We start from the raw sequence: 40,631 nt of genomic DNA on the forward strand, positions 1-40,631 counted from the left end.
CAAACTAATTTACAAAGTGTTGTATAATAAACTTGATGTAAATAGTATTATAGTCATCTCGCGTAATCTTCACAAGCAACAGCTTTTTTATAAATGTTTATTAGTTTACACTTTCATAATATTTGTCGTCTATCTATCACATTATCTACAAAGATTGCAGAAATTGTCGTATAGCATTTTGAAGAGAAGGAAGGATCGCTCATGTCAACTAAACCGCAACGCATAGACCCGCGTGTACTTCGGACGCGCCAATTGATTCGAGATGCCTTTATCGAATTACTTCAGGAGCTTGAACTTGAGAAGATAACAGTGAATCGCATTGCGGAGCGCGCGACGATTAATCGCGTTACCTTCTATCTGCATTATCAAGATATTCCCGACATGGTTGATAAGTTGGCTGAAGACATGATTAACGAAATCCATGCCATCCTGAAGGAAGCTCCGGACCCGCCTGATTTTAATATGCAGATCATCCTGAACATGCTTGAGCATATCGCGAACAACTCAAATTTCTACAAGGTGCTGCTTGCTTCCAAACGTATTCCTGTATTTACGGAACGGCTCATGAAGCTGATCGCTGATTTCATCACCAATCGAATGGACAAGCTAGAGGCTTCCTCCGCTTTGAATATTAAGGTGAAGAAGGACATCGCGATTTGGTATGGCTCCTCGGCCATCATTGGAACGATTGTCTTCTGGCTGCGCAATGATTTACCTTACACGCCGGTTTTCTTGGCTGCACAGCTCTCAGAATTACTTCATCTTCCTCAACCAGAATCGATGGTACCCCCTAAGCCATAAGTACATATATAGACGAAAAAGCCCTCGATCTCTCCAATAGGAGGAATCAAGGCCTTCATAGTTTACAGGTTTATTTTATATCAACAACGAAAGGAACGGTAATCACTTCACCGCCATGCTGGAACTGCGCCCACAACTTATAGGTACCCGCTTCCGGAAAAGAAGTTGCGAACCTTGCAACGGGGCCTGTCGCCTTCTCATCGAGCGGGTGCACATGAATATACTGCTCCGCATCAGCGGAAAGGATCACAACATGCCCTACAGCACCCAGGTAAGGTTGTAGATTCGTGATCTCCTTCTTCGTCTTGGCATCCCGAATCGTAAAGGTAAGTGTTACTTCAACTTTAGCCTTTGTACTACTTAAAGCAAGATCAACTTCTTTGCCGCTGACTTCCTTCATCTGGCTATCCGCAGTAATCGCGGCATGCCCTATCTCTTTGCCTTCTACCTTTACCCATTGGCTAAGCGTTGTGCTGGTTCCTCCATTAGGAATGAAATCAGCAATGAGTTTATAGTCCCCGCCTGATGGGAATGTCGGGTTGATTGTAAATTTGCCGTTTCCTTTGTAAGTCGGATGGATGTGTTGAAAAAATGATAAGGAATGATCGACGATGATCAGATGCAGCAATTTCTCGTGATTGACTTGAAAATCCTGCACTGGTTTGCCAGCGTTGTCCGTAATTTGGATTGTCAGCTCCGTATGATCATTCGCCTTCAGTTTTGTCGATCCAAACGTAAACGATACTTTCAGGTCTGAGACTGCCTTGGTTTGTTCATTACCGTGACGACTATGTTCATCTACATTGGCAGGGCCAGAGGCTGCCCTATGGCTAGCGTGGTCACTCTTTGACGTATCCTTTTGTGACGAGCATGCACTCAAGAGTCCTAGTGCCAACACGACCAGAAGAATCCCTATTTTTTTGACATACACGCGATACTCTCTCCTATTTCTTAGTGATTAGCTCCGAATTTTCATACGTTGAAGACGAAGTGCATTAAGAACAACAGAGACCGAACTCAATGCCATGGCCAGGCCTGCTACCCAAGGAGCTAATAAGCCTAGCGCAGCAATGGGGATGCCTAACGTATTGTAACCAAGCGCCCAAACCAAGTTCTGTTTGATGTTGCTCATCGTTTGGCGGCTCATGTAGATGGCATCTGGAATACTCAAAAGGTCACCGCGCATCAGCGTTACATCGGCGGCTTCCATCGCCACATCCGTGCCTGTTCCGATCGCCATCCCGATATCCGCAGTCGCCAGGGCAGGGGCATCGTTAATACCATCCCCAACCATGGCTACTTTCTTACCTTGCGCTTGCAGCTTTTTCACTTCTTCTGCTTTTCCTTCTGGCAAAACTTCGGCAAGCACATGATCGATCCCCACTTGAGCAGCGATTGCCTTAGCCGTCCGTTCGTTATCGCCCGTAATCATAATGACCTGAATCCCCATATTCTTCAGTCGACTAACCGCGACTTGTGAAGTTTCTTTGATGGTATCCGCAACAGCTACTATACCCCCGTACCCTTTATCAATGGCGACAAGCATGGCTGTTTTACCAGACTCCTCGAGTTTCGACAACGTGTCGTAAGCACCCTGCGCATCCACCCCGAATTTCTCCATAAGACGCCGAGTTCCGATTAATAACTCCTTACCCTCTACGACAGCTTTAATGCCATATCCCGGGATCGCTTCGAACGCTTCTATCTCTGGCAATTCAATGTTTTTCGCTCTAATGCCTGCAACGATGGCTTCAGCAAGGGGATGCTCTGAATTTTTCTCCGCGGCGCCTACAAGTCGTAGGAATTCCGCTTCATCTCCTTCAGCGTAAACATCGGTAAGCTCGGGCTTCCCTTTCGTGACAGTGCCTGTTTTATCTAAAATAATCACGTCAATACGATGGGTCTGCTCCAGATGCTCGCCGCCTTTGAACAAAATACCCAGTTCGGCTGCACGCCCTGATCCCGCCATAATTGAAGTCGGTGTCGCTAGGCCCAGTGCGCAAGGACAAGCAATGACCAAGATAGCGATAGCTTTCTCCAACGCCCCTGCAAAATCGCCAGGTGTCACAACGAAATACCAGACTAGGAAAGCGATAAGGGAAATCCCCACAACAATGGGGACGAAAATCCCCGAAATGACGTCGGCCACCCGTTGGATCGGTGCTTTCGAGCCTTGCGCGTCTTCGACAACTTTAATAATTTGTGCCAGCGCTGTTTCCTTCCCGACCTTCGTCGCTTGAATGCGAAGCATGCCGTTTTTGTTGATGGTTGCCCCTATAACAGCATCTCCGGGTTTCTTTTCTACGGGAAGACTCTCCCCCGTTAGCATTGATTCATCCACGGAAGATAACCCTTCAAGCACTTCCCCATCAACGGGTACTTTATTTCCCGGTCGGACTAGCACAATATCCCCTGCTATTACCTCATCAATTGGAATGTTGAGCTCTATGCCTTCACGGATAACCAGAGCTGTCTTCGCCTGCAGCCCCATTAGAGGTTTAATCGCTTCCGATGTCCGTCCCTTGGCCAGTGCTTCCAATAATTTCCCCATAATAACTAGCGTAATGAGTACCGCACTTGTTTCATAATACAAAGACGGCCAGTGATGCATGCTGGCGCCACTGATAGACCAATCGATCGTCAAATACAGACTATAGAAATAAGCAACTGAGGTCCCGAGTGAAACCAGTACATCCATGTTGGCAGAGCCATTTCGCAGCGCTTTATAAGCACCTTCATAGAACTGTCTTCCGATGTAAAACTGCACCGGCGTTGCCAGAATGAATTGGAACCACGGATTCATGAAGAATTCCGGTATCCATATCCATGTCGTAAACGAAAAGTGGCTGACCATCGCCCATAACAACGGCAGTGACAGAATGGCAGATAACAGAAGCTTACGCTTTTGCTTTGTAATCTCTTGTTGCCGATGCTCCGACGGGTCGCCTTGCTCTTGTTTAGGAACTGCTTTGAAGCCGATCTTCTCCACCCGCTTCTGCATATCAGATACTGTGAGTTCTGCCGGATTGTACACCACATGCGCGGCTTCCATCGCAAAATTAACCGTGGCTGCCCTCACACCAGGTAACTTATTTAAGGTCTTCTCAATCCGCTGCGCACAGGCTGCACATGTCATGCCCTCTAGCTGCAAATCAACGGTTTCCCTAGCCGTATCATAGCCAAGCTTCTGAATGCTTTGTTCCATCCTGACAACATCAATTCGACTAGGGTCATAAGTGACCATTGCTCGTTCCATCGCAAAGTTGACATTGGCTTCCGAGATCCCTTCAAGCTTGTTTAACCCTTTTTCAATTCGATTGGCACAGGCGGCGCATGTCATTCCTGTAATCTGCAGTGAGGTTTGTTTCGTCTCTGCCGCATTAACAGTTTCCATCATCAACACCTCTTTTTATTTAACGTCGTATCCTTGTTCTTCAATAGCTTCTTTAATGGCATCTTGCGTTAGCTTATTTTCATCAAACTCCACAGTTACCGTTCCATTCGCTAAGTCAACTTTCCCAGCAGCACCTATCGTCTTCAAAGCTCCTTCAACGGAATTCACACAGTGGTTACACGACATTCCTGCTACCTTTAACGTTACATTTTGCATTGTTCATTCTCCTTTATAGGTTTGATATGGTTTCGATTCTGTAAAAATAAACTCGATAAATCCAGTATGGCCATCTTGCATTTGTTCAACAACTTCGATCCTTTAATTAGTATACCCCCCTACCCTATATTAAGTCAAGGAGATCATTAAGATTAGGTTCATTTATCCTTATTCAAAATGAGAAAGAATCCGGAGTACTTGTCGCCTCCAGATCCGTCACTTCATGAGTTTATTAATCGTTGTTAATAATTCTGTAATCACTTCTTCATCGCCTTCTTGAATGCGATCAATGACACAGCTTTTCATATGATGCTCAAGCAATTGCTTGCTCACCCCATTGAGAGCAGACTGGATGGATGAAATCTGATTCAACACATCGTCACAGTACGTATCCTTTTCAATCAGTCCCTTAACCCCTCTTATTTGTCCCTCGATTCGGTTAAGACGGGTGATCAGATTACTTTTAGCTTTGTCGGAATGGTGGCTCTTTCGTTCACTTGAAGTTGCACACATATCGTGTGTATTGCTCTCTTCCGTCATCCATAATCACTCCTTCATGATTGCATTTTATCATAGCCCCCCACCCTATGCAATCGATCGCTGGAGCATCACTCCGCTTGGATGGAATGCAATTACCAGGAACAGGCAACCTAGTAAAGATCCATGGGACAGCATTGGGATCATTGAGCGGAATGCGGAACAAAGTATTTTATTTGAAATACTACCTTGACAGTCACAGTAGTATGTCGTATTATAAAAACACGGAGGTGATGACATGAGCGAGAACAAAATTACATCCGACCTGCTGCGCGGACATACCGATACGATGATTTTACGGCTCTTATCCGAAGCTGACCGCTACGGGTACGAGATTGTTAAACTGATCGCCGAGCGCTCAGGCGGCGAGTATGAATTAAAGGAAGCCACCATGTACTCCAGTGTCCGGCGGCTTGAAACTGACGGCGATATCGAGTGGTATTGGGGTGATGAATCTCAAGGTGGACGACGCAAGTATTTTAGGATTACGGAAAAAGGCAGGAATGCATACGTTCGCAACAAAAACAACTGGGAGTATTCTAAGCGCGTACTAGAAAACTTATTATAAGGAGATGGGATATTATGAATAAGAAATTGACCAATTATTTAAACGGCGTGTTTACGCCATACGATGGGGTAAAAAGCGTCACCGAATTAAAGACGGACCTGCACTCCGATTTGCAAGAGCGATATCGTGAACTCAAAGCCGAGGGCAAAGACGATGATACCGCGTTTGCGATGACCATTGAGAGCATCGGCGACATCGAACAAACGATATTGGAAGTCGCCAACCTCTCCCGCTCTCTGGAACGGCAAGTTGTGACAAACTTTAGCGCAAGCAACTTGGCAATGGGTGACTTTGCAGGCGTTAAAGCCCACAAAGGTCAATTTAATGCTAGTGCGTTACGCGGTGCCGACTTTGCGGGTGCTGACTTGACTGGAAGTTCATTTAAGACCAGTGATTTACGTGATGCCAATTTTGACGGCGCAAATCTGACGGACTGTATCCTAACTGCAAGTGACCTTACGAATGTAAGCTTCAATGAGTCGATCCTTGTTCGCACCAACTTCACTGTTTCGGGGATGGAAGGTGCCAAATTCACTGGTGCCAAACTGACCGACGTCACGCTAAGCAAGATCGACCTTAGAAAAACAAGCTTTGAAGGTTGTATCTTTGACGGCGTGGACTTCGAATATTCCGATCTAAGCGGTGTGTGTTTTGACGGGCAAACCTTTATCGGCGTTAAATTTGATAAATCGGCAGTAAGTGAAGTTTCATTCAAGGGCGCTATACTCAAAAATGTTTCTTTTCAGGCGTTCTTTTCATTGACCAATAAGTATTACCGTGCCTTTAAAACCATTTGCTTTGACGGTGCAGTCATGGATAAGCTGACTTATGCTTCGCTTAAAGGCATGGGGGCCGACTTGTCCAAGGTTACTATTCGATAAGGAGGGGAATTTCATGCAAAACACTTCAATTAAAGTGGTTGGCCTGCAAAAGTCCTACAAGCAGCTTCAAGTGCTGAAAGGCGTAGATTTCGAGGTAGAAAAGGGTAGTATTTTCGCCTTGCTCGGCTCCAACGGGGCGGGCAAGACAACGGTTGTCAAAATCCTCACCACACTGCTCAAACAAGACAATGGAACTGCGTCTGTAAACGGATTCGATGTTGCTTCAAAACCCGATAATGTGCGGCAGTCGATCAGTCTGACCGGGCAATTTGCCGCCGTGGACGAAATTCTGACTGGTCGGGAAAATCTAATCATGATTGCGAAGCTGAGATACCTCAAGGATCCACGTCAGGTTGCGGACGACTTGCTTAAACGCTTCGGTCTGACAGAAGCCGCCGATCGCAGAGCGTCTACGTATTCGGGTGGTATGCGCCGCAGGCTTGACATCGCCTTGAGCCTTGTGGGTAATCCGCAGATCATTTTCCTCGACGAGCCGACGACTGGGCTTGATCCCGAGGCACGCATCGAGGTTTGGAAGATTGTTAAGGAGCTTGCCAAAGGCGGCACGACGGTACTCCTAACCACGCAGTACTTGGAGGAGGCTGAACAGCTTGCCGACCGAATTGCCATTCTGCATGAGGGTAAGATTATCGCGAGCGGCACGCTCGCGGATCTCAAAAAGCTGTTTCCATCCGCAAAGGTGGAGTATATCGAAAAACAACCGACATTAGAAGAAATTTTCCTCTCAATCGTCGGCAATAAGGAGGCGAAGTAAATGGAGAACGCAAAGAATCATTTCTTCACCGATATTAGCGTTATGCTTGGACGTTCCATGCGCCATATTTTCCGCAGTATGGACACCATCATCACGGTCTGCATCACGCCAATTGCGATGATGCTGCTGTTCGTCTATGTGTTAGGCGGTGCTATTCAAGCCGGAACGGATAACTATGTCAATTACCTGTTGCCAGGTATACTGCTTATGGCGATTGCAAGTGGAATAGCCTATACGGCTTACCGCCTGTTTATGGATAAGCAGAAGGGCATTTTCGAGCGGTTTCACACCATGCCGATTTCACGTTCCGCCTTACTTTGGGGGCATGTGCTGACCTCTCTGGTGTCCAACGCCATATCGTTGATCGTCATCATTCTCGTAGCATTGATTATGGGCTTTCGTTCGTCCGCGGGAATACTGCCATGGCTTGCCGTAGCAGGCATACTCGCATTGTTTACACTGGCCTTAACCTGGGTCGCGGCGATATCTGGACTGACCGCAAAAACAATTGAAGGTGCAAGCGCGTTTTCCTATCCACTTATCTTCCTGCCATTTATCAGTTCGGCATTTGTGCCGACCGAGTCAATGCCGTCAGTTGTTCGTGCCTTTGCCGAAAACCAGCCGGTGACCTCGATCGTGAATGCCATCCGTGCGCTGCTGGCAGATCAGCCGGTGGGCAATGAGATATGGGTCGCTCTTGCTTGGTGTGTCGGGATATTGCTGGTAGCCTATTTCTTTGCAATGAGGGTGTATAAAAATCGGGTGTAAAAAAAGATCAGCTTTTACTGAATTGAACAACATTTGTTGTAATCATTTATACTGGTCTTATATCTAACAGCTCAGCTTAAAGCACCCAGGGGGTGCTTTTTATTTGCCTTACGACTCATTTTTACAGCCTTCTTCATTAATAAAAATAGTCCCGAAGACTGTAATAGCTCACCGGGACTATTTTGAAGATCACAGTATTTAAAGAAATCTTTATTTAATCATTTCACCTATTTCTTTTTGATCCAACCAGTCTGAGCCATGAAGGTTATTTAGGTAAGGTTGCCATTATTGGATAAAATTCCATCGTCATCAATCCCGCGATAACGGCAGGATCTTCAGCGATGAGTTGCAGGACTTGGTCTGCATTCTCAACCTCAATAATAGCTAGTCCGTGAGGATCGTTCGGTTTTAGAACTGGTCCGAAAACAAGTGCAATCCCCTGATTCTGCTTATCTGTCCAATAGAGGATGTGTTGGTACATAACGTTCCGTTCTTCTATGGTCATATCCTGATGAAAAGTGGTTCTAGGAGGTGTTGACCATAACATGAAGTGCGTTTTTCCCTGATTATTGTTTGTGGTGTTATCCGACATTACTAAAGATCCCCCATTATCCTAAAATTGATACAGTGACTTTCAATCTCATTATTCCTAAAATCCACTTGAAATGCAAACAAGGTTTACCTCCAAGTTCTTAGAGTTCTTAGAGTTCACAGCTCTACAAAATAAAAAACACCCTTTAATTATGCTGAACAACCACAACGTGTGAAGTTAGACAAAAATACCCCATATTAATATGGGGTATTAGCTTGATCATGCCTGGTTGCTTGAATAAATACCGAAACGCCATATGGTCTAATACTTTATTTAGTCAATCAAATCCTTTTATCCGTTTTTTTGCATCTGCTCTACTCCTTTTCGCAGTGCGTTCCATGCAAGGGTTGCGCATTTGATCCTGGCTGGGAATTTGGTGACGCCAGACAATGCTTCTATATCCTCGTATTCAAACACTGAGTGCTCGCCTTTCATCAGGCTTGAAAAGTTCTCAGCCGTTTTGAGCGCTTCTTGAAGCGTTCTGCCTTTGATGGCATCTGTCATCATCGAAGCGGAGGACAGGCTGATCGAGCAGCCTTCGCCAAAATATTTCACGTTCCTAACAACGTTGTCCTCAATTTGCATTTGCAGCGAAATTTTATCGCCGCAGGTTGGGTTATTGAGGTTGATCGTCACCACCTCTTCGGAATCGAGTTGTCCGCGATTGCGTGGATTTTTATAGTGATCCATAATCACTCTGCGGTATAAATCATCCAATTGCATAACCGAAGCACTCCTTTGTGTAAGATAGTCCACTTATTGTGATGTAAGTTTTGTATAATATTTTTTAAATTTGACTGAATAAATCAAAATATAGATAACGACCAGAGCAGCAAAAGAATTTAACAGAACCAATGAGAAGTTCAAACTAAAGAACTGTGTTAAAACACCGACGCCGACTGGAGGAATAATAAATCCAGCATAAGCGCATAAATAAAATGCAGAAATAACTCGCGGACGTTCTTCTGGTTTCGGTAATTGACCGGCAAACCTTAGAGAAGATTGAAACGTCCATCCGGCACCGATTCCTTGAATGAGCATGCCAGCACAGAGCAAAAATAAATTCCCTGTCTGCCCCGAAGAGACAATGATCCACGGTCCAATCGCCAGAAATACGATGCCTATGCGCATCCGTGCAACGGGATTTTGCACCCAAGGAAAGAACTGCATCAAGGCAGCCACGCCTAACAGCATGAACATTAACAATCCTGCTGTAGAGAGATTGGAAGAGTGAGTGACGTTTTTGACGAAAGATGGAATCAAAGATAACACAATTCCGCCTAACATGAAAAAGGTAAACGCCGGAAGTCCAATAAATGACCAGAAATGGAAACGAATATTGTCGGGAACTCCGAGCGAAATCTTAGCACTTGCCGGTTTCTGTGCACCTTCGAGCTTCGGTAACATTTCCAGCAATACCAAGGAACTCAATAGCATGAAGAGTAATAACCAAAATGGCATCCGAAGTGGCTGAATATGCACATATTGCACGACTAGACCGGAAATGGCCGGGCCCATGCCGAAACCAACATTTACAGCTACGCCTGAGAACTTGAGTGCAGTACCCATTTTATTGGTTGATGTTTGTTTTAATAAAAAAGCAGTAGCTGTACCTGTAAAGGCGCCATATGCGATGCCTTCCAATATCCTTGCAGCATAGAGCATCCAGACGTTTTGGCTCGCGATAAAGAGCAGTGTCGACGCGATAGATATCAATATACTTATTCGAAGCACCCTTTTTAAACCCCAGGAGCTCCCTTTGGCTCCCACGATCAGCAGAGTCGGTAATAAGATAGCAGCATAAACAGCAAACAGAATAGTGATTTCCAGACTGCTCATATGATAATTCTTCCCGTATACAGGGAACAACGATGAAATATAAGTCGCACCGCAGGACATCATAAGAACAACCCAAAGCATTCTTTTCATATCAGTTCTCCTTTGTAAAAGTAATATAAATTAAGAATCATAAGATAAGTGATTCTTCTCCTTTTTCCTAACTTGAAGATCTTATTGTGTAGTTCCCCCACCCATCAATATTTGTTTCAAAAATTGACAGCCTCTGAACTCTTCAATAGAATGAAAGAGACAGGTCTGTATCTATTCATGTACACATGATACAGACAGGTCTGTCTCGTGTCAACACTCTAGAATATTACTAAGAGGGAGAAGGTTGCTAACATGCAAAAAGAATCCGCTAAAGAACGGATTTTACAAGTAGCTTCCAAATTATTTTACTCTGAAGGAATACGTGCTGTAGGAATAGATCGGATTATTGCTATGTCCGGGGTTGCCAAAGCCAGTTTTTACCGTAACTTTGCAACAAAGGATGACCTTGTAGTTGCATTTCTGGAACTTCGTCATCATCGAATGCTAAGTAGGTTCGAAGAAATAATAAAGCAGAACCCGGATGAGCCTGTCAAACAGTTATATCAGTTAGTTGAAAGGTTGTCGGAGGGCATAAGGAAACAAGATTTTCGTGGATGTCCCTTTACGAATACGTTGCTTGAGTTCCCCGATGCCACGCATTCTGGACACCAGGCGGCTTTGAAGTACCGCATGGAAAAAGAATGTGTGATCGCACAAATTGCACGCAAAGCTGGGGCCAGAAATCCTGAAGCATTGGCAGCTCAGTTGGAAATGCTGTACAGTGGTGCTATCGTGGATACCTATATCTTCAAACCTGAATATGATAGCAACAATTTTTATGACGCGGCGATGATATTAATTCAAGCCCAGCTCACTAGCGCCTAAGAAGTGGTGAATCTATAAGCACGGCTCGATCTTTCGTATATATCTGACCTTTTCGCCAAGATTCAATTTAACGATCAGTCGAACAAGATCGACCTTGCCGGACCAGCTTTGGAACTTAATAGAAATCGCCGTTCCCTTCCGACTAGGAAGCAGAGCGGCGATTTTTCATACTAACGTTCCATCCGTTTCTTGAATTCGGCAGGTGTCAATCCGAATTGCTCCTTAAAGACTTGAGAAAAGTGAACACTATTGTCATAGCCTACGGCATAGGCGATCTCATAAACTTTCTTATCGGTTCCGAGCAGCATTTCCCTTGCCTTGCCCATACGAATTTGAATCAAATAGCTCCATACTGTGGTGCCGGTTTCTTGTTTGAAGATTTGAGCGAAGTGATTTCGACTAATGGCCACTTGATCCGCAATTTCTTGCAGGTTCAGCTTTTCCGCATAATGCTTGCCCACGAAATCCTTCACTTCCTCAACAGCACGACGTGTCGGATGGTCCTTCATCGCCTTCGATACCGCAAATATGCGATAAGCCCCTTCCTCCAATCGCCGCACCGCACATAAGCGAAAATAACTACGCACCTTCTCCTGCGGAATCGTTTTTTCCCACAGCCCAAGGTCCTTTCCCTCATGCAGCTCAATCCGGACTTTTTCCTTCTTAAGCTCCTCGACGATCAATTCAAGCCATGCCATCGATAAAGGATTAAGCAAGTAGAATCGTTCACCAGCCAAGCTCTCGAGCATATCGAGCGTGTCGACCACTAGCAAAGGTAGCGTTTCAAACTGAACGGTCTGCATCTGATTAAGCCAACGATGTACCATGCTCTGATGATGAGGAAGGGATCGCATGAGCTGAATGGTCGCTTCTGCCCTCCTACGGGAGGATACTTCTTGGGCTGCCCTCGCTAGTGCCCCATCCAACTGCTGCTGATCGACCGGCTTAATAATATAATCTAGAGCACCTAACCGCATGCTCGATTTGGCAAAATCAAACTCATCGTAGCTGGATACAACTAGCGTGGTCATCCAAGGATAACGTTCGTTAACATTTCCGATTAATTCCAGCCCACCCATAATCGGCATCTTCACATCGGTTAAGCATATATCCGCATAATGAGCATCAAGCCAATTCAGCGCACTTACACCATTAACGGCTGTTCCAGCGACGACCGTCTCTTCACTATATTGCTCCACTTTACTAGAGAGGCTTTCTCGAATTAGCGGCTCATCATCGACAATCAGCACACGCAGCATAAAGGTTATCGCTCCTTCTAAATGTTCTGCTTGAAAGGAAATCGTACAGTTACTTTCACTCCGCCTAGACGGCTATCTGAATGGATGTCAACACCGATCCCGTCCATTTGGTAGAAAGCACGAATCCGATAATGGACATTCAGCAGACCGACGTTGGTTAAGGTCGTATATTCTTCTTGATTTCGCATGGGTTCGAGCAGACGTGATCGGAATGCCTCTAGCCGCTCTGGATCATACACTTTCCCGTTATCCTCGAAAACGACACATACCAGATCACCCTCTCGATGGACGGTTACCTCTAGTCGAGTGGGCTCCCCCGTTGTTTCAATCCCATGCTTGATCGCATTTTCTGCAATTGGCTGTAGCACTACCTTGAGACATAAAGCGTCCCGACAGTCCTCAGGTAAATCGATACGAAAGCTTACCCCTTCACCATAACGAATCTGACTAATATTCATGTAGTGAATCACATGAGATATTTCATCCTCAACCCTCACATAGGTATCTCTGAAATTAGAAGTATAACGGAGCATGCGTGATAGTGAAATGGAAGCTCTTTCGATTCGATCGTGTCCGGCCAAATGGGCCATTGAATTAATAGATTCTAACGCATTATATAAGAAATGGGAGTGGATCTGTGATTGCATCGCTGAGAAAGAAGCCCGCTGCTGCATGAGCTTCGTATCAGTTAGCTGTTGGATCGAAGTATCTAACTCCGCTAGCATTCGGTTAAAGGAATGGCTAAGATCTGATACCTCATCTTCGCCTTCAATATGAAGGCGACTTTTAAAATTTCCGAATTGAGCCTGCTTCATATTCGAACGAAGATTAGACAACCGGCGGGTAACTGACGTAGCGACGAGAGTCACAAATATAATCCCAATGATCATTCCGAGAGAGGCGACCACAATTGTTACATTGCGAACGCGATTCATGCTATGCGTAATATCATCCATTGATAAGATGAGGACGGTCTTCCAACCCGTATAAGGTATCGTATCGAACACAATCAGCTGGTTCGTTTCCTTACGAATAAAGCTGCCGTTATCTGAGGTGAACTGCGCAATAATGTCCGCTTCCAACACGCTACCGATCTTGTCAGAGGATTGGTGTAATAGAATCGTTCCATCCGGTTTAGCAATCAGGCTGCTCCCTTGTTTTCCTAGCTGCATTTGATTCAGAATCGATTGAGCGGTTTCCAGGGTAATGTCCATCTTGAGGAAGCCCTTCGATAGAGGCTTTCCAAACTGACCTGCCATGGTCAGTACAAATTGCTGCTTGGGATTTTTGTTAACATCCAAGTAGTTCGTACTCGGTCCCACGCGATGCTGAACCTTCTCCCAGCTTCTGACATCACTCAACCAGCCTTCATCCAAGAGCGAGTAATCCTTAGATAACCCCACGGACAAGGCGTAATGGAATTCCCCACCTTTATCCGACCGCATCGATACGGACAAGATTTCAGGATGACGTAAAAGCAAGTAGTGTAAAAAATTATCTTCCAAAGAATGATAACCGGAAATAAGCTCAAACTGATCCTTAGGATCGATCTGAAGCCACTTAATAAACGCGTTACTCGTACCCAGTACTAGAAAGCCTCGCTCATACTCCATGTATTGTCGGTCCAGGTTCAGATTAGCCTGTCGCAATATTTGCTCACTAGAGTGAATGGCATCTTGTCGAATGGTTCTAGACGTATCGTAATAGCTGAAAAATCCGATCATCGCAACGACCGATACTAGAATCGTAATTAGCAGGCTAATTAGCTTCCATTTCAAGGACGTTTTTATTTTCTTGAACATAGAAGCCCCCTGCTCTATACCTTCACATGTAGAGTAAAAAGCATAATCCTCGCCCAGTACATGACTTGGCGAGGTTATACTTTCTTGTTTTAAAAATTATTTCTTCCTGTTTTTATTGTACCAGTCAGTACGCTCCTTGACCATCTGGTCTCCACCTTGCTTGCGCCAAGTTTTGACGAATTCGTCAAAGGAATCAATCGGCTCCTTGCCCAATAGAATCTTACTGGTCGCTTCGAGGAACATCGTGGCGATGTTGTAGCTTTCCTTCGCAGGTGGCATACCAACAGATTCGGTAGGGTAGCCTTCCTTGGAGGCTATCTCACGCGCCGTCTTCAATTTACCATAGGCTACTGGATTATTCAGCTTCGCTTCTTCGACCGCTTCATTAGTATCATGAATCTTGAACATAATGTTAAACGGAGACAGCTTCTCGATTTTCGCAGCATCTACAACGATTTTACCGTTTTCCTTCTTATAAGAGTCGCCTTCTTGACCCAAATCTGTGAGCATTTGCCCTTCTTCACTCATAAGCCAATCGAAATATTTAACAATGGCTTCTGGATTTTTTGTATTTTTCATGATGATATAGGTTTTACCAACTGGGCTCCAGCGAGTTCCGAGTGGGCCTGTATACCCTGTACCACGCGGAGTCGGAATCGCAATGACATTCGGCTTCTCATTAGGAAGCGCCTTATCAAGGTCTGACTGCCACTGCCAAGCTAAGCCAATGGAATGTGTCCACATACCAACGACACCGGATTTAATTTTCTGCTCCCAAACCGCTCTGGAGTTCGTTAAAAACTCGGAATCCATCACTTTTTCATCGACCATCGTTTTCATATAAGAGATCGCTGGCTTCATATTCGGATGAATGTTCTGAAGGATGACTTCATTATTGTAGAGCACTTCCGTCCACTGTTGGTTCACGCCCCACATGCCGAACAAATTCTCGCCCCATGTTAATTTCTCGCGCATGGAATACGGGATCTCATCTTTCTTCCCATTACCATTCGGATCTTTATCCCGGAAAGCTTTCAGAACAGTCATCAGTTCATCCGAAGTTTTAGGTACTTGCAATCCCAGCTTATCGAGCCAGTCTTTACGCACATACGTCACGGCGCCCGAATAAGCGATCGGTTGTGGAATAGCCAAAATTTTACCGTTAACCGATACGGCATCCCATGATGCCTGCGGAATATATTTCTTCAGATTCGGTCCGTACTTGTCAATTAACGCGTTTAGCTCTAGGACCTTACCGGAAGCAACTAAGTCAGTGTCAGGTCCAGACCAGGACTGGTATACATCTGGGAAATCGCCAGAGGCAAATTTAAGCGTAAGCTGATCGGCATACTGTGCATGCGGTAAGGTGACGATGTCCAAATCGGTGTTCGTTTTCTTTTCTAAATAGAGAATATTAGGGTCATTAGCTAGAACTGGTGGTTGCGAGTTGTCGGAAGTGAACATGCGAATTTTCGTTGGTGCAGACGGTGTTGGAGCTGCGGATGCACTTGCTGATGCGCTTACACTTGCACTTGGGCTTGGACTTGAGGCGCTCTGTTCACCATTTCCACAGCCTGTTGCCAACAATGAACTCGATGCTAAAAGAATTGCGGTTTGCTTGATCCCTTTTTTCATATAAACCCTTCCTCTCAAATGATATATATCAAAGAATGGTTATTCTTTGATCGAGCCAATAAGCGCACCCTTGATGAAGTGCTTTTGGATGAATGGATAAACCAGGAGTATGGGTACAGTTGCTACGATAATGGTTGCCATTTGCAAGCCTTGTGGGGAGAGGACCACATTCGATTCAGCAGCAGCAGCGAGCTCCTCGTTCATATTGAACTGTGAAATCAAATAATACATGTACAATTGCAGCGGTCTAAGCTCGTATTTATTGATGTACAGCAGGGCGGAGTAATAATTGTTCCAATTCCCAACCGCGTAGAATAGAATTAGCGTCACCATGATTGGTTTCGACAAGGGTACAGCAATTTTCCAAAGGATAGAGAATTCTTTCATACCATCAATCCGAGCGGATTCGAACAGCTCCTCGGGTAGGGATCGGAAGAAGGTCAGGCAGATGAACATATTGAATGCGACGAGCGCGCTCGGAATGATTAGCGCCCATACAGTGTTTAATAGGTGTAAGCTTTTCACAACTAAGTAGGTAGGAATCATCGGCGCTTGGAAAATCATAGTAAAGACGATCAGCATGAGGATCAAATTTTTACCCTTCAATCCATGCTTGGATAACGGATATGCGGTTATTAGCGTCAAGAACATATTGAGAGCTGTACCGACGATGACGACAAAGACTGTAATGCCGAATGATCGCCAAAATACGGAGTTCTCAAAGACAACTTGATAATTGTTCAAGTTAAAGCCTTTCGGCCATAAGGTGACCTCGCCTTGTATGATCGCCTGTGGTGAGCTGAGCGAGCTTGCTACTATATAGAGAAAAGGCAGCAATACGGCGGCGCAGGCTATCAGCAGGACGGTGTAGTTAATCGTATCAAATACTTTTTCTCCGATGGTAGTACGGTAACGCATCTTATTGGACCTCCTCTTGCTAGAATAGCCGCTCTCCCGTTGTACTTCGGCTGATCCGGTTCGCGACGATCAATAATCCGAAGCCCACGACCGATTTGAACAATCCAATTGCCGTTGTGAAGCTATATTTCGTCTTCATGATCCCTTCGCGATAAGCATACGTATCGATGACATCCCCAACATCGTAGGTTATCGGATTAAGGAAGACGTAAATTTGCTCAAAGCCGAGATCTAAAATGTGTCCTATCTTTAGGAGCAGCAGGAGCATAATAGCCGGCAGCATACCAGGCAGCGTGATGTGCAGGAGCTGCTTCCACCGACCTGCGCCGTCAATACGTGCTGCTTCATAAAGGGAGGGGCTAATCCCCGCAATTGCGGCTAGAAATACGATGGCGTTCCAGCCCATTTCCTTCCATATGCCCGATCCAACGACGATGAAGCGAAACCAGCTGGTCTCTTGCAGAAAGAAAATCGGTTCATAGCCGAAGGCTTGTATCACATGATTGATCAGCCCGATCTGAGGAGACAGAAGCATGTAGCCAATGCCAGCAATAATGACCCAAGATAGAAAATGAGGCACGTATACGATGGTTTGAATCGTACGTCGTATCGCCATCCTGCCAATCTCATTCAATAGAATCGCCAGAATAATGGGGGCCGGGAAGGCGAATATCAATTGATAAAAGCTGATCGCCACCGTGTTCCATAGCAAACGCCGGAAATGGATAAACTCGAAAAACTGTTGAAACCATTTGAAACCTACCCATTCGCTTTTGAATATGCCGCCATATATGTTGTAGTCCTGAAAAGCAATCACACTTCCCAAAAGAGGCACGTACTTAAAGACTATAAAATAAAGGACTCCCGGAACCAACATGACGTATAAGGGCCAAAACCGTTTCATGTATCGATAGCCCGCAAACTTGGCCTTGGAATTCCTTTTGGTTTGAGATACCAATACTCCTTTACTGGCCGATGCTGAGCGCATGACGTCCACCTCCTTGTCTAAGTTGCATTTTCACTTTATATCCTCATTGTAAATGAAGCGTTTCCATTGGGAAATGAGGGCATCCACCGAAAAGCATAGGAATCGTCTGCTCTTCATGCTTTTAGCAAAACCCGTACATCTTGTGCTGCTAACGCGATGGACCCGCTTATCGGCTGATCCGTCCATGCATCCCGGTAAGTATGGTTTAAAGTAACCGTTACCGCTGTAAACAGGTGATTGATCACAAAGAGCAGCTCGCGCCCTTCATTTCCTGCTTCCTTTCGAATAACAGCTTCGACACCTTCCGGCAGCTCGCCTATTAGCGGTTTAACTTGCAGCTCGCGGGCAAGCTGATCGAGTATCCTGTATAAGCCTTCCTGATCAGGCGCCGTTCCGATATAGACACTACAGCCCTTACCGTGTGCTCGTCGAGTAACTGCAGGGGAGTTAGCATAATAGCCATCGGTAAAAACCGCCATAGGCTCAGCAGCAGGCTCCAGCTCGAGTATGTCAATCACTTCGTACCACTTCTTCGCAGCGCCTACTTCTCCACTTTTCAAATCCCGCATGCCGATCTGTTGACTAGCTTCGATGATCCCATAGTCCTCAATACCGATACCAAGTAAATCTCGAAATGCGCCCGGTAAACGCTGTTGTGTAATCTGGTTGCTCATTTCCTTCGCACCTGAGCGGAAATCCATGATCAAGTAGCCGCCCTCTTCCACGTAGCGGTATAGCGCTTGGACCGTTTCGTCCTTAGCCATCATTAGATTAGGGGAGACAATCAACTCGTAATCAGCAAAGCTCGCTTCTGGTGACACAATATCCACTGTAATGCCGCGATCGTAGAAGTAGCTATAGTACGTCTCGAAATGCTTGATATATTCATAGCCTTCCATATGAGGCTGCAGCTCTAAGGACCACTCATTGTCATAGCAGCGAATCATTGCTACTTTAGCCTGAGGGGAAGTACCAGCAAGATGAGGTGCTAATTGCTCCAGCTCCTGCCCGATCTGCTTCACCTCGTTGAACTTCCGCCCAGGCTCGCCATGATGCTGCAAAATGCCATGCCATAGATTTTCGATGGAATACGGAAGCGTTCGAAAGCGGAAATATACGATCGCATCCGCACCGTGGGCTATGGATTGATACGTCCATCTACGTATCTCACCCGGCACGGGTGTCGGATACAACACGATCGCTCCTGGCGAACCGCTTTGGTGCTCTGTTATCCAAAAGTTCTGTCTTCCTTTGAATCCTCTAGTTATATCAAGCTGCTCCGCCATATAGGAAGGACGAGCCTTGGGCTCCGATTTCATATTCGGGTACACATCCAGCGCGCACAAATCCAGCTCTTTGGATACCTCATAGTGGTCAAATTGATTGAACTTGCCCATCAAGTTCGTTGTAATAAGATGAGCAGGCGCGTATTGCCGGATGATTTGGAGTTGCAGCCGCTGGAATTCGACAATAGAATCTGACGCAAAACGGCGGTAGTCGATCGCCAGACCTGGGCTGTGATGCTGATGCACGGCATAGGTAGGAAGATGCAGTTCATCCCAAGAGCGATACGTTTGGCTGGAGAACACCGTCCCCCATGCTTCATTGACCTCGTCAATTGTACCGTATTTTCGCTGAAGCCAATCTTTGAAAGCCTGAAGGCAATGATCACAGTAGCAGCGTGCCGTATCGCATACGCCGTATTCATTGTCGATCTGCCAGCCGATTACATCCGTAAACGAGCCATAGTGCTGGGCCATCTGTGTAACAATGCGCTCTGTACAGCGGAGGAAATCCGGATGGGTCATGCAATAATGCTTTCTTGTCCCGAAGCCTCTAACTTGCCCGTACACATCTCGCTGATACGCATCATATCGATCCATCAGCCACTTCGGTGGACCTGCCGTAGGCGTGCCGAGTATAAATTTCATCCCATATTGGCGCATCACACTCATCGCGCGGTCGAGCCACGAGAAATCGAACTCCCCTTCAGACGGCTCGAATTTACCCCAAGCAAACTCACCTAACCGAATCACATTGAATCGGGCCTCTTGCATGAGTTTAGCGTCCTTCTCCCAACGCTCCTCCGGCCAGTGCTCCGGATAATAACACGCACCAAAATACATTTTGATTTCCTCCAACTCTTAGTCGATTTCGTGTCCCCACGGCTTACCTGCGCCCTTTTCTCTCCTTAAAGCATTACTGAATATCGAACAGGCTTCGAATGGATAGTTGAGAATGAAACGTCGTTAAGTCCATCTTTTCCGATATAAACTCTTTTGAGAAAATGATGCGTCTATTCTCGCCGGACGACAAATCGAAATAGTTGTCATTCGGGCGGCTATCCGAGTCAGCCAATATGAATTCAACCGCCTTGGCGAATGCAGATGCTTTTATTTCAACGATGAACTCTCGATCCGTCTCTTTAACCGTCCATTCGAGCCGAGGATCCTCAAATACGAAATGCTTCGGCCTAACGAACAAAACGACTCCTCTGCTCACCGCTTCGCCCTCGGAACCATCGTTTGGTAGGAACGCATACGATAAGTAGCGCGTTCGCTTATTCCATACCGTTTTTAACTCTTCCGCAAAATCGAGTTCTTCCAAACAACTTGCCGATAGAGCGGGTAACGCTGCGGTTAATTGACCCGATTTCACGATGCCGTCCCGGTGATCCCTTAATTCCCAAGTGACGGTACCTCGTATTTCTTCCCTCGAATCATTCGTCAAGTATAACTTAACGGACGTGCCTTCCTCTCGCGCGGAGAGCAAAACGGGGGCATGAAACCGCTTCGCATAATAATGCAGCGCCTTCCATCTTCCGAAGAAATCGATGCTAGACCACGATGTCACTGGCCAACTATCGTTAAGCTGCCAGTAGAGCGACCCCATGCTGATTCCCCGGTTTTGACGCCAAAATTCTACCCCATAGCGAATAGCATCCGCTTGCACAAGCTGAGACAAATACACGAGTCCGTCCAACGTCGATGGATATTGAAACATTTGAGCCAAATAATTTAATATTTTTCCATTCGCTTCAAAATGATTCTGGTGTTTCTCCATGACGTAACTCAGCATGTTGCGATCTTCCGGCAAAGTAAAGGACTCGATCGTTTTCATACTCGGGAGGGATTGGAATCCGAACTCCGAGCAAAATCTAAAATCATATTTGCGATAATCTGTAAACGGCTTTGTACCGTGCCATACGTCCCAATAATGGACGTCTCCTTGCGTCGGTTCGTTCGGCTTATCGAATCCGCCTCCCGACGACGGGGACGCAAGCCAGTAAAATGTATTCGGATCATGTTGGCGCACCACCCCAGGTAAAACGACCTCAAACTGTTTCACATAATCTGCTCGCAAGGCATCTGTGCTAGGAATATTCCATTCCGCCCATGCCCATTCCATCTCGTTATTTCCGCACCATATCGCCAATGAAGCATGGTGTCGCAATCTCTTAACATTATCAATCGTTTCGAGAACGATATTGGTTTCAAACGCCTCCGTCATCTCGTAGGCAGCGCAGGCGAACAGCAGGTCTTGCCAAATCAAAATCCCTTTTTCATCGCATAAATCGTAGAAGTAATCATCCTCAAAAAATCCGCCGCCCCAAACGCGGAGCATATTGAAATTTGCTTCTACGCAGTCTTGTATCAACTTTTCCGAACGATCACGGTTACGAAAGCTCAATATGTTATGTTCAGGGATATAATTGGCACCCATGGCGAATAGGGCTTCCCCGTTAACGACGACTTCAAAAGATTTACCGTACTTGTCGGGTTCTACTCGCCAAGTGATGGTGCGAAGCCCTAAAGTCTGTCGTTTTTCATGGATGACAACATCCTTTTGAGTCAGCTTTGCCGATACTGTATACAAGGGTTGCGCTCCATAACCGTTTGGCCACCATAACTCTGGCTTTTGGATTTCGATGAATACCTTCGTTTCAGACATCGCTTCGCAGGTTTTCCGTGCAATGACATCCCCGTTCGGCCCGATGACTTCCACTTCGATGCCCAGATCCTCCGTAACGGTTGATTGTATTTGGCTTGAAACGTCTATATCTAACCTTACAATACCGGGATCGTGTTGCTGCGTTACGTAAATGTCCTGAACGATGCCCACTTCATAACTTCGAAGATAGATGGACCTCCAAATTCCCGAATCCGGCAGAATCGGTCCCCAGTCCCAACCGAACATGTAATGGGCTTTACGTATCTGATTGAATCCCGGTGCCGGTCCTGTCGTAGTCGCCCAGACGGGATTTTCCACAGCGCGGCGCTCCGCGTATTCAATGGAAGATAGGAAAGTAATCCGCAGCTCATTTTCGCCTTCTCTCAGCAAAGACTTAACGTCGAACATATAGGTTCGATGCATATTATCCGTCCCGGCTATTCGACGACCGTTGATGTAAATTTCAGCTAAGGTGTCCAGCCCTTCGCAGACAAGCTCCACCATGTTCGCGTTTAAAAATTCCCGATTTACCGAAAAAAAGCGAGAAAACTCATAATCATGTCTCAATAGCTCCAAGGTCGGATCCACGTTGTCTCGGTAATAAGGATCTTCTATGGCGCCATTATCCAAAAGAGTACGAAGCACCGATCCTGGGATTGCAGCCGAGTACGATTTTTCCATCGCGTCGGTGGAACAATTCCGCATTTGCCAAGTACCGTTTAAGTCAAAGATCTGCATGTTTTGTTACACTCCTCGCTTCGGTTGCATGTTATACCAAAAAAAGGGAGCGTCATGAAATTGACGCCCTCTCTTGGAAAATAGCTTATTACTTGACTTCTCGCGCATCATTGTCAGGAAGGCTAGGGAACGGGGCATGCGGCTCATTTTGATACCAGAACACCGTCGACGCAATGTCGCTTTGCTGTGGCAGATACCGGCGGTCCGCACGCCAGCCGAGATCTTGAATCGTCACTTTCAGGTCGTTTTCGAAGCGGACCGGGTCCATGACATGCCAGCGATACATGCCAAATCGCTGTTGACTGCGGTACAAGCCGTCTGGCTTGATCGCTTGATGCATGCCCAGATATGCCGTCGAATAAGTTCCGTATTGCCCCGCCGGTTGCTCCCAGTTCCAGGCACCGCCGAAATAATCTTCCGTCCCCGTTCCGCAGATCGTTGGAAATTCTTGATCGCCGTCCATGTAAAACTTGATTTCCCCTTCTCCCCACCATCCACAGTTGTTGACCTGCCAAGCTAGATAGGTGCCCACGTAATGACCTTTGCCTTGGATGCCGTCAATAATCGTGTGTACGTCCTTGTATGCCACCGGATGGCTTCGGCGCCATTGCGCATGGAAGTATGCCGCGTCCTCTGGCACATCCGTCAGCGTGTAATCGATTTGGTAATACAAGACTGCTTTGTTATCGTTCTTGTTTTCCATCGTGATTCTAGCGCTCTTACGGAACGGCATTTGCCAATAGCTGTTGAAGCCGCCGGCCGGATTGACGGCGATCGGAAGGGAGTTTACGTTCGCCCGCTCCTGCCAGCCGTTGCAGAAGAAGTCGCAGACCGGCACTTCGACCGAAGGCTGCTCCTCGCCATCCCAGTAAAGCCGGAAAATCAGGTTCCGCCATCCTGAGGGATGACTGGTAAGCCAAATATGCTGGATGGCGCCGGGACCTTGGATTTCTCCCATCGTGAATTCCACACCCGGTTCAATTTCCACGGAAGGGGAAACCTTCCATCCAATGCCGAGATCGCGCGCGCCGGCGGCTCCGGTCCCTTCCGTCGCCATGGCTCCTTGGCCTTTGGCTCCCGTGAAGTTCTCTGGGCTGATCGATCTCGTCACAGCGTTCGACAAGCGCGACAAATTGCCCAATCCCATATCCAATCCATTAAATGAGTTCATGTCTTCTAGCTCCTTAGATGTGATCTATTTCCACTCCAAAACTACAACGCCATTCGATTCTAGCTCGATCCGTTCCGCAAACGAACGTCCTGTGACGAGGTCGACGCAAGTTCTGCCTTTCAAATCAATCACGACCGTATGTTCGAGGTGATTGAGCAAAAAATGAAATGATTTTCCATTATGCTCGCGGACCGTGGTCTCCACGCCGGAAGGCACCGGGATGTCCGGGAGCAAATTCAGCCTCTCGGCAAGAACACGAATCAGCTTATCCGCGAGCTTCTGCTCCGGAAACATTCCGACATAGAGCGCGCTCCCCTTACTGTAAGCGTTTTCAGTGACCGCTGGATATCCGTCGTAATAATCCGTGGTAAACACGCCGAGCGCTTTCGCTCCTTCCAACCGGATGATATCCGCCCACAAGCTGCACGAATAATCTCCCGAACAATCAGGGTCCACCATTTGGAGACTTGAAGTTTGCTCCGGTGTGAACGGATCGAACTCTTCCACGTGGATGCCAAGCAGCTTGCGAAGAGGAGCAGGATATCCGCCAAGATGGACTCGGTCGTTTCGGTCAACGATACCGCTCCAGAAGGTCGTAAGCAGCGTCCCGCCATTTTCGACGAATCGCTCCAACCGATCCGCTGATTCAGCATCGATCATATAAAGCGCCGGCGCAAGCACCAGGTCGTATCCGCTCAGATCCGACTGCGGCTGCACGATGTCTACGGCAACGTTCAATTCGTGCAACGCCGTATAATACTTCATGACCTGCTCACGGTAGCGGATGTCGGCGCTCGGTTTGCCCGCCATCTCCACCGCCCACCAGTTCTCATAGTCGAACAGAATTGCCGTTCGGGCCTTGATCCGGGAGCCGACGACCACTTCCAGACGTTTTAGTTCTTCACCCAGCTGCCGCACCTCGCGGTAAACGCGGCTGTTGACATCGCCGGAATGGGGAACCAGCGCACCATGGAATTTTTCTGCCCCGGCTTTCGACTGCCTCCATTGAAAAAACAGAATTCCGTCGCCGCCCCGGGCGATGGACTGATAGCTCCACAGACGCATCTGCCCCGGCTTTTTCTGGGCGTTGTTCCGCCTCCAGTTCACTTGGGTCGTCACCTGTTCCATCAGAAGGTACGGCTGACCGTCCTTCATGCTGCGCAGCATGTCGAAATCCATCGCCTGGCTAATCGGAATACCAAGTCTCGGATCGGGATACGTATCCAGGCCTACGACGTCCATATGCTTGGCCCACTCGTAGTAGTTCAACCATTTAAACTCCATCATGAAGCTGGCGAGAATCGGCACGTCTGGCGTTACTTCCCGGAGTATCCGGTATTCATTTAAATACAGCTCCAGCAGGCAATCGTTCATGTAACGCGTAAAGTCGAGCTCCTGACCAGGATTGCAGAAGGCGATCGGCGTCGTGCTTGGCGGCCCGATCTCCTCCCACTCGGAATACTTCTGGCTCCAGAACGCCGTTCCCCACCGTTCGTTCAATTCATCCAGCGTATCGTAACGCCGCTGCAGCCACTCGCGAAAACCCGCGATCGCATCCGGTGTGTAGTCTTTTTGCAAATGGCCGCCGTGCTCATTATTGATATGCCACATAAACAGCGCCGGGTGGTTCTTGTACCGTTCGGCGATCCTGCGTACAAGATCGGCGCAGTACTGTCTGAACACCTTACTAGCCGGACTGTAATGCTGCCTCGAACCGTGACGGAACGGATGGCCGTTGGCATCCACGTTCATGGTCTCAGGATAGCGGTGGGTCAACCAGGCCGGAGGCGAAGCAGTAGCCGTAGCCAAATGCACGGCGATTCCGTTCTCTGCGAGCAGATCCATGATCCGATCCAGCCATCCGAACTCAAAACGGTGTTCTTCTGGCTGAATCGACGCCCAAGCAAATATGCCGAGTCGTACGATGTTTACTCCCGCTTCTTTCATTAGCTTCATATCTTCAAGCCATACCTCTTCTGGCCATTGTTCGGGATAATAATCCGCGCCGTACAAAATTTGTCCTAGCTTCTCTCTTCTCCACGTCATCGGTAAAGCTCCTTCCCAGTCAATCAGCTTGGTCATAGTCTTAACTTATCGAACTATTCTCTTCAATCATAACAAGTTGCTCAGTAGCTACCAATACGGAGATCGAACGATTTGCATTGTTATCGTCAGGTTTAGCATGACGCAATTCGTCACCATTGCTAATCGAGAGTTATGCAATCCCCACCAAGCATGAAGAGCAGACGATTCCTATGCTTTTCAGTGGATGACCTCATTTTCCGACGAAAACGCTTCATTTACAATGATAATATAGCGTAAAAATTTGAATTAAAGGATTGGAGAGAGTGCGATGAATTTTTCACCCGTGAAATATAACTTCGAATTTGAGCAAAAACTGCGCATTTGTTTTATCGGGGCAGGTGGACACTCATTCCGGAACATTTACCCTACTCTGCAATACGCTCCGGTGGATCTGGTCGCTATATGTGACACTAATGGGGATCGGGCAATGGCTTATGCGCGTCAGTTTGGTGCGAATGCTACTTACACGGACTATAAGCTAATGTTCGCAAAGGAGAAACCGGACGCCGTCTTTATCGTTACAAGCTATACGCCAGATGGACGTGTGCAAGCCACCAATATTGCAATGGACGCTTTGCGGGCAGGCATTCACGTGTGGATGGAAAAGCCTACAGCTGCTAGCAGTGACGAGGTGCATCAGCTGATTCAAGCAAGCCGGGATAGTGGATATTTCGTGATGACGGGACTAAAGAAACAGTTTTTCCCAGGCGTCGAGAAAGTTAAACAAATCATTAGCTCTCCTGGATTCGGTACACCGACATCAATCTCAGTCAAATATCCGCAATCGATGCCGCCCTTTTCCGATCGTGCCGACCTCAAAAACGTAACTAGTTTCCTGGATCACATCTATCATCCTGGTTCTATTCTTCATTATTTAATGGGCAAAATTGGAACACTATCTTATCAATGGGAGCCTGTAAATGGCAGCTCAGTGACGAATCTGCGCTTCTTATCTGGTGCGATCGGCACGTTGCATATGGATCCCGGCATTGCTCGCAGCAGCCCGCTCGAACGGCTTGAGGTCATTGGCCAAGGAGCTAACGTGGTTCTGGAGAATGGCGTAAAATTGACCTATTATCGCAAAACAAAAAGCGCTAGACCGTATGGAAGAACGGCTTCTTACCTAGTTGAGGACGATGAGGCACCGCTTTATTGGGAGCCTGAATTTTCGTTAGGGCAATTATATAACAAGAACATATTCATGCTTGGTTACGTTCCGGAAGTGCTTCATTTTTGTGAAAGCATTCTATCTGGACAGCCGCCTCAAAAAGGAACATTGGAGGATTCCCTGGAAATTTCGAAGCTATTTGAAGCGTATTGTTCAACACCGGAGGACACTCTTGCAACAATAAATGAATCATAACTTTATTGGATAAACTCATTTTAAGGAGATGGATCGAATGGCAACCGTGATCGACTTACGGAAACAGGACCCTGAACGCTTAATCAATGAAAACTGGGGGAAAATCCAGTGGCTTTGCGGTCAAGAAATTGACCCAGAATGCGAAATGACATTCGGTATGGTCTACATTCACGCAGGTCAATCGAACCCTCGGCACATTCACCCGAATTGCGAGGAGTATATCTTCGTGCTGTCTGGTGAATGTGATCATAGCTTAGGCAATGAAGTGATTCACCTGGAACCAGGTATGCTGCTGCGTATTCCGCGTAATGTGCCTCACAATGCAACAACGACAAGTTGGGAACCATGCCGTATGATCATCACTTATTCCGCACCGAATCGTCAGACGATTGGGGAATGACGACCAATTTCCCGTGCATTACAATTGAAAATTTGCCCGGAATTAAAAACGAAGCACATTTTTTCGTATGTGCTTCGTTTTTTTTATTTTTTATTTTGAAAAAAATTTATTATGAATATCTGTAGCAACTCTATTTTAACTATCGTTCTCCCGTTATTTTAATGAGCTAATAATTTCGATTGTATCTTTTAGTGTTATGGACCTAGAAGAATATTGTCCCAACTTATTTATAACCTTCGGGTTTAATTCGGCTTTCAAAATTATCATTCCATATAAAAATATCCCCAAATATTTCAAAAGCCGGTTTATAGTTTGAGTTTGATTTTTCTATAAAACTTTGGAACACCCATTCGTTATAATGAGCACCTTCTATAATCCAAGTATTTGAATGAATAATTTAGCTCAACAGTTGATCTCTTTCTTCATCAGTTTTTTTAATATCTCTCGGTTTATGTCTCTTCCAAACAACATTATCCAATTCGTAATGTGGAATACTCAGTTTTTTTGAGTGACCCGATCAACTTCTTTGATCAGGTCACTTGAATGAAAGCTGCTAGTTAGACAAGAATTAATTATTGCGGTTCCATACTTTTGTTACTGGTTCCACACTTTTATATCACCAGACAGCAAGAAAAAGCGCCTAACCATTTCTGGCAGGCGCTTAATTCAACCCTTACTCCACCGTCACACTCTTCGCCAAATTCCTTGGCTTATCCACGTCATTCCCACGCGCCAACGACGCGTAGTAAGACAGCAACTGCAAAGGAATCACAGACAACGCAGGTGTCAACACATCCAACGTTTTCGGAATAATGAACGTGCTATCAACGGACTTCTGCAGCTCCGTCTCACCATCCACGGCAATACCCAGTACGTTCGCGCCGCGCGCCTTCACTTCTTTAATGTTGCTCACAGTTTTCTCGAGCAGCTCATGCTGAGTCGCTAACGCGATCACCGGGATATCATCCTCGATCAGCGCAAGCGTACCGTGCTTCAACTCACCCGCTGCATAGGCCTCGGAGTGAATGTAAGAAATTTCTTTCAGCTTCAAGGACCCTTCCAGCGCTACCGCATAATCCAAGCCTCTGCCGATGAAGAACAGATTATCATGCTTCGCCATCTCTTCAGCAACAAACTTCAATGCTTCTGCTTGCTCCAAAATCTCACTAACCTGCGCAGGCAATTCCTTCATCGCGGCAATCACTTCCGCGATTTCCTCAGCTGTTTGCGTACCCAGCGTTTGCGCCAAGTGCAAGCCCAAAAGATAAAACGCGATCAATTGCGACGTGTACGCTTTCGTCGAAGCTACCGCAATTTCCGGTCCTGCCCATGTTGTAATGATATCGTTCGCTTCACGCGCAACGGAGCTTCCTACAACATTCGTAATCGCCAGCACGTGCGCTCCACAACGCTTCGCCTCACGAAGTGCCGCCAACGTATCCGCAGTTTCACCGGATTGGCTAACGACAATCACAAGCGTATCCTTTGTGATAATCGGGGAACGATAACGATATTCAGACGCTACATCCGTCTCAACCGGAATACGCGCCATTTTCTCAATGACATACTTCCCAACCATACCGGCATGGAACGCCGTTCCACAAGCCACGATATGCACACGGCTGATGTTGCGAATCGCCTCTGGCGTAATCGTCAGTTCATTCAACGTAACAGTCTTACCGTCAGGCGAAATACGACTTCCCATCGTATCGCGGTACGCCTTCGGTTGGTCATAAATTTCTTTCAACATGAAATGATCGAATCCGGCTTTTTCCGCCGTAACAATGTCCCAATCGACATGGAACATTTCCCTGGAAATAAAATTCCCCTCTAAAGTCATTAATTCGACAGCATCCCGCGTCAATAGCGCCATTTCGCCATCATTTAGAATAAACACATTGCGTGTGTACTCTAGTATCGCTGGAATATCCGAACCAATGAAGTTCTCGCCTTCGCCGATACCGATAATTAACGGACTAGCTTGACGCACAGCAACGAGACGGTCAGGTTCGAACTCTGTCAGAACACCGAGCGCGAACGCACCTGTCATGTGCTTCACGGCTTTTTGAACGGCTTTAAGGATATCTCCCTCGTACAAACTCGCGATCAAATGTGAAATGACCTCTGTATCCGTCTCCGATACGAAAACATGGCCCTTCGCGATCAACTCTTCTTTCAGCGTAATATAATTCTCAATAATACCGTTATGCACAACGGAGAATTTTAGAGAATTATCAGTGTGCGGATGTGAATTCACATCTGAAGGCTTACCATGTGTCGCCCAACGTGTATGCCCGATGCCAACGCTTCCGTTCAATGGCGTTTCACCAAGCTGCGACTCCAAGTTCGCAATACGGCCTTTAGCCTTCTTAATTTGCAAACCATCCGCCGTATACACCGCAACCCCAGCAGAATCATAGCCTCTATACTCTAGCTTTTTAAGGCCTTCCAATAAAATCTCCTGAGAATTACGCTTTCCAATATAACCAACAATACCGCACATAGTTACAACCTCCAAATTTTTATAAGCCTCTTCTGCAAGGGCTGTTTGTCAAGGATCTCAATTCACTATCAAACATAATTAAATAAACCATCTATAAGGGCGTTCATTACGTGTACATGTCAAAAAAACGTTAATAGATGTTGGATACTTGTCTGTCCGGTCGCCCAAACGATTTTGCTCTCCAACTTAACGGCACTCCTCGTGCCGGAAGGTCCCCGCCGAATGTTTCGAACACCTTCACCTCGTCAACTCACCGCGTAGTAGCAAGCCCAAAGGCCTACATTTCCGTCCCGCTTGCGAGTTCTGGCGCTATTTATTACGAATAACCTCTGCCCTGCCTTTCCTTCTTGAGTAACTTCATCATATGCATTTTATTGTGGTAATGCAACTTGTTTTTGGCATGCCTCATCCCTCATCTCACTATTTCCTAGCAAAATGAGGGACTAGCAACCTATGATTATACTAATTGCTCTTGAATAACCTTCGCAATATCGTGCACATATGCTTCTACTTGCTCTTTATCTGGGCCTTCCGCCATAACACGAATTAAGGACTCCGTACCCGATGGGCGAACCAACACGCGGCCGTTATCGCCGAGTTCATCTTCCACCTTACGAATTGCTTCCTCGATCACAGCGTTATCCTTCAGCTTGCTCTTGTCAGCTACACGGATATTAACAAGCAATTGCGGGAATTTACGCATAATCCCTTTCAAATCGCTGAGCTTACGCCCGGATTCAACTAGCGTATTCACCAATTGCAGAGCCGTCAGAATACCATCACCTGTGGAGATGTAATCTAGGAAAATCACATGACCTGACTGCTCCCCGCCTAGGTTGTAGCCGCCTTTACGCATCTCTTCCATCACGTAGCGATCGCCTACAGCCGTTTGCAGAGCCTTCAAGCCCGCTTTTTCGATCCCTTTGAAAAAGCCAATATTCGCCATCACCGTCGTCACAATGGTGCCGTGGTTCAGCTTCCCTTGGCGATTCAGCGCATCGCCAAGAATGCTCAAGATGAAGTCGCCGTCGACTTCATCGCCCTTCTCATCGATCGCGATCAGACGATCCGCGTCGCCGTCAAAAGCCAGCCCGATGGCTGCGCCATGCTTAACCACCTCGGCGCGAAGCGTCTCGGGGTGGGTGGAGCCGCAATCATCGTTGATGTTGCGCCCATTCGGCTCTGCGCCGATGGTGATTACTTCCGCTCCGAGCTCGCGGAAAATCAAAGGCGCCAGCTCATAGGCTGAGCCATTCGCACAGTCAAGAACAACCTTCACGCCGTCGAAGGACTTCGACACCGTCTCCTTCAAAAACGCCAGATAAAGGTGCTTCGCATCTGGCTCATCCGAAACCGTACCAATCTCGCCGCCTACTGGGCGAGGCAGTTCATCCACAGCTGCGTCCAGCAGCTGTTCAATTTCAAGCTCCGTCTCGTCCAATAGCTTGAAGCCGTCGCCCCCAAAGAACTTAATCCCGTTATCCTCAACCGGATTATGGGAAGCAGAGATCATCACGCCTGCGTCTGCGCCTAGCTTTTTCGTCAAATAAGCAACCGCTGGCGTGCTCACCACACCAATACGAATGACCTCAACACCAATCGATAACAATCCTGCCACAAGGGATGCTTCTAGCATTGGCCCCGAAATACGTGTATCTCTCCCGATCACGACTTTCGGATGCTTCGCTTGTCTTGTTAGCACATACCCGCCGCAGCGTCCAACCTTATAAGCTAATTCTGGTGTAAGTTCGCCATTCGCGACACCGCGCACACCATCTGTACCGAAATATTTCCCCATTTTTATATTCTCCTCTTTCTCTATTCCCCGTTATGGATTTGTCGCTTTTACATTTTTCTCACTGATTTCAACGATCGCCTTCACTTCTTGCGGAAGTCCAAGCTTCACAAAAGTAGGCATATTTAAAGTAACTGTCAATTCATGCTTACCTGGAGGTAAGTTACTAACATCTAGTATCGCTTGAATATCTTGAACTTTCAATTGGTCAATAATGGCAGGAGCACCTTCTACCGTTATGTTCATGGTAGCCGACCCTGGTTGTATGACCTTAGATACATAATTCTCATTTTGACCAATAATCGTAATCGGTACATTCTCTACGGCTCTCGTAATCGATGGCACAATTTCTACGTGAACGTTCACTTTCGCAGGATCCAATTGAGTTACTTTATTCCTTAGAGGAATGTCCAGTGCAAAATCTTTCGTTTCCTTTAGATCCTGCAGATTCAACTGCGGCCCTTGATAGAACTCTAGGCGATCTACGACATCCTGCGCTCCGTATACCGTCACCTTATCTGGCGTTTGCGTGACCATGGCGATGGCATAGCCTTTCGGCGGCTCACCGCTTATTTTCAACTGCAACGGAATCGTTTGGAACGGACTCGTGATTGGCACTTCAACATCCACAACCGAAGGATTTATGTTCAGCGTGACCTCTTTGCCTTCCTTGTCAAAAGCCTGCAATCTAACCTGCTTCGTCACCGCCGATTGTGCTTTATCTACGGAAACCTCGCCGCGGACGTTCTCAATTTGATCGAGTTTACTCGTTTGCGCCGTAATATACACCTTACCTGGCTTCACAATAGGTTGTCCCGCTTTAAGGCCTGCTGCAGGCGTGCCTTTGACATTAATGACCACAGGTACTTCTTTCATCTGAAGCTCTTCAATGATGACGTGGACCGTTCTAGGCACGATCTCCACATCAACATCGGAGGTTATCCCTACTGGTGTAAGTGTAACTTGATGGTCGCCCTTACCAACCTGCGTCAAATCGAGCTGAATCTGATACGTATTACTTGCCGTCACTTTCTTAACGGAAGATTCCTTGCCTTTCAGGATCACCTGTACATTCGCAGGAGACATTGACGAGATGTAGTAATGCGTATCATCGTATTTCGTTGTGATTGATACGTTATTAATAGTCTCTACGCGCTCGCGCAGCGGTGTGTTCCCGGATATATTCGTCTCTTCCATATGCACGACTACCCATAGCAGAATCCCAATGACAAGCGCGACGATCCGTACCACATTCGTATTACGTAACCATTTATCCATTCGAACGCCCCCTCCATTTCAAGAAAGGGTTCTTTTCATTTGCTTTTGTTTTCGGCTTCAGCTCTTCAAAAAGCTTAGAAATCAACGATTCCTCTTTAATATCCCGCACAATATGTCCATTCATGGTTAATGAAATCTGACCTGTCTCTTCCGAGACAATCACACACATCGCATCTGAAACCTCACTCATACCAATAGCGGCACGATGCCGAGTCCCAAGCTCTTTCGAAATGAAAGGATTTTCAGACAGGGGCAAATAACAACCCGCCGCCATCAATTGACCTTGTCGAATAATGACTGCACCATCGTGAAGAGGCGTATTGGGAATAAAAATATTAATTAACAGCTCTCCGCTGATCTTGCTCTCTATCGCAATACCGGATTCGACATAGTCGGTTAGTCCAGTCTCTTTCTCAAAAACAATCAAAGCCCCAATCTTCCGCTTGGCCAAATAATGCGCAGCCCGAATCACTTCACTGATTCGTTTGTTCACATCTTGATCCTCTTCTGATGAAGATCTGCCGCCGAATAGCTTCCCTCGACCTAATTGCTCCAAGGCTCTTCTTAGCTCCGGTTGGAAAATAATAATGACCCCGAGCACCCCGAACGTGAATGCTTGATTCACCATCCATTGGAGTGTGCTTAACTGAAACCAAATACTAATGACCCAGATAATGACAACTACGAGGATACCCTTCATCAGTTGAATGGCCCTTGTCCCGCGCACCAATAGGATCAATTTATAAATCACATAGCTAACGATGAGTATATCGACAATATCCTTAGCCGAGATGCTCGTGAGCAAATCCATTGTATTCTCCCCCAGGCGACTAAACAAAGTTCTCTCTATAAAGGAATCATAACATAAACCTAGGTATACTTCTATTTATCTAGACTCGCCGCGCAAGAATTGGTTCATTTTTCCTATATATTAAATGAAAAAAGCCCCCTATAGTCTCAGCTATAAGGGGCCGTGCACTTATTGCGTGATTTTACCTACGAACTCACCTAATTTATACCAAACCCAACTCAATGCTTCATCGACTTGTTTGACTTCTCCAGCAATATGTGCCGTTGAGGCCAGGTTGACCGAACCATCAATGACGACGACATTCCCCGTTACATCGCCTTCAACCTTCAGTTCACCGCGTTTAACCACAAGATCACCTTGTACAGTATGCCCTTGCGGCACAATCACTGTATCCCCTTGAATAACGACATCCTGTAAGTTACTTCCCTGCACCATAAGATTCTTATCATCATCCCACATCGATACGAAGCTTCCGAACATGACTGTTCCGAAAACAACAGCAACCGATACAGCAGGATGTCTGCGAATCCAATCGGTCCAGGTATTCTTCTTTTTCATCGGTGGTAATCCGCTCATAATCTGTGCAGTTAATGTATCAGGTACTTTGATGGAGGGCAGCATTCTAACCAAAGCATCCGTTTTCTCTAGTTGTTTGAAAGTGTTATGACACGCCTGACAGGCTATCAAGTGCTCTTTCAGTGGTAGAGCTTCAGACTTTGGTAAATCACCGTCGAGGTATTCATGTATGAGCGGGAGGGCTTCTTTACAATTCACGTTATCGCCACCCCTTTCTTAGACTTTTGCATGTTGTGATATACCATACGTTTCAATTTCAAAGATGTTTCAGATTTGAACAGGATTTGTACTAACAACTTGTTCCTCCTGCTCCAGCCTTTTTCGTAAGTACTCACGCCCTCTGTGTACACGCGTCTTGATCGTCGTCACAGGCATGTCGAGCACATCGCTTATTTCTTGCAGGGACATATCATGCAGATACCTGAGAATGACAACCGATTTATATTTCTCCGGCAGCGTCTCAATTGCTCGGTGAATTTGTGCCTGCGTTTCCGATACAATCAGCTGCTTCTCAGGCGTGTCCTCATCACTTGGCAGCATAGCATAATAATCATTGCCCTCGCCATCCGTCATTTCCGCATCCAGCGAATATGTTGGCTTTCTTCGACGCAGCTTATCGATGCATAAGTTTGTCCCAATTCGAAAAATCCAAGTAGAAAACTTCTGATTCTCATCGTAGCGATGCAAATTCGTATACACGCGCAGGAATGTTTCCTGAACGGCGTCCTCGGCTTCTTGCTTGTTATTCAGCATGCGGTAAGCCAAATGAAAGATCTTGTCTTTATAGAGCTCCACGAGCTCAGCAAAAGCATTCCGATCCCCATTTCTGGCCAGCTTAGCCAGTCGTGCTTCAACAAAGTTCAATTGGTTTTCCTCCGGCTTCTCGACAATTCAACTCAAATAAATCCCTCTACTACATATATACGCAGAAATTACGATTTGTTTTCAGAAATTATAATTCCTGCTAAAATTAGCCCCATGCCACCCCATTGTAACCCGCTAATCGGCTCTCCAATAAGGAGATATGCAGCCAGGATAGCCACTGGAAGCTCTACAGAGCCCAACAAAGCAGCGAGTGTACTACCGATCTTGGGTATGCCGATGTTAAATGAAACGGTTGGTAAAGCTTGTCCTAGGAAGCCTAACAGCAATCCCCATAGGATCAACGTTCCACCATTTTCCTGTACAAAAACCGTTGGCGGATACAACACATACATAACGGGCAACGCGGCCGTAAGCATAATCGCAGAATTCATGAGCGGAGGCAGAGAGCTTTTCACTTGTCCCGTAAAAAATAAAAAAGTACTATAGGCTAACGCTGATATAAGTCCATATAGTATGCCCAGAATGCTGAGCTCTCCCCAGTTTGTTTCCAACACATTCACACCCAGTATCGTCCCGGCCAAAATGAGTGCAATCGCAAGCCCTTCCATTCGTTTAGGCCATCTACGTTTCACGATACAATCCATGGCGATCGTCATCCACGTAAATTGAAAGAGAAGAATGATGCATAGGGAAGCATCGAGCTCTTGCAGCGCAATATTATAAACAACCGTTGTTAACGATAAGCCAAAAATACCAATCATCCCAAGCTTAATCCACGGCCCTTTGAAGGGATTCACCCATGATTTTTTATGAAAAAGAATCAATACCCATACGAATAGCGTTCCCATCGTCATTTGAGCTGGTGTAATTTGCCCGTCCGTAAATCCTTGATCATACGCCATCTTAATAAATGAAGAGAGCAAGCCGTAGCTTGAAGCTCCAATAAGAACAAGGACTATCGCCAACCATCGCCCCATGCTGCCGCGCACCTCCTGTCTTGGGCAATTCCCGTAATCAAAGGAAAAGCCGAGCTGCCTGCATACCTGCAAGGCCCCCGACTTTATCATCCTGTTGCTTTTCTTATGTTGTCGTAAAGGATCAGCCTGTATTCCGAAGTCCAGCGGCAATCCCATTGATCGTAAGTAACACTTCACGAAGCAGAATCGCATCATCTTCATTATTTTCTCTTAGCGCACGAAGCTCAGTCAGCAGTTCAACTTGCATGTAGCTTAGTGGATCCACGTAAGGGTTACGCAATTTGATGGACTCTTGAATCACAGGAACATTATCCAGAATCTCTTGTTGACCTGTAATTTGCAAAATAATTGATGACGTTAATTCATACTCATCTTTAATGAGGTTAAAGATTCGCTCTGCAATCGCGGATTCTTTCACCAAGCTGCCATATTCCTTCGCAATGAGAAGATCTGCTTTGGCTAACGCCATTTGCAGATTATCAATCATCGTGCGGAAGAAGGACCAGTCCTCATACATCTCTTTGAGAACCGCTAGGTTATTCTCATTGCCTTGAGCGAAGCTTTGCAAGCCTGTTCCAGCCGCATACCATGCCGGTAGCAGGTATCTCGTTTGCGTCCATGAGAATACCCATGGGATTGCACGCAAATCTTCGAACTTATCGCTATTTTTACGCTTGGATGGACGGGAACCGATATTCAGCTCACCAATCTCCGGAAGCGGTGTGGATTCTTTGAAGAACGTTAAGAAGTCCTCGTCTCTGAAAATAAGATCTTGATACTTCGTCTGCGCTTGCTCCGAAATGCCACGCATAATGTTCTCCCACTTGTCTTCCAGCGGGTGTCTTTGCGGGGAACGGGACAGCTTGGATGCTGTGATCAACGCAAAAGTTGCTTGCTCCAAGCTACGGTAAGCAATCCCTTGCAGGGAATAACGGGAAGATAGGACTTCGCCTTGCTCCGTAATCTTGATGCCGCCACCAAGCGTTTCCACCGGTTGTGCTAGAATGCTTCGGTTCAGTGGCATGCCGCCACGACCTAACGCACCGCCGCGACCATGGAAGAACTTCAACTTCACGCCGAATTTCTTCGCTGCTTCTGTAATATCTTGAAGCGCCATGCGCAGCTCCCAGTTCGCTGTAATCACACCGCCGTCTTTATTACTGTCGGAATAGCCCAGCATAATTTCGTGCAGCTGTGTTTCAGGATCAAGGCTAGCTCGGTAAGCAGGGATCGCTAACAACGTGCTCATGATACCAGGCGCCGCGTGCAAGTCATCAATCGTTTCAAAAAGCGGAACAGACTGAACCGTACTCGTTACCGTACCGTCGCTCTCTCTGCGGTATAGGCCCGCCTCTTTGGCGAATACAACAACCTCTAGCATATCACTCGCGCCTTGTGTCATCGAGATCAGGTAACTGTTAATACAATTACGCCCGAATTCTTTCTGCGCTTTACCTACCGTACGATAGACATCTAAGCATTCCTTCGTACCATCTGTATAATCCAAATACGTTGACGTGATTGGACGTGGATCATTCAGCACATTCGTGAGCAACGAAATCTTCTCATCTTCTGAAAGCTTGCTGTAATCCGGTGTAATGCCCATTTTCGCCAAAATTTCCGTCATGGCATTCTCATGCTCTTTACTATGCTGTCTGATGTCCAGAGCAGCTAAGTGGAAGCCGAAAAGCTCAACCTGACGAATCAGCTTCTTAATGTATTTATCAGCTACATAATCTGCAAAGTGCCCACGCAGACTAGTCTCCATCACTTGTAGATCTTGAATAAACTCCTCAGGACTGTTGTACTTCTGAGCAGCAGGTACATTCGCGTTGCCCGTATTATGAATCTTCTCGATCATATAGGTCGTTTTGATTCGGTACGGCTCTTTCTCATTACGCCATACGTCCTGTACATTCCCCATCGCCTCACGATCACATTGGATCGAATCGATCAAAGCATCGCTCACATTCACAATGTTCTTGCTGAAGCTCATATGCGCAAGAGATTCTTTCAGAATTTCTTCATACTTCTGCAAAGCCAACTGACGGTGCAAACCAAGCGTTTCCCACGTCACATTCGCTCTTACAGATGGATTTCCGTCACGGTCTCCGCCGATCCAAGAACCGAACTTCAAGAAGGAAGGCACATGCCATTTGTCTTCTGGGTAGTATTTATTTAAACAACGCTCAAGCTCATGATAAACCTCTGGAAGTACATCGAATAATGTCTCGTCAAAATAGTACAACCCGTTACGCACCTCGTCGATTACCGTCGGTTTACGGTCACGCAGTTCGTCCGTTTGCCACAAATTAAGCACTTCACCCACCAGCTTTTCACGCAATTGCTCGCGTTCACGGTACGTTAGGTTAGGGTTGTCCAGCTTCATCATATCTTCAGAAATGCGCAGATTAATATCTAGTACTGCACGACGCATAGCTTCCGTTGGATGTGCCGTCATTACGAGCTCAAGAGAGATCGATTTAAGAATTTCCTGCACCTCAGAATAAGGGATATGCGAATTCTTCAGCTCTTGCACGATGCTCTCGATTGAACCAGGTTGTACAGATTCACCAGAAGAGCGCTCATAGTCGCGCTTGCGACGAATACGATGATTTTGTTCAGCAATATTAACTAGTTGGAAGTATATAGCGAAAGCGCGTATCACTTGATGGCGAATTTCCGGATCTAGTGAAGATATGGTTTTCTTAAATTCATCATAGATCTCAATGACATAGTGTGCTCTTAATGACTTGCTCATTTCACGAATTCTTTCAACCACATCCAGCAGATCACTTCCGCCCTGATGTACAAGAACTTCGCCTAGTATGTGCCCAAGAAACCGAACATCTCTGCGCAGCAGGTTATTCGTGCTTTGTTTTTGTAGGACGATCTCACTCTCTACCATTACTCTCCACCCCATCTATTCACTATGATGCATTAATGCTTCTCTCTGCAAAAGCTAGTCGCTATAAAAACTCATTTCAGAATATTTTACCACAATCTGCCCGCTACACATAGTGTTAAAATAAAAAAACCATACGTTTCACGGTGGTAATTAATGTATTGGTAAGATTCCTCGGCATGCGCACAGACTGGCATATTACTGTTAATTCCCCAAACAAAAAGAAAAAGCCACCCGAAGGTGGCTCTCTCTATTAAGCGGGCGGCGGGAATCGAACCCGCGCGATCAGCTTGGAAGGCTGAAGTTCTACCATTAAACTACGCCCGCGTAGTTTAGAAAATGATCGGGACGACACGATTTGAACATGCGACCCCCTGCTCCCAAAGCAGGTGCTCTACCAAGCTGAGCTACGTCCCGATACGTTATAACTTATAATGAAGAATGGCGCGCCCTGAGAGATTCGAACTCCCGACCTTTTGATTCGTAGTCAAATACTCTATCCAGCTGAGCTAAGGGCGCATATAAAATTGGAGCGGAAGACGGGGATCGAACCCGCGACCCTCGCCTTGGCAAGGCGATGCTCTACCGCTGAGCCACTTCCGCAGGGTACCTCATTTGTATGAATACAAGTGAGGATTTAATGCGCGTAGAGGGACTTGAACCCCCACGGTCACCCGCTAGATCCTAAGTCTAGTGCGTCTGCCAATTCCGCCATACGCGCACATTGTAAAAAAGGCAAATGGTGAGTCATGTAGGATTCGAACCTACGACACCCTGATTAAAAGTCAGGTGCTCTACCAACTGAGCTAATGACTCAAGATAAAAATGGCTGGGGATCAAGGATTTGAACCTTGGCATGACGGAGTCAAAGTCCGTTGCCTTACCGCTTGGCTAATCCCCAATAAAAACATGCCGTCGAGAGGACTTGAACCCCCAACCTACTGATTACAAGTCAGTTGCTCTACCAGTTGAGCTACAACGGCATATGAAATTAATGGTGGAGGCTGACGGGATCGAACCGCCGACCCTCTGCTTGTAAGGCAGATGCTCTCCCAGCTGAGCTAAGCCTCCATGGGATGTGAAAATGGTGACCCGTAGGGGACTCGAACCCCTGTTACCTCCGTGAAAGGGAGGTGTCTTAACCACTTGACCAACGGGCCTTACTAATAAACAATAACTGGAGCTTCCAACCGGAATCGAACCGGTGACCTCATCCTTACCATGGATGCACTCTACCGACTGAGCTATGGAAGCAATGGCTCCCCGAACAGGACTCGAACCTGTGACAACTCGATTAACAGTCGAGTGCTCTACCAACTGAGCTATCAGGGAACAATGCTTGGCAACGTTCTACTCTCCCAGAAC

32 protein-coding genes and 12 tRNA genes are annotated in these 40,631 nt (G+C 46.6%); 8 read left to right on the plus strand and 36 right to left on the minus strand.

Annotated elements, in window-relative coordinates; genetic code table 11:
* Positions 1-201 precede the first annotated feature (201 nt).
* The gene (locus AC58QO_RS31080) at positions 202-801 is read left to right on the plus strand and encodes a TetR/AcrR family transcriptional regulator (RefSeq protein ID WP_497272451.1); all 600 of its coding nucleotides are present in this window, start codon (positions 202-204) and stop codon (positions 799-801) included.
* Between the two features lie 70 nt (positions 802-871).
* On the opposite strand, the gene AC58QO_RS31085 is transcribed toward AC58QO_RS31080, so the two are convergent.
* From AC58QO_RS31085 to AC58QO_RS31100, 4 genes are all read right to left on the minus strand, one after another.
* On the minus strand, positions 872-1,732 hold the full coding sequence (locus AC58QO_RS31085; RefSeq protein ID WP_497272453.1) for a DUF8832 domain-containing protein: 861 nt from the start codon (positions 1,730-1,732) through the stop codon (positions 872-874).
* A gap of 27 nt (positions 1,733-1,759) precedes the next feature.
* Entirely contained in the window at positions 1,760-4,195 is a 2,436-nt protein-coding gene (locus AC58QO_RS31090; protein ID WP_497272519.1) for a heavy metal translocating P-type ATPase, read from the minus strand.
* A 15-nt stretch (positions 4,196-4,210) separates the two neighbouring features.
* Positions 4,211-4,411, minus strand: coding sequence for a copper ion binding protein (locus AC58QO_RS31095; RefSeq protein ID WP_497272455.1), 201 nt, complete (start codon positions 4,409-4,411; stop codon positions 4,211-4,213).
* 216 nt (positions 4,412-4,627) lie between these two features.
* Positions 4,628-4,951: a metal-sensitive transcriptional regulator gene (locus AC58QO_RS31100; RefSeq protein ID WP_497272457.1), complete on the minus strand. Its 324-nt coding sequence runs from the start codon at positions 4,949-4,951 to the stop codon at positions 4,628-4,630.
* 235 nt (positions 4,952-5,186) lie between these two features.
* Here AC58QO_RS31100 and AC58QO_RS31105 point away from each other — a divergent pair, with 235 nt between their 5' ends.
* The 4 genes from AC58QO_RS31105 to AC58QO_RS31120 are packed head-to-tail and all read left to right on the plus strand — an operon-like array spanning position 5,187 to position 7,940.
* Complete coding sequence (locus AC58QO_RS31105) at positions 5,187-5,516, plus strand: PadR family transcriptional regulator (protein ID WP_497272459.1); 330 nt, start codon at positions 5,187-5,189, stop codon at positions 5,514-5,516.
* Between the two features lie 14 nt (positions 5,517-5,530).
* On the plus strand, positions 5,531-6,397 hold the full coding sequence (locus tag AC58QO_RS31110; protein WP_497272461.1) for a pentapeptide repeat-containing protein: 867 nt from the start codon (positions 5,531-5,533) through the stop codon (positions 6,395-6,397).
* A 13-nt stretch (positions 6,398-6,410) separates the two neighbouring features.
* Complete coding sequence (locus tag AC58QO_RS31115; protein ID WP_497272462.1) at positions 6,411-7,172, plus strand: ABC transporter ATP-binding protein; 762 nt, start codon at positions 6,411-6,413, stop codon at positions 7,170-7,172.
* Positions 7,173-7,940, plus strand: a complete 768-nt coding sequence (locus AC58QO_RS31120) for an ABC transporter permease (RefSeq protein WP_497272464.1) — start codon at positions 7,173-7,175, stop codon at positions 7,938-7,940.
* A 265-nt stretch (positions 7,941-8,205) separates the two neighbouring features.
* On the opposite strand, the gene AC58QO_RS31125 is transcribed toward AC58QO_RS31120, so the two are convergent.
* The 3 genes from AC58QO_RS31125 to AC58QO_RS31135 all read right to left on the minus strand — a co-directional run bounded on the left by AC58QO_RS31125 (position 8,206) and on the right by AC58QO_RS31135 (position 10,461).
* Positions 8,206-8,532, minus strand: coding sequence for a YciI family protein (locus AC58QO_RS31125; protein WP_497272466.1), 327 nt, complete (start codon positions 8,530-8,532; stop codon positions 8,206-8,208).
* A 291-nt stretch (positions 8,533-8,823) separates the two neighbouring features.
* Positions 8,824-9,255, minus strand: coding sequence for a Fe-S cluster assembly sulfur transfer protein SufU (gene sufU / locus AC58QO_RS31130; RefSeq protein WP_497272468.1), 432 nt, complete (start codon positions 9,253-9,255; stop codon positions 8,824-8,826).
* A 33-nt stretch (positions 9,256-9,288) separates the two neighbouring features.
* Positions 9,289-10,461: an MFS transporter gene (locus tag AC58QO_RS31135; RefSeq protein ID WP_497272470.1), complete on the minus strand. Its 1,173-nt coding sequence runs from the start codon at positions 10,459-10,461 to the stop codon at positions 9,289-9,291.
* Positions 10,462-10,713: 252 nt separating this feature from the next.
* On the opposite strand from AC58QO_RS31135, the gene AC58QO_RS31140 reads away from it, so the two are divergent.
* Positions 10,714-11,286 carry a TetR/AcrR family transcriptional regulator gene (locus tag AC58QO_RS31140; RefSeq protein ID WP_497272472.1) on the plus strand — a complete coding sequence of 191 codons (573 nt, stop codon included), beginning with the start codon at positions 10,714-10,716 and terminating at the stop codon, positions 11,284-11,286.
* A 170-nt stretch (positions 11,287-11,456) separates the two neighbouring features.
* Here the strand turns inward: AC58QO_RS31140 and AC58QO_RS31145 are convergent, their stop codons facing one another.
* The 9 genes from AC58QO_RS31145 to AC58QO_RS31185 form a co-directional block, all read right to left on the minus strand.
* Positions 11,457-12,545 carry a response regulator transcription factor gene (locus AC58QO_RS31145; protein ID WP_497272474.1) on the minus strand — a complete coding sequence of 363 codons (1,089 nt, stop codon included), beginning with the start codon at positions 12,543-12,545 and terminating at the stop codon, positions 11,457-11,459.
* Between the two features lie 17 nt (positions 12,546-12,562).
* Positions 12,563-14,347, minus strand: coding sequence for a cache domain-containing sensor histidine kinase (locus AC58QO_RS31150; RefSeq protein ID WP_497272476.1), 1,785 nt, complete (start codon positions 14,345-14,347; stop codon positions 12,563-12,565).
* Positions 14,348-14,443: 96 nt separating this feature from the next.
* Positions 14,444-15,982 (minus strand): extracellular solute-binding protein, encoded by a 1,539-nt coding sequence (locus tag AC58QO_RS31155; protein ID WP_497272478.1) that lies wholly within the window; start codon positions 15,980-15,982, stop codon positions 14,444-14,446.
* Positions 15,983-16,021: 39 nt separating this feature from the next.
* Positions 16,022-16,900: a carbohydrate ABC transporter permease gene (locus tag AC58QO_RS31160; protein WP_497272480.1), complete on the minus strand. Its 879-nt coding sequence runs from the start codon at positions 16,898-16,900 to the stop codon at positions 16,022-16,024.
* A 19-nt stretch (positions 16,901-16,919) separates the two neighbouring features.
* Entirely contained in the window at positions 16,920-17,888 is a 969-nt protein-coding gene (locus AC58QO_RS31165) for an ABC transporter permease (protein WP_497272482.1), read from the minus strand.
* Positions 17,889-18,001: 113 nt separating this feature from the next.
* The gene (locus AC58QO_RS31170; RefSeq protein ID WP_497272484.1) at positions 18,002-20,014 is read right to left on the minus strand and encodes a beta-galactosidase; all 2,013 of its coding nucleotides are present in this window, start codon (positions 20,012-20,014) and stop codon (positions 18,002-18,004) included.
* Between the two features lie 73 nt (positions 20,015-20,087).
* Entirely contained in the window at positions 20,088-22,577 is a 2,490-nt protein-coding gene (locus tag AC58QO_RS31175) for a beta-mannosidase (protein ID WP_497272486.1), read from the minus strand.
* 88 nt (positions 22,578-22,665) lie between these two features.
* Positions 22,666-23,748 (minus strand): glycoside hydrolase family 172 protein, encoded by a 1,083-nt coding sequence (locus AC58QO_RS31180; protein ID WP_497272488.1) that lies wholly within the window; start codon positions 23,746-23,748, stop codon positions 22,666-22,668.
* Positions 23,749-23,772: 24 nt separating this feature from the next.
* On the minus strand, positions 23,773-25,794 hold the full coding sequence (locus tag AC58QO_RS31185) for a beta-galactosidase (RefSeq protein ID WP_497272490.1): 2,022 nt from the start codon (positions 25,792-25,794) through the stop codon (positions 23,773-23,775).
* Between the two features lie 307 nt (positions 25,795-26,101).
* Between AC58QO_RS31185 and AC58QO_RS31190 the strand changes: the two genes are divergently transcribed.
* Both AC58QO_RS31190 and AC58QO_RS31195 read left to right on the plus strand, forming a co-directional pair.
* The gene (locus AC58QO_RS31190) at positions 26,102-27,196 is read left to right on the plus strand and encodes a Gfo/Idh/MocA family protein (RefSeq protein WP_497272492.1); all 1,095 of its coding nucleotides are present in this window, start codon (positions 26,102-26,104) and stop codon (positions 27,194-27,196) included.
* Positions 27,197-27,233: 37 nt separating this feature from the next.
* Positions 27,234-27,596, plus strand: a complete 363-nt coding sequence (locus AC58QO_RS31195) for a cupin domain-containing protein (protein WP_497272494.1) — start codon at positions 27,234-27,236, stop codon at positions 27,594-27,596.
* Between the two features lie 673 nt (positions 27,597-28,269).
* Here AC58QO_RS31195 and glmS read toward each other — a convergent pair.
* The 20 genes from glmS to AC58QO_RS31295 form a co-directional block, all read right to left on the minus strand.
* Entirely contained in the window at positions 28,270-30,099 is a 1,830-nt protein-coding gene (gene glmS / locus AC58QO_RS31200; protein ID WP_497272496.1) for a glutamine--fructose-6-phosphate transaminase (isomerizing), read from the minus strand.
* A gap of 457 nt (positions 30,100-30,556) precedes the next feature.
* Positions 30,557-31,897 (minus strand): phosphoglucosamine mutase, encoded by a 1,341-nt coding sequence (glmM, locus tag AC58QO_RS31205; RefSeq protein WP_497272498.1) that lies wholly within the window; start codon positions 31,895-31,897, stop codon positions 30,557-30,559.
* 30 nt (positions 31,898-31,927) lie between these two features.
* A complete protein-coding gene (locus AC58QO_RS31210) occupies positions 31,928-33,172 on the minus strand; it encodes a CdaR family protein (protein ID WP_497272499.1) in 1,245 nt (414 codons plus the stop codon).
* Complete coding sequence (cdaA, locus tag AC58QO_RS31215; protein WP_497272501.1) at positions 33,165-33,983, minus strand: diadenylate cyclase CdaA; 819 nt, start codon at positions 33,981-33,983, stop codon at positions 33,165-33,167. The genes AC58QO_RS31210 and cdaA overlap by 8 nt, the downstream gene beginning before the upstream one ends.
* 168 nt (positions 33,984-34,151) lie before the next feature.
* The gene (locus tag AC58QO_RS31220) at positions 34,152-34,757 is read right to left on the minus strand and encodes a zf-HC2 domain-containing protein (RefSeq protein ID WP_497272503.1); all 606 of its coding nucleotides are present in this window, start codon (positions 34,755-34,757) and stop codon (positions 34,152-34,154) included.
* Positions 34,758-34,826: 69 nt separating this feature from the next.
* Positions 34,827-35,423: an RNA polymerase sigma factor SigW gene (sigW, locus tag AC58QO_RS31225; protein WP_497272505.1), complete on the minus strand. Its 597-nt coding sequence runs from the start codon at positions 35,421-35,423 to the stop codon at positions 34,827-34,829.
* Between the two features lie 68 nt (positions 35,424-35,491).
* The gene (locus tag AC58QO_RS31230) at positions 35,492-36,361 is read right to left on the minus strand and encodes a DMT family transporter (RefSeq protein ID WP_497272507.1); all 870 of its coding nucleotides are present in this window, start codon (positions 36,359-36,361) and stop codon (positions 35,492-35,494) included.
* Between the two features lie 121 nt (positions 36,362-36,482).
* Positions 36,483-39,269 carry a phosphoenolpyruvate carboxylase gene (gene ppc, locus AC58QO_RS31235; RefSeq protein WP_497272509.1) on the minus strand — a complete coding sequence of 929 codons (2,787 nt, stop codon included), beginning with the start codon at positions 39,267-39,269 and terminating at the stop codon, positions 36,483-36,485.
* A gap of 253 nt (positions 39,270-39,522) precedes the next feature.
* Positions 39,523-39,593, minus strand: a tRNA-Gly gene (locus tag AC58QO_RS31240).
* A 16-nt stretch (positions 39,594-39,609) separates the two neighbouring features.
* Positions 39,610-39,683, minus strand: a tRNA-Pro gene (locus AC58QO_RS31245).
* A 25-nt stretch (positions 39,684-39,708) separates the two neighbouring features.
* Positions 39,709-39,785 (minus strand) — tRNA-Arg (locus AC58QO_RS31250).
* Between the two features lie 9 nt (positions 39,786-39,794).
* Positions 39,795-39,869 (minus strand) — tRNA-Gly (locus AC58QO_RS31255).
* Between the two features lie 38 nt (positions 39,870-39,907).
* A tRNA-Leu gene (locus AC58QO_RS31260) sits at positions 39,908-39,987 on the minus strand.
* A gap of 19 nt (positions 39,988-40,006) precedes the next feature.
* Positions 40,007-40,082, minus strand: a tRNA-Lys gene (locus tag AC58QO_RS31265).
* A gap of 10 nt (positions 40,083-40,092) precedes the next feature.
* Positions 40,093-40,167, minus strand: a tRNA-Gln gene (locus AC58QO_RS31270).
* 9 nt (positions 40,168-40,176) lie between these two features.
* A tRNA-Thr gene (locus tag AC58QO_RS31275) sits at positions 40,177-40,249 on the minus strand.
* A gap of 12 nt (positions 40,250-40,261) precedes the next feature.
* Positions 40,262-40,337, minus strand: a tRNA-Val gene (locus tag AC58QO_RS31280).
* A 14-nt stretch (positions 40,338-40,351) separates the two neighbouring features.
* Positions 40,352-40,426: transfer RNA gene (locus AC58QO_RS31285), tRNA-Glu, on the minus strand.
* Positions 40,427-40,444: 18 nt separating this feature from the next.
* Positions 40,445-40,520 (minus strand) — tRNA-Thr (locus tag AC58QO_RS31290).
* A gap of 2 nt (positions 40,521-40,522) precedes the next feature.
* Positions 40,523-40,598, minus strand: a tRNA-Asn gene (locus AC58QO_RS31295).
* Positions 40,599-40,631: the final 33 nt, after the last annotated feature.

Source organism: Paenibacillus sp. J31R30 (genome assembly GCF_059692115.1).

Bases quoted from the DNA above. Each gene is read 5' to 3' on its own strand.
- AC58QO_RS31195 (WP_497272494.1), top strand. From the start codon at position 27,234: ATGGCAACCGTGATCGACTTACGGAAACAGGACCCTGAACGCTTAATC.
- AC58QO_RS31160 (WP_497272480.1), bottom strand. From the start codon at position 16,900: ATGCGTTACCGTACTACCATCGGAGAAAAAGTATTTGATACGATTAAC.
- AC58QO_RS31140 (WP_497272472.1), top strand. From the start codon at position 10,714: ATGCAAAAAGAATCCGCTAAAGAACGGATTTTACAAGTAGCTTCCAAA.
- AC58QO_RS31230 (WP_497272507.1), bottom strand. From the start codon at position 36,361: ATGGGGCGATGGTTGGCGATAGTCCTTGTTCTTATTGGAGCTTCAAGC.
- AC58QO_RS31155 (WP_497272478.1), bottom strand. From the start codon at position 15,982: ATGAAAAAAGGGATCAAGCAAACCGCAATTCTTTTAGCATCGAGTTCA.
- AC58QO_RS31145 (WP_497272474.1), bottom strand. From the start codon at position 12,545: ATGCTGCGTGTGCTGATTGTCGATGATGAGCCGCTAATTCGAGAAAGC.
- cdaA (WP_497272501.1), bottom strand. From the start codon at position 33,983: ATGGATTTGCTCACGAGCATCTCGGCTAAGGATATTGTCGATATACTC.
- AC58QO_RS31210 (WP_497272499.1), bottom strand. From the start codon at position 33,172: ATGGATAAATGGTTACGTAATACGAATGTGGTACGGATCGTCGCGCTT.
- AC58QO_RS31105 (WP_497272459.1), top strand. From the start codon at position 5,187: ATGAGCGAGAACAAAATTACATCCGACCTGCTGCGCGGACATACCGAT.
- AC58QO_RS31090 (WP_497272519.1), bottom strand. From the start codon at position 4,195: ATGGAAACTGTTAATGCGGCAGAGACGAAACAAACCTCACTGCAGATT.
- AC58QO_RS31125 (WP_497272466.1), bottom strand. From the start codon at position 8,532: ATGTCGGATAACACCACAAACAATAATCAGGGAAAAACGCACTTCATG.
- AC58QO_RS31180 (WP_497272488.1), bottom strand. From the start codon at position 23,748: ATGAACTCATTTAATGGATTGGATATGGGATTGGGCAATTTGTCGCGC.
- glmS (WP_497272496.1), bottom strand. From the start codon at position 30,099: ATGTGCGGTATTGTTGGTTATATTGGAAAGCGTAATTCTCAGGAGATT.
- glmM (WP_497272498.1), bottom strand. From the start codon at position 31,897: ATGGGGAAATATTTCGGTACAGATGGTGTGCGCGGTGTCGCGAATGGC.
- AC58QO_RS31095 (WP_497272455.1), bottom strand. From the start codon at position 4,411: ATGCAAAATGTAACGTTAAAGGTAGCAGGAATGTCGTGTAACCACTGT.
- AC58QO_RS31175 (WP_497272486.1), bottom strand. From the start codon at position 22,577: ATGCAGATCTTTGACTTAAACGGTACTTGGCAAATGCGGAATTGTTCC.
- AC58QO_RS31185 (WP_497272490.1), bottom strand. From the start codon at position 25,794: ATGACGTGGAGAAGAGAGAAGCTAGGACAAATTTTGTACGGCGCGGAT.
- AC58QO_RS31100 (WP_497272457.1), bottom strand. From the start codon at position 4,951: ATGACGGAAGAGAGCAATACACACGATATGTGTGCAACTTCAAGTGAA.
- AC58QO_RS31165 (WP_497272482.1), bottom strand. From the start codon at position 17,888: ATGCGCTCAGCATCGGCCAGTAAAGGAGTATTGGTATCTCAAACCAAA.
- AC58QO_RS31115 (WP_497272462.1), top strand. From the start codon at position 6,411: ATGCAAAACACTTCAATTAAAGTGGTTGGCCTGCAAAAGTCCTACAAG.
- AC58QO_RS31170 (WP_497272484.1), bottom strand. From the start codon at position 20,014: ATGTATTTTGGTGCGTGTTATTATCCGGAGCACTGGCCGGAGGAGCGT.
- AC58QO_RS31150 (WP_497272476.1), bottom strand. From the start codon at position 14,347: ATGTTCAAGAAAATAAAAACGTCCTTGAAATGGAAGCTAATTAGCCTG.
- AC58QO_RS31120 (WP_497272464.1), top strand. From the start codon at position 7,173: ATGGAGAACGCAAAGAATCATTTCTTCACCGATATTAGCGTTATGCTT.
- AC58QO_RS31080 (WP_497272451.1), top strand. From the start codon at position 202: ATGTCAACTAAACCGCAACGCATAGACCCGCGTGTACTTCGGACGCGC.
- AC58QO_RS31190 (WP_497272492.1), top strand. From the start codon at position 26,102: ATGAATTTTTCACCCGTGAAATATAACTTCGAATTTGAGCAAAAACTG.
- sufU (WP_497272468.1), bottom strand. From the start codon at position 9,255: ATGCAATTGGATGATTTATACCGCAGAGTGATTATGGATCACTATAAA.
- AC58QO_RS31110 (WP_497272461.1), top strand. From the start codon at position 5,531: ATGAATAAGAAATTGACCAATTATTTAAACGGCGTGTTTACGCCATAC.
- ppc (WP_497272509.1), bottom strand. From the start codon at position 39,269: ATGGTAGAGAGTGAGATCGTCCTACAAAAACAAAGCACGAATAACCTG.
- AC58QO_RS31135 (WP_497272470.1), bottom strand. From the start codon at position 10,461: ATGAAAAGAATGCTTTGGGTTGTTCTTATGATGTCCTGCGGTGCGACT.